The organism is Nocardia sp. NPDC050630 (assembly GCF_044457245.1).
Lineage (GTDB): Bacteria > Actinomycetota > Actinomycetes > Mycobacteriales > Mycobacteriaceae > Nocardia.
Genome location: NZ_JBITGN010000001.1, coordinates 1,113,001 through 1,170,671, shown reverse-complemented (window position 1 = coordinate 1,170,671; position 57,671 = coordinate 1,113,001). Strand labels below are relative to the sequence as shown.

Genomic DNA, 57,671 nt, shown 5'->3' with positions numbered 1-57,671 from the left:
GTGCCTGCCTGCTCGGCGAGTGGGGACCAGACGATCAGGGATAGGTGTCTGCGGTGTGACAAGCGGTAGCGGAGTGTGGTTTCGACGCCGGCGAGGTCATCGGGCTCGGAGTCGAGCAATTGGTGGATGAGCGCCTCGCGCGTCGCGTTGCGGTCCTGCAGCCACCGATCGCGTTCCTCTTCATAGGCTTCGAGAACCTGTTCGGTCACGCTGTCGATGTAGGCGAAGTTCGCCGTGGCGAGCCGGCGGGCGACGGCGGCAACCAGTTGCGGGTCACTGACCTTGGTCTCGACGATTGCCAAGGCATGCTGCAGAGCCGTGTCCTGGGCAAGCCGGTACGCACGGACGAGCGCCCGAACCGGAATGCCGTGCTGGGCAAGACGACGGGCGTACTCGGTGGCTGCGGGCGGGGCCTCCGCCGCGCCGATGTCGGCACCGTACTGAAGAAAAGGCAGCACGGTTTCGACGTTGCCCTCGATGCTCGCGATCAACAGTTTGTCGAGACCCGCGTCGCCGCGCAATTCCATGATCTCGCGCGAAAGCCGTTGGTAGAGCTTGCGAACCAAGGTTCCACGGCCGTGGCTGAGCTCCTCGCCGACCGCTGCCACGCAAGTTGCGGTCAGTGCCTCTAGGTCCAGCGATCCGTTTTGCGTCAACTGATCAGCGCTCGGCCGACTGGTGGGCGATGACGACGGCCGGCGGCATATCTTTCCTTTCAGAGGGTGATTTCGCGCTTGAGGATTTTCCCGGTCGGCCCCTTCGGAAGTGTGTCTACGATGTGGACCTGGCGCGGGTATTTGTATGCGGCAACGCGCTCCTTGACGAAGTCGCGCAATTCTTCAGCGGTAACAGTGGCACCGGGTTTGAGGGCGACGGCGGCACCGACTTCCTCGCCGAGTTCGCCATGGGCCACACCGAGCACCGCCGCCTCGGCGATATCGGGGTGCTCGTAGAGCACCTCTTCGATTTCACGTGGATACACGTTGTAGCCGCCGCGAATGATCATGTCCTTCTTGCGGTCGACGATGAAGTAGTTGCCGTTCTCGTCTACTCGACCGAGATCGCCGGTGTGGAACCAGCCGTCGATGATGGTCTCGGCTGTCTCCTCGGGCTTGTTCCAATAACCCTTCATGATGTTGTCGCCACGGATCACGATCTCACCGATCGCACCGTCTGCTACGGCGCGGCCATCGTTGTCGACCACCTTCAACTCGACACCTCGGACCGGAGTTCCGATGGAACCGGGGACACGGGTCCTGTCGGGGTGAGCGAAACAAGCGGCGGGCGAAGTCTCCGACAGCCCGTATCCTTCGAGCAGAACACACCCGAACTGCTTCTCGAATGCGTGCAAAACCTCAACCGGCAGTGCGGATCCGCCGCTGACACAGACGCGCAGCGCGCCGAGATCGACGTCGGCCGCGCCCGGTTGGTTCAGCAACGCCGAGTACATCGTCGGCACTCCCCCGAAGATCGTCACCCCATCCCGGACCAGAATTTCCAGAACTTTGGCCGGGTCGAACCTCGGCAGCAGTGTCAGCGTCGCGCCCACCCGCACAGCGACGTTCAACCCACATGTCTGCCCGAACACGTGGAACAGCGGTAGCCCACCGAAAATCACGTCCTCGGAACGCGCGTGAATCAGTGTCTCGGCGCACACGTCTACATTGCCCGCGAGGTTGGAGTGAGTCAGCTCCGCTCCCTTCGGCTGACCGGTGGTGCCCGAGGTGTACAGGATTACCGCGGTGTCATCGGGTTGGCGATCGACCATGATGTCGCGCGGTTCGGTTGCCATCACCCGATCGAGAAACGCGATCGGATCAACCGTGATCACGCTAGCGCCGGTCCGCTCGGCACCTGCGGAGGCTTCGGCGTCGAAGCCCTGCCAGACAAAAATGATCTTGGCACCGGAATCGCGCAGATAGTAGGCGACTTCACGCTCTTTGAGCAATGGGTTCATCGGCACGACGATTGCCCCGGCGCGCAGGATGCCGTAGTAGAGAGCGGCGAACTGCGGGACGTTCGGGAGCATGATCGCGACCCGATCCCCCACCGCGACATCGTATTCGGCCAGTATCCCGGAGACCCGCTGACTGAGCGCTTCCAGTTGCGCGTACGAGATGGTTACTTCATCGAGTCGAATCGCGATTTGAGCCGAGTGGTTGCGCGCGGTGATCACGAGATTTTCAGCAAGGTTCATCAGCTATTTCCTTCTTCGGATATCAGACGGGCGTGATGTCGGAGATCAGCCATTGGCCGTCGACCTTGGTCATGCCGACTCGAATTCGGCTGCCATCCAGGCGAGGTCCTTGGTATTTGGTGCTCGAGGTCTCTTGGTTGAGAAATAGCAGCACTGTGACTTTGTCGGCGGCCGCGGTGACGATCGACGATTCGACAACCTTCGCCGTGGTGATGATCGAATCTCGGTGGGCGATGGGGATGATCACCTTCGAACTGAGTTCGGCGAAATCACTCCGGAACTTGCCGGTCAGATTGTCTGTGCCCCTAGGGAATTCGGTGTCGATCGTATTGAAGTTGTACGACAGCACGGTGGAGATCTTCGATCGCGCCGATTCCTGAGCGGACTGCGCGGCGGCCGTTGTCGCTTTGTGCTGCGAAACGCTGCGTCCGAAGACAACCGTCGTGGTGGTCGCCGCGCCCAGCAGCAGCACCAGTACGACAAAGGTGGTGATCGTCGTCCGCTTGTTCATCGTCGACAGGCGCCGGAACCAGCGTTGTGGGAGGCGCTGTCGCGACCCGCCCACCTGTGCCGAGGACTCGGCATTGTCGAGTTCTTCCAGGTCGAGTTCTTCTACATCGACATCGACCGCGTTGTCGGTGGCGCCGGCGGTCATGCGACGAACTCCACGTTCGAGACGAGCCATCGGCCGCCGGTGTGGTCGAGAGTCATCTTCATGCGGTAGACCCGCTGCTGTCCCTCGGGGGCTTCGGTGTTCTTAACCGTGGAAGTAACCGCTGTCAGCACGGTGGCCTGGCTGTCATTGATCGCGACGATCCCGGCTTCCTTGACCTCCCCGGCGGATTCGACGTTGCCGTTGCGCAGCACCGTGACGAAATTGCCGGAGATCTTGTCCCATTGGTCACGGAACGATCCGGTCGAATCGGCGGCGATCGCCCCGAGATTCTTTTCTGCCGAGGCATGATCGAGCGTGATCAACTGGACGGCAATGCGGCGGGCAGTGTCGAGTACGGCATGGTCGCGGCTGTCGTCCTGTTGGTTGTGCCGGACATCGAGCCACAGCTGCATGCTGACACCGCCCAACGCCACCACGGCCGCGGCGAGAACGGCGATAGCCCATACCCGCCATGACGGACCCGGACGTGACCGCGGTTCCCCCACTCCGGAGTCGGACGCGACCTCGGCCACGTCTACTTGATCAGCAGTGATTGCCATCCCTGGTACTCCTTTGCTTGGGTGACCGATTGGGCCGATTGCCCAAGGACATAGGTGATCCCGTCCGGTCCACGGAAAGTCCCGTCGTATTCCGCATACGGGGTGGTGATCGCCGCCGGGTTGGAAGGGGGTGGCATCGGGGCGGGAACGGCCGGCGCGGCTTTGCCGGGATCGGAGAGTTGCGGAGCCGCGCCCGGTGCGGGATCACCGGGATGGGCGAGCATCCCCGGCCAGGTCGAGGGCAGTCCGCCTGGGCAATTCGCCACCTCGGCGGTACGGACCGTGGGATCGCTGGCGCATGGAAGGTTTCGGGCGCCGCGGACCACCTTCGGGTTATCGGGGGAAATGCGGCAATAGTTGTTGGCGGACACCTCGGCGGGACCTGTATCCGAGGGGTCGCGGCGGACGGTGCCCTGGTAGCCCTCCGTGCACGGTGGCGAGTTCTCGGTGTTTCCCAGTTTGACGTCCAGTGGGATCTGCGCGCCCATGGTGTCGCCGTTCGTCTGGAACCCACCGCCGACGAAGCTGGAGTTCAACGCGGTTGCCAGTGCCGGATATACGACGAGTATCTGCCGAACACCCGCGATATTGACCCGCAGCACCTGTCCCAAGGTTTGCAGGTCGGCCAGCAGCACCGGGAGCGGCGTCGTGAGGTCGGCGAGCGTACCGGAGATGGTATCGGCGGTGGCGGGGCCTTGCTCCAGTACCTCCCGCACTTGCTCGTCGCTCTGCGCCAACTGCTCGGTGAACCCGGCCAAATCCCGAGTCACGGAATGGATTTCGGTCCGGACCGAGGTTCCGGTGCGCAGCAGCGGCTCGGCGTCGGACAGCAGGGTGAGGGTGGGATCGATATCGGCTTGCGCGAGGGCGAGCAGATCGGCGGAAGAGTCGATCAGTGTCGCCAGGGCGGGGCCGGTGCCGTTGACGGCCTGGAAGGTTTCGTCTATCGCGGTTCGCAGCGAGTCGGTGGATACGCTCTTCAGCAGCGTCTGTGTTTGGTCGAGCACTCGCGCGGTGGGTATCGGCACACTGGTCTTCGACCGCGGGATGGCGCTGCCGTCCCGGAGGTAAGGGCCTTTGTCGTCGGAAGGAATCAGATCCACATACTGTTCACCGATCGCCGACATGCTCTTGATGGCTGCTCCCGCCGAGGCCGGGATTCGGTAGTCGTTGCGCAGTTGCATGCGCACACGCACGAGATCGCCCTCGAGATCTATTCCGGCGACGCGGCCGACCTCCACCCCGCGATAGGTGACCGCACCGGATTCGTACACCCCGCTCCCGTTCTCGAAATCCGCTGTCACCGTGTATGTTCCGAGTCCGGTGAGCCGCTGGATGCCCACGTAGTTGACCAGGCCGTAGAGCAGACTCACCACGGCGAGCAGCGTGAAAGCCATGAGCTGGCCCTTGACGAGACGGGTCTTCATCGCGGTCCCCCATTCGGGTCGGCTGCCGGCGCCATCCCATCGGCAGACGCCGGCAGGGTCGGTGCGATGAGCGGATTCACGGCGCGATTGGACATGGGGACCAGGCGGTTGAACGGAATACTGCCGAGGACCTTGTTCTGGATGCCTTCAACGGTGAGGTCGAGGGTGAGGAACAGGTTGAGGTAGTCGCCCTTGATGGCCCGCTCGGCCACCGTGACCGGGAACGGGAAGCTGAGGGCGAGCAGCAGTGCCCCGCTGAGATCGGAACCGGCCGCGGCGAGCTGGGTCAGTGTGGGCTGCAAGTTGTGCAGGTCGGCGCTGAGGTTGTCGCGGCTGTCGTGCAGCACCGCCGCGGCTTGCGCGCCGAATTTCCCGGTACTGTCGAGCATGGTCGTGAGCTGTGCCTTCTGCTCGTCGAGCACGGCCAACGCCGGTTGGATCTGCTCGATGCCGGTGCCGAGTGTGTCCGTCTGCGCGGCAAGCTCTTTCGCCAGCGCGTCGAGGCTGTCGATGGCGCGCACGATATTGTCGCGCTGAGTGTCCAGCCCGTTGGCGAAGGTCGCGAGCCGTTCGAAGGATCGGTTGATCGCCTCCTCCCGGCCGCCGAATGCCTGGTTCAGTTCGGCCAGGATGGTCCGGATCTGTTCCAGCCCACTGCCATTGAGCACCAGCGACAGGGCCGCGAGTACGTTCTCGGTCGCCGGGTACTCCGAGGTCGCCGCCAGCGGAATCACGTCGCCGTCACGCAGCAACCGGTCCGACTTACTCTGCGACGGCGAGATCAGCTCGAGGTATTGGGCGCCGAGCACACTGGTCTGCGCCAGCCGGGCGGTGGTGTTCGCGGGTAGCCGAACGCTCTTGTCGATCTCGAGGGTGATGTCGGCGTGGTAGTCACGGACGGTGATCGCGGTGATGGTGCCGACGGTGCCGTCGTCGGCCTTGACGAAGGAATTGGCGATCAGGTTCTGGGTATCGCGCAGCTGAACTTGAATGGTGTATGAGCCGTGATGAATCGTATTGCCCGGCAACGGGATCGAATTGGCGCCGTCGAAACGGCAGCCGGCGGTCAGCAGTGCCGCCATCAGCAGCACTCCACCGGCGCTCAGTCGTGCAGAAGCTTTCATCAGCGGGCTCCGGGGACTAGGAGATCGGACAGTCCGGGGATGACCGGCTGCGCGGACGGGCCGGGGGTGGGGACGGGTGATGAGCCCGCGCCCGTGGCGGCGCGTACGGCGGCGCCGAAGAGATCACCGAATTGCGCACTGGCGCGCGAACATTCGGCCGGTGGGGCGTCGACTGTGGTGAGCAGCGCGCAGATCAGCGACATCGGATCCGGGAAGTCCGGGATATTGGCGTTGGCGGTGGCCGATTTCGAGGACGGGTCGTAGATGTTGTAGAGGTCGTCGATGGTGGTCGGCGCGGCATGGAGGATCTGGGCGAGGTCGTCCTCACGGTCGATCAGCAGCGAGGTGATCCGGGTCAGTGAGGTGACATCGGATTTCAGTGCGTCGCGATTCTCGGCGACGAGGGTACGGATCTCGGGCAGCATCGCCTGAACCGCGTGCAGCGCCGCGTTGAGTTGAGTCCGGTTGTCGTTCAACAGATTCGACACTCCGGCCAGCTGGTCGATGAAAGTACGGACCTGTCCGTCGTTCGCGGCGAGCGCCGAGATCACGGTTTGCAGGTTCCGCACGGTAGCGAACAGGTCGGGGCCGCCATCGGCGAGCGTTTGCATCGCCTTGGACAGGTTGACCAGTGTGTCGTTCAGCGTTGCGCCATTGCCTCGTAGCGCGCTCGCGGTGGCGTCGGTGAATCGGGCCAGCGGGCCGATCGGGTCGCCGGATTCCGGTCCGAGCTGGGTGGCCAGGTCGGTGATCTGCTTCTTGATCTCGTCGAACGGTACCGGGACGGCGGTGCGTTCGAGTGGAATCACTGCGCCGTCTTGAAGTTCGGGCTCCGAACCGCGTTTCGGAATGAGCTGGATGTAGCGGCCCGATACCAGGGTGGGGGCCACGATCACGGCGTGGGTGTCGGCGCTCACCGGGTGTGCCGAGTCGAAATGCAGGGTGACACGGACGCGATCACCCGCGGGCGTGATGTCGTCGACCGCGCCGATCGGCACACCGCGCAGCGTGACGCGGTCTCCGGTATACAGACCGGCCGAGTTGCCGAAGTACGCGGTGACGCGGACGGTCGCGTTCCGAGTGAGCCCGAAGGTGACACCGGTACTGATCAGCGCCGCGACGAGCAGCGCGGCGAGAATCCGTCCGGGCGTGGGGATGCGGGACCAGCCCGCGCGCAGTGTGGTCATCATCGGCCTCCTCCCGGGCTGCCGGGCTGCTGTCCATTGAGGTTTGCGGGCGTGATGTTGTGCAGGAGCACACCGAAGAACGGTCCGCTGCCGACGACCTCACCCATTTGGGTCACGTACGGCCGCAAACCGGAGATCGCGGAGTTGATGTTGTCGTAGTTGGAGTTCAGCAGCGCAAGGACTCGATCGAGGTTGGCCAGCATGGGCGCGAGTGCCTGCTTGTTGTCCTGAGCCAGCCCATGCAGTTCGGTGCTGACATCGCGAACATCGACCAGCAGTGCGCGGATCGTGGCGGCACGGTCGTTGAGTGCCGCGAACAGTGAACCGCCATCGGTGACCAGAGTCGTGAGGTTCTGATTGCGTTGGGCGAGAATCCCGGTCACGCTGCCGGTGTGGTCGAGGAGATCGCGCAATGCGCCGTCGCGGGACGCGATCGTTTGCGATAGCCGCGACACCCCGTCCAGTGCGGGGCGCAGGTTCGCGGGCAACGCGGCGAGCACCTTCGAGACACTGTCCACGGCATCGGCCAGCTGGGTCTTGTCGGTGTCGGCCAACTTCGACGTGAGCTGATTCAGCGATTCGGTGAGGTCGTAGCCGGAGGTTGTGTGGTCCAACGGAATTCGATCACCGATGGTGCCGTCGCCGTCCGGCCGCAACTCGACATAGCGGCGGCCGAGCGCCGTTTCGACCTTGATCGCGGCGGTCGTGCGAGTACCCAGACGCTGATCATTGGTGTCCACGCGCAGGGCGATATCGACGTGGTCGCCGCCCAGCGTGATGCGGTCGACCGTACCTACCTTGATGCCCGAAATCTGCACGGCGTCACCGGCGTTCAGGCCGCTGGCATCGGCGAACTCGGCCACCATCGTCTGATGTCCCGGCAGCCCGGGGATGCGCTGGTAATTGAACGCGCCGACGAGCAGGGCAACGGCAATGCCAGTGCCCACCAAGCCCATTCGTACGGGGTTACGTTCAGAGAAGGGTTTCATTGCGGCGTCACTTGCACCTTTCGGCTGGGACGGTGAACGTCGGCGAGTCCTGGTAGCCGGAGCCACCGATCGCCGGGTACCGGATCGTGAGACCACAGAGAAAGAAATTGACGAAACTGCCGTAACTGCTGGCCCGCCCCGCCAGGCGATAGGTGATGGGCAGCTTCGCGAGCAACAGCGACAGCGAGTCGGAATTGGCATCGAGGTTGCCCGCCAGCTGTTGCAGCTGTGCGACGTCACCGGCGATGGCGGGGCGGTCGTCGCGCAGTAGTCCGGCGATTTCGGCGGTGCCCGAGTCGATGCCGGTCAGACCTGCGGTTATGGTGTCCCGATCCGCGTTGAGACCGCTGACGACCTGTTGCAAGTCGACGACCAGTGTGTCGAATTGCTTGCCGCGCTGATCGATTACCGCAAGCGCCGCGCCGAGGTTGTCGATCGTCGATCCGATGACCTGGTCGCGATCGGCCAGCGTATTGCCCAGTGAGCCGATCTGCTCCACGAACGCGGCGATATTCTGCTCCTGGCCGTTGAGCACCGCGATCAACGATCCCGACAGCCTGTTGGCCTGGTCCGGGTCCAATCCCTGTAGGAGCGGCTTGAAACCATTGACGAGACTGTCGATGTCGAGCGCCGGAGCAGTCTGGGTAACGGGAATGGGATCCTGCTCGGAACGCACGCCTGAACCGTCGGGTTCGACGGTCAACTCCAGGTAGCGATCGCCGACCAGATTCTTGTATCTGATCGCGGCACGCGAACTGATATGGACTTCGATGTCCCGGTCGACGGTGAAGGCCACCTGCACGAGCCGATCGTGAGCGAATTCGACGGATTTCACCTTGCCGACCGGCACTCCGGCGAGCTTGACGTCATCGCCGGATTTCATGCCCGAGGCCGAGGTGAACAGCGCACGGTAGGTGTGGGTCGGCACGAAACGCAATTCGCCGACGACCACGACGAGCATGGCCGAGATGACCGTAGTGATCACCAGGAAGATAATCAGCTTGAGTCCGGCGTGGCGGGCGATCATCGTGTCAGTCCATATATCAGTGCGGCGAACGGGTTACCCAGCAGATCCTCCGGACCGCGAATCGGCCCGTATACCGTTGTGCCGGTGTCGAAGTCGATATGGCCCGCAGCTGGGCTCTCCTTCGTGTAGGGGTATCCATAACAGGAGGGAGCGCCGTTGGCACCGTTCACGGGCAGATCCTTGTCATAGCGGTAGGGCGCGTCACCCAGCAAGAGGCTGCTCAGGATGTTCAAACCGGGCCGCCCACCGCCGAGCGCGTTCTCGAGGAACCCGCGATCGTGATCGAGAGCCGACAGCAAGCAGGTGAACGACGGAGACTGTTCCGCGAGCACCCCGGTGGTCGGTTCCAGTGCGTCGGCGGCACCGATCAACGGCGCGGACGAAGCGCTCGTGAATGCGGCTCCGGTATTGCCGAATTGGGTGAACGAGAGCAGGAAGGCGCTCAGGCTCGCCTGCTTCTCGACGAGGGTGGTGCTGGTCGTCGATAGATTCTTCAGCGTGGCCATGACATCCGGCGTGACCGCTGCCAAGGTGTCGAGATTGTCGGCCAGCAGTGGCACGTCGCGCCGCAATGTCGGTATCGCCTCGTTGAACTGCCCGAGGTAGCGATCGGTGGACACCAGTAGGTCGCCGAACCGCGCGCCGTGCCCGTCCAGGGCGGTGCCGAGCGCGGCCAGTGTCGCGTTGACCTTTTGCGGCTCAACGGTTTTCAGTAGGGCGAGCAGTGTGTCGAACACGTCGTTCACTTCGACGCTGACCTTCGCCCCATCGATCGTCGAGCCCGCACCGAGTGTCGTCGCCGCCGGTTGATCCGGCCAGACCAGGGTGACGAATTTGCGCCCGAACAGGGTGGTCGGGGCGATCTCGGCGCCGACGTTCGCCGGAATCCGCCGCGCCTGGCCGGGATTCAGGTCCAAGGTCAGCTTCGCCCGATCGTTGTCGACTTCGACGGCGCTGACCCGCCCGATGACCACGCCGCGCACCTTCACATCGGATCCGGGCCCCATCAGCAGCCCGGCCCGGTCGGCGAGCAGGTAGACGCGAGTGCTGGCGACGAATTCGCCACTGCAGGAGGCGATTGCGCCGGTCCAGGCAAGTACGAAGGCGGCGATGGCGCTGATGCCGAGCAGCAGGGCGCGGCGCCGGGAGACTTCCAGGGTCATCCGGACACCCGAACGGTCGAGTGGACGCCGCCGTAGACGGCGACTCCGATGATCAGGTCGATGATCATGATCGCGATCAACGAGGTACGCACCGCCCGGCCCACCGCCACCCCGACACCTGCGGGACCGCCTGCGGCATGGTAGCCGTGGTAGCAGTGCACAGACATGATGACCACCGAGAACACAATGACTTTCGCCAGCGACCACAGCACGTCGGTGGGCACCAGGAAGACGTTGAAGTAATGGTCGTAGGTGCCCGGTGACTGTCCGGACAGCACGATGCTCACGAACTGGGTCGAGGCGTAGCCCATGAACAGCGCGATGCCATAGAGCGGGATAATCGCGAGCAGCCCGGCCAGGATGCGGGTTGTCACCAGATACGGAACCGAGGGAATCGACATCACCTCGAGCGCGTCGATCTCCTCGCTCACTCGCATCGCACCCAATTGCGCGGTGAACCCAGCGCCCACGGTGGCCGTCAACGCGACACCGGCCACCACTGGAATGGCCTCACGCGTATTGAAGAATGCGGAAATGAATCCGGACATCGCTTCGACCCCGACGCGGCCGAGCGAGGTTGCTCCCTGCTGGCCGACCTCGTAACCGGCGGCGGCGGTGAGGAATCCGATGACAACGACGGTGCCGCCGATCACCGCGAGCGCACCGGATCCCAGACTGACCTCGGCGATCAAGCGGACCACCTCACCGCGATAGCGGCGCAGTGTGCGTGGAATCCAACCGATTCCGTGCAAGTGAAACGACAGTTGGTGGCCCAGGCCGCCGACGGCGTCGCCGGGGCGCGCAGCGGCGGCGGTTAGCCTGCGCCCCCACGACTTCCGTCGTAGCAGCTCGGCTGCGGACGGCTGTTGGCTGGTGATGGTCATATCGGTCCGTTCATTGCAGCCACAGGGTGGTGATGATGGAGTTGGCCAGGAATAACAAGACGAAGCTGAAAACGACGGTCTGATTGACGGCGTCCCCGACCCCTTTCGGGCCGCCTTTCGCATGTAGACCCAGATGACACGCGACCAGTGCGGCCAGCAGCCCGAATATCCCGGCTTTGAGCTCGCTGACCAGCAGATCCGGTATCCCGGTCAACAGCGGAATCGCGGTAACGAACTGGCCTGGCGTCGCGCCCTGGAGATACACCGCGTAGAGGTAGCCACCGGCCAGGCCGACCGCGGTGACCAGTCCGTTCAAGAACAGCGCGACGACCGTGGAGGCGAGCACCCTGGGCACGACGAGCCGATGTATCGGGTCGATGCCCAGCACCCGCATCGCGTCGATCTCCTCGCGGATGGTCCGTGCGCCCAGGTCCGCACAGATCGCCGTCGCGCCTGCACCGGCCACCACCAAAACTGTTGCTACCGGACCGATCTCGCGAATCACCGCGATTCCGGCGCCAGCCCCGGACAGGTCGATGGCTCCGATCTCGTTGAGCAGCACATTGATCTGGAAGATCACCATGACGCAGAACGGGATCGCGATCAGCAAGGTCGGCATAATCGATACACTGGCGATGAACCACGCCTGATGAACGAACTCCCGAAATTGGAAGGGCCGCCGGGGCAGCGTCCGCAGGGTATCCAGCGTGGTGCCGAAAAACTCTCCCACCGCACGTGGGGCGACCTCCGCGGCGGACCGTGTTCTGTCCCAGCGAGCAGGCGAGTAGATCTCGCCGGAATCCACCATCGTTGAACCTTTCAGAAATCTGAAACCGATTTACCGGCCCGCGATCACACCGTGCTGAAGTCGCTATCCGCCGCCGCGAACCGCACCGGCCGGGGTCGCCGCACCGGACAACTCACCGAACGGCACCGAACGCTGCATCCGGCCAGTCGGCCCGACGATCGGTGTCTGCGTTGGTGATGCCGACGATGGGCAGCCGGAGGGCGGCCGGCGCGGCCGGCGGCACTACCGGGTGCGCGGGCGCGACCGGCGCGACCCGCTGGTACGCCGCACCCGGTGCGGGGCGCGGATCGGCGTGACCGCGGTTGGGCCATAACGACATCGCACGTTCAGCCAGTGCGGTAATGGTGAGCGAGGGGTTCACGCCCAGATTCGCCGAGATGGTCGATCCGTCGACGACGTGCAGGCCGGGATAGCCGAACAGCCGGTGGTAGGGGTCGACAACGCCGGTCTCTGCGCTGTCGCCGATAGCGCAGCCGCCGATGAAGTGCCCGGTCATCGGAATGTTGAAGACGCTGCTGCTGGTAGCCGCCGCGGGAACACCGTCGATCTTCTCGGCCAGCCGCCGCGCGACCTCGTGGCCGGCCGGGATCCAGGCCGGATTCGGTTGTCCCTCACCCTGTTTGGTGGTCATGCGTCGGCCGAACAGGCCGCGCCGGGTGTAGGAGGTGAGCGAGTTGTCCGCCGACTGCATCACCAGCAGGCCGATCGTCTGTTCCGACCAGCGACGCGGATTGTGGATCCGGATCAGATCCCGGCGGCTCCGGCCGAGTTCACGCAGCCAGCCCAGTCCGCGCGGGCCGTCGCCGCTGACCATCACGGTGGTCAGCAGTGATATGACGTTGCTGCCCTTGCCGTATCGCAACGGTTCCACGTGCGTGTCCGGATCCGGGTGGACGGAGGAGGTGATCGCGATGCCCTTGGAGAAGTCGCAGGACTTGTCTCGGCTGCGAACCGCCAGCAGCTCCTCGGAATTGGTCCGGGTCAGATACCCGAGCCGGGCGGACAGGTCGGGGAGCGAGCCCCGGTCGCGCAGCCGGTGCAGCAGCTGCTGCGTGCCCAGCGCAGCGGCGGCGAACACGACCTGCTCGGCGGTGAATCGATGCCGCCGCTTGCGCATCCACCGGCCGGTGCGGACCGTGGTGACCTGGTAACCACCGCCCGGCAGTGGACGGACATCGGTCACTGTCGTCAGCGGATGCACGGTGGCGCCGGCCTGCTCGGCCAGATAGAGGTAGTTCTTCACCAGTGTGTTCTTGGCGTTGTGCCGGCAGCCGGTCATACATTCGCCGCAGTGGGTGCAGGCGCGCCGGTCCGGCCCGGCGCCGCCGAAGAACGGGTCGGGTACATCCTCGCCCGGCCGGCGCCCGGGCCCGCCGAAGAACACACCCACCGGTGTGCGCTGGTAAGTGTCTGCGATTCCCATGTCCTCCGCGACCGCCGCGATGACGCGGTCCGCAGGCGTGATCGCCGGATTGACAGTGACACCCAGCATGCGCTTCGCCTGGTCGTAATGCGCGGCCAGCTCGGCCTTCCAGTCGGTAATATGCGCCCACTGGCCGTCGGCGAAGAAGGTATCCGGCGGCTCGTACAGGGTGTTTGCGTATACCAGTGAGCCGCCGCCCACCCCGGCTCCGGCCAGCACAAAAGTGTCCTTGAGTAGCGTCATCCGCTGAATTCCGTAGCAGCCCAGCGCCGGCGCCCATAGGTAGCGCCGGATACGCCACGAGGTTTGCGGGAACTCGTCGTCGGCGAACCGGCGGCCGGCCTCGAAAACACCGACGCGGTAACCCTTCTCGGTCAGGCGCAGCGCACTCACGCTGCCACCGAAGCCCGAGCCGACGACTATAACGTCGTAATCGAAAGTCATGGGCGCTTTACCTTTCAGGATCGCGTTCAGGCGAGGCGAGGTCATCCGGAAGTCGGAGGGATTCGAACCGATGGTCTCGCGACGGCACGCGGTCACGGATCTTTCACTTGTAGCCTGTCCCGCACACGCCCAGCGATTTCTACCGCTGTGGGTATCAGGAGCGGGGACAGGATCAGCCCGAACAGTGGCACGAGGATTGTCGGTTCGGTTCCGGTCATCGGCGGGAGTCTCGGAATCTCAGAGATCCCTTCCCAGGGCGAATTTTCAGGGCCAAGTAGCTAGAAGATCTTTCGTAGGATCTTCAGCGCCCGTTCGCTGTACGGGGGGTAGATCAGCTGCAGATCCGGGTGGAAGGTCTTGCGCAACACCGCTTTCCGGTGACTGAGCGCTTCGAACCCCCAGCGGCCGTGGTAGGCGCCCATGCCACTGGCGCCGACACCTCCGAACGGAAGCTGCGGCACCAGGCAGTGCATGGCGACATGGTTGATCACCGCACCGCCGGACGGGATCTCCTCCACCAGGCGCTCGCCCACCGCCGCCGATTTCGTGAAGTAGTACCCGGCAAGCGGTTTCGGCCGGGAATTCACGAACGAGATCGCATCGTCGAGGCTTTCGTACGACAACACCGGCAGAATAGGTCCGAAGATCTCCTCCTGCATGACCGCATCGCCGGGATCCGGGTCGACGATCACGGTCGGCTCGATCGACAACGACGCCTCGGTGACCCGTCCGCCCAGCGCGATCGTGCCGCGCGTCTGCGCGAGATAGGTCGCCAGTCGCGCGAATTGGCGCTCGTTGACGATCCGGCGGCCGTCTGCGCCCTCCTCCCCCTCGAATTGCTCGATCGCCGCTACGATCTCGTCCACCAGCCGATCCCGGATACGGTGATCGGCCAGCACGTAGTCCGGCGCGATGCAGGTCTGTCCCGAGTTCACACACTTGACCCAGGCGATCCGGCGGGCCGCGATAGCGATGTCGGCGTCGGCGGTCACGATTACCGGGCTTTTTCCGCCGAGCTCCAAGGTCACCGGAGTCAGCGTCGCCGCGGCCGCGGCCATGATCTTCCTTCCGATTTGGTCGCCGCCGGTGAACAGTACGTGGTCGAAACCCTGCGCCAGCAGCTCCTGGGTGACCTGGGCGTCGCCCTCGACCACGACGACCGCATCGGAGTCCAGGTATTCCGGAACCAGCCGAGCCAGCAGGGCCGACGTGGCCGGCGCCAACTCGGACGGCTTGAGTATCGCGCAGTTGCCCGCGGCCAGCGCGGCCACCAGCGGCGAAAGAGTCAGGTACACCGGGTAATTCCACGGGCCGATGACCAGGACGACGCCGAGCGGCTCGTACTGCACCCAGGCCGAACCGGGATACTGCACCAGCGGCAGGGGCTGCCGCCGCCGGCGCATCCACCGGCGCAGGTGTTTGAGGGCGAACACGGTCTCACCCCTGGTGGACGATATATCGCCCATCCAGGCTTCGGCCCGGCTGCGTCCAAGATCACTCGCCAGCGCGGCTACGATCTGATCCTCCTGCTCATCAAGCAGCCGGATCACGTTCCGCAACTGCTCCGCACGCCAAGTGCGGTCTCGGGTCCGGCCCGAGGCGAACTCGCGGCGAACCCGTGCCATCGCATGGGGGATGTCGGGCAAATTGGAGACCGCTGGTGCGGTAGTCGGTATGGACATCTTCGTTACCTCTGAGAAGTTCCGTCACGCCTTCGGCGACGGAATCAGGCCGTGTTCGAGAAGTAGTTCCGCGCCCGCGGCGCTGGCGCGAAAGTGTTTGTGGTGCAGGGTTTTCGGTGACCGGGAATGGATGAGGTCTCCAGTAGATGGTTTTGGCTACCGAGACGAAGGGGACCGATGATGATCCCGAGCCCGGTGATCACGGGTTGGGGCGTTCGCGGGCGGGTGGGCCACCGAGACCTTTGGCGAGCGAGCAAGGCCGCTAGCGCCCTGGCGATTGCCGATGCCCATCGAGGCGATGGTGACGAGTGCGGTCTTATGGCGGAGTTCGCGCATGTGTTGGCTCAGCTGTCGTAGTCGACTGCGACCGTCGGGGTGGTGGGATGAGATTGACAGGTCAGTACGAAGCCGGCGTCGATCTCGGCTGGGGTAAGCGCGAAATTTTGCTCCATCGATACCGCTCCTGTTGTGATTCTGGCTTTGCACGTGCCACAGGCGCCGCCAAGACAGGCGTACGGCGCATCGATGTTGCTTTTCAGCGCGGATTCGAGGACGGTCTCGCCCGCGGCGAGTTCCACGGTGTGATGCGCGCCGGACAGAGTGATGGTCACTTCGGACTCGCGGAAGGCATCGACGTGGGTGGATCGGTTCGTGCCGCGGAACAGTTCGAGGTGTATCCGCTCGGTCGGCACTCCTTCAGATGCGAGGTCCTCGCGCATTGTCGTGACGAGATCGCTCGGGCCGCACAGGTACCACCGGTCGATCGAAGTGACATCGGTGGCGAGCAACTGTTGCACCCTCGCCAGGTCGATACGGCCACGAACAGCGGCGGGGTGGTGCGCCTCGCCTGAGCGGATGTGGAATATGCGTAACCGGTCTGCATATCGAGATTCGAGCTCATCGAGTTCGGAGGCGAACATGGTCGACTCTGCGGTTCTGTTGCCGTAGAAGAGGATGAAGCGACTCTCGGTCTCGATCTCCATCGTGGTGCGCATGATGGACAGGATGGGCGTGATGCCGCTCCCTGCCGCCACCGCGACATAGTCGCGCCGAGCGAGTGGATCAAGGGGTGCGCCGAAGCTACCCGTGGGCGTCATCAACTCCAGGACGTCACCGGCTCGCAGCGTTTCGACCGCGAAGGTCGAGAACATCCCGCCCGCGATGTGCCGTACTCCGATCGCCAGTTCTCCCGATGTGGCCGAGGTGCAGATCGAGTAGTTTCGCCGCACCTCCCGCCCACCGATGCGGTGTCGAACGGTCAGGTGTTGGCCCGCCTGGAATTGGAACTGGTCGCTGAGGTGATCGGGAACGTCGAAAGTGACTTTGACGCTGTCCGGAGTCAGGGGCTCGACGCTTGTGACGGGGATCGGGTGGGCGCTGGCATGGCGTGCCGCGGAGGAACGCGGCATTCGGACCGGGAGCAGTGCGGCTAGTTTGCCGTTGAGGCGTTTCCACTCGCGGTACTGCGTGGCGTCGAGCTGCTGCCCGAAGACGGTACCTATTGCCGAGTCGCGCTCTAGGTAGGCGGCCTCATTGCGTCGCCAGACCGCGACGTAGCGGTAGAAGGGAATGGAGGGATGCAAGTGGTGGACCAGGTGGTAGTTCTGCGACAAGAGCAGGGGAGTCAGGATCCACTCCGAGCCGACGCGGTTGCGGGTCGCTCGATAGCGGTTCTCGCGCTGCGTGTCTTCCAGGTCGTGGTGGGGTAGCCAGTCGAACCACCACGCGAGCACGAACATCGCCACCCGCCCGGGAATCAGGCAGATCACCGCGAGCGTCCACAGCTGTCCGGCGAAAGCGGCCGCCACGATCACCGTCACCGAAAAGGTCATCAACGCCGCCGTTTCCAGGACCTCGGCGCGTGGGCGCCGGCGCAGGTTACGCACCAAGAAACCGATATACGGCAGGTCCATTGCCGGGAAACGGATCGGCAGCTGCCACCAGGGTGCCGCGCTGACGAAGTGATCGGGATCGAACTCACCGTCATTGGTGTTGCGGTGGTGCTCGATATGGATGAACGCGAACGACTTGAATGAGATCAGCGGCGAGACGAAGAACATTGCCACGCGACCGAAGGCGACGTTGACCCAGCGATGGGAACTGATCGAGTAATGCGAGGCGTCGTGCAACACGGTGAACAGGACGAAGATTGCCACGGAGCTCGCGGCGATGGTGGCGATCGCAGGCAAAGCGTCGGTGAGCGCAGCCCAGGTCGAGGCGCCGAAGAGCGCAAGCGCACAGGTGAAGATGCCGACTATCGGCCAGGACAGCGGAGGAACTTGCTCGCCCGGATCAGGCAAGGCGTGCTGCGAGGCGGCTACTGGGGGTTGGGGGTGTCGAGTCGTGGTCGACATCGGACTCCTCCTTCGCGCTTCGGGATGAGGTGCCTCACAACGTACAAACGGCTGGTATTGGTCAACAAGGCCATCTCAGCCCTCCCCGGTGTGCTGCGAGCACATCCCGACGCACTCGGGCTTCCGTCAGTACGGCTATGACTCGCGCAAAACCGAGGCCCCCAGCACGTCACAGACGAGGAGGGCGGCGTGCAGTTCGGCGATCTTGACAGTTGCGGGCCGGCCCCTGCGCTCTTCGGCACGACGCACTCTCTGCAGGACCGTGTTCCGGTGGATTCCCAAGGTGCGTGCTGCGATCACCAGACTCCCTTGCGCGTCGAGCACAGCCAGGAGTGCGGCGCGCTCGCCGCGCTCTTTCGCGTCGTCCCGTGCGAGAGCGCCGAGCTGAGCGGCGACGAAGGCTCGCGCCGCATCCAGGTCGCGCGAGATGGCATCCACCAACGCGACATCGCTGAACTGAGTAATCGATGGCGCCACGCGACCGGACAGTTCGATGACCCGGCGAGTGCGTAGAGCCTCCAGGTGGGAGGTACGGAAGCCGGCAGCCCCCGGATAGGGCGAGCCCACCGCGATGTGAACGTTTTTACTTTCGCCTGGAAACTCCGTCGCCATGCCCGTGAGCGAAGTCCGCACCTCCCCCGTGATCGATGCCCATCCCCACACCGCGAGTGGACCGTCCGCCATGACGAGCGAGTGACCCGCCCCAAGGAACCTTCCAACCTGCCGAGCGAATCCCTCGAGGTCGACGCCACGGTCGTCGACCCAGCACACGAAGGCGATCTGCCGACCGGTGAGCCGGTGGCCGAGCACACGTTCGGCCCGAGCGATGTCGACACGTTCCCCAGCGAGCAAGGCCCGCACGACATCGGCGCGCTCGGCCCTTGCCTGGTTCTGGCGTCGGTCGAGCTCAGCGACGTACTCGTCAGCCACAAGACTGGAGATGCGGTCGATGTATCGAAACCCGTACCGCTCGAGATCGACAAACGTCCGCAACGCGACGGCGGGGTCGTCGAGCCGTTCAGTGAGCGATTCGGAAAGCTTCTCGGTGAAGTACTCATGTCCCAACCGATAGAACCGCAGCATGACATCCACGCTGTGCCCCCGTGATGCCATTGCTCGCGCGTGTTCGAGCGCCGTTACCGGCGCCTCCGCCGCCGCTACATCGATCCCATGGCGAACCATCGAAAGTACCGCTTCGAGATTCGACGAGCACGATCCCAAGGTCAGGCCGCGAAGCTCAGCATCCCCAGCGACCTCCGGTATCCGCTCGACTATGTACCTCTGCATGTCCTCGGCCAGGCTGGACACATTCGCCAGCAAAGACGCAGCAATACCCCTTCCAGCCTCCACACCGTGAGCCGGCTCCAGCGCCTCCATATCTGCACACTAACCTCGACCGAACCGCAACGGCCGACCGTTCACGATCGACGCAGCAACAGAGTTGTTCCGTGGCGGGGCGCGAGGACCTGTCTGCTGGTCCGGCCGGACCCCTCATCCAGAAACCGTGCCACCAATCGGATATGCGCACTGCCGCGACACATCCATCTCGGCAGCCGCATGAGCGGGTCCATGACCACCCACCAAGTTCCGATCGATCAACAATCGCCGGCCATCCGGTCACGAGCTCTCCGGTATTCAGGTTCGTCTCGGTAGCCAAACCCTGTACTGGCGACTCACCCATCTCGTTCACCGACCACCTCCGCACCGGCATGACCTCGGATACGTAGGACACTCTGTTGCACCGGTTTGCCAAACGGATGCCCCTCACGGGATCGGATAGCCGCCGATTGCCGGACTGCGGATTCGGCGAAGCTGGTGTGCTTGGACGTTGAGCATTCCCGGCCGAGAATTCTCCCGGCGTAGGCATCGGTCACGAACGCGGTGTAGACGAACATCCCAGTCGCCGACCGAACATAGGTGAAGTCGGCGACGGGCAGCACAATCCATCATTCGGACGCCGGGTGAGCTATACACATCGGTGCGGTTCGGTGAATCACTCATGCTGTCGGGGATGATTCCATCGATCGGCTCAGTCGGCGACGCATTCGGTAGTGCGCTGGTAGAGACCACAATTGGGCTCTACAAGACCGAAGCGATCCGCGACGATTCACCATTCCGGCGGGGCCCGCTCAACCGTCTCGTCGACACCGAGACCCTTACCGCGGACTGGGCCCATTGGTTCAACACCAGTCGGCTCGTGGACCGGCTCGCCCGCACACCACCGGTCGAGTACGAAGCCGACTACTATGCACACCGCGCCGAGCAACCGGCCGGTGACAGATAAACCGGTGGGTGCCAAACGCGGGACGTATCAGCAGGACAGCACACCGACGAGCACATTCGTTCGAGGAGCGACTCCTGCGAAATCGGTTTGCAACGCATAGCATTCGGGATATGCACCGTGGCAACTGGTTCCGTGTCCTGCTGTGCCTGGCAGTGCTCGGCAGTACCAGCGGATGTATCGGCGCGGTGGACCGCGCGGATTTCGAGGACCGGATTCGAACACGCGGCGGCGGATTGGTGAGTGCCCTGCCGCAGGCCGCGATCGCCGCACTGGCCGAGCGCATCGACGCCAGCGACCCGGATATGAACGTTATCCTCCTCACGGCACCGAACTCCACCCAGTTCCGGCTCGTCCTGAACAACCAGCCCGCCCAGGTGACCAACTTCCTCGCCGGAAGCGATTTCACCGCCCGCGAACCCACTGTTCGTCTGCGCGTCCGGCCACCCGGTCCGTCCCGCGTGATGGACGACTACTCCTTCACCCTCGGCGACCTGAGTGCCCCACGCCCCGTGCGGGTTTCCTCCTTCGATGACCTGGACGGCGAAAACTTTACGATAAGCGAGGTGCCCGGCTTATCGCGGATCGAAGACATAGTCGAAACCGCCCGCACGCGCAGCGAAATCCCCGACGGCCAGGTCACCGCCATCGTGGTGAGCCGCTTTGGCCGCGACATCCGCATCGTCGCCAACGTGGTCTCCGCCCGCTCGGAGGTGGTCGCCGAATTCGACCGCACCGGCGTCTTCCTCCGAGCCCAGCAGGTATAGCCGATGTCCCGTGTAGTCACAGCCCTCTCGACCGGGGTCCTCGTCGGTGCCTTCAGCACCGTCGTGCCCGTCGCCATCTGGCCTGGCGAAGCGAAACTCACCGCGCCCCTGTTCTGTTCAGCCCCGACCACCGAACCCATGGTCGTCTCCGACACCTTCCACGACTCCGAAGGCACATCCACCAACTACACCCTCTACTGTGTAGGCGACCATGGCATTCTCACCAACGAGGGCTTCGCCCTCCCCATGTTGGTGATGCTTACCGCACACATCGTGATCGTGACAACCCTGGTACTACTCGCCACATTGTGCAAAACCAGGACAGAGCCTGAGCGCGATCGGTCTGTTCGAGGTCCCCTTCAATCACAACCGAATCCGCACGTCAGTACTGAAGACTACTTCGAACACTGACCCGCCGGCCGCTGCTCGGCAGCGGGCATGCCTGCGCGGATCCGTTACCCAACTCCCCTCCCAGGTCACCACGCCGCCGAGGTTCGAATCATCGGTGAACGTTCAAGAAACGTCACTGTCCTCGTCGGTTGTCAGAACGCGCAGGAGCGATACGAGGATCAGGAGTCGATGACGATGTCGACAGTGGAGTGCGCGAGTTCGCGCACTCCACTGTTGAGTACGTCGGCCTGGTAGGCAGGCCAGTCGGCAAGTTTCGGGTTGTCGCGTTCAGCGCCGCGGGCGATCATCCGGGATCGGATCTGTTCTGCCGGGCTGTCGAGCCACACCGTGGAAAGCGGTGGCGGGCAGGTGATACCGGAGCGCGCCAGCATCTGTACCGAGAGCGGCACACCGGCATGGGCTGCTTGGCGGATGACTTCGAGAAACGGTGCGTCGAGCACGACGGGGTGTTCGGCTGCGACAGTCAGGGCGATGCGAAGCAGGGCGTCGTAGATGTGCGGGGCGATCAATCGTCGGTAGGTTTCGCTGTCACGGTCGTGCGGATCCCCGGTCAGTTCCCGCATCACGGCTTGCTCGAGTCCCGGTGCCAGGGTGTCCTTGTCCAAGACGGTCGCACCCACGAGCGAGGCCAAATAGGCAGCGGCCGTGGACTTTCCAGAAGCTGGAAAGCCGCACACAGCCACAGCTCCGCGACCGTCCAGCCCGGCGGCGCACTGCTGCATGGCCGTCCGGATAACTTGCGGCAGGACCAGTGGCGGTGGTGTGGTTGTCAGCAGTGATGTGCTCGGGCGAGACTCGGATTCGGCTGGCACAGACACCAGTTCATCACAGCCCGCCGATATCGTGCGCGCCGATCGGGTTCCGATTGCGGGTATGCACGCCTCGATCTTCGTTCCATGCGGCTGTTCGCCGCCGGCCACCTTCGCAGCCAGTGAAACCCGCACAGCCCGCACTCCGCCACCTGAGTGCGACTGCTCGAGCGCAACCCACGCGCTCGATGGTCCCCACGGGCGGGATGAGAGTTCCCGTACCAATTTCGCTGGTTTGGCGTCTCGCACACAAGCGACAACAGGGTGGTGTGTTCACCCAGGGGCGTCGCCTATGAACGCGCGCCCGCGGGTAGATCGGCGCTGGAATCGTCGTCGCGGGAGGCGGTCGCAGGGTCGATCCAAGGGGCGGTATCGCGGCCGTAGTTCGGGGTTGTGAATGCGGTCTCCAGGCCCGCCCGCACGGTGGCCTCGACGCACACATTGGTCTGCGGCCCGGCAACGATGAGCCGTTGCGCGTCGAGGCTCCGCAAGATCGGATTCAACTCGGTATAGAGATCAAGACACTGACGAAGCGGGGCACCACCTCGCTGTCTGATGGGAAGCTCGACCATTCTTGCCATTGTTGGGAACATTTTGATGTGAGAATGCTCTATCCGCAAGGGCGCTCGGCGCCATGTGAAGCGATCGTGGGCGCGGGGTGCGGGTCGGAAAGTTCGCCGACTTGAAGTCGACCCCCGCGCCAGCACGCCGCCAGCAACCCCATTCAGGGCACTGAGATGCTCACTGTCGCAAGGCAATAGCCGCGACCGATGGCAATCGAGGCCGCGATGGCGGCTTGGCGCACCATTCGGTCTGCCAGTGACCAAGCCGTGGTCCACTGTCTCGAAGTCGCCAGCAGTGCTGTCAGCAGATATCAGATGTATTGTACCGCAAGGTATTTCGCATCACCGAGTCAGCAGCGGCGGTAGCGCGGACGCCGGATTCGATCAGTGGCCGAGTTATGGATGCCGTTGCCGAGCCGTAATCGCTCGGATCCACTAGCAGGCCGAGAAGTGTTGCCCTAGAACGCCGATGTTGTCTTCACTGGTTTCTCTTTGCCGGGAACCGCGCGGGCAGAGGCAATACGTCACCTGTCACGGCTTCGAGGGTTGTCATATGTATCCGCCCTGAACGTTGCGGACGCTTCGACACCTGGGAGCCACACGCAAAGAAGACTGTTCGGTATATACCCAGGGTATGATCCGGGCGCGTGCCGACGCCGCAGGACACGGCCACGCAATGATGAGGATTTTGCGTGTTGGAGGTGGGCGGCCCTATGCGGTCCCGGTCTTTGGAGGACGTGCGGGACTGGCTCATTGCCAGAATGGGCGAGTTGAGCCAGGTGAACCCCGCCGCGATCGACGGACGCGAGCCGTTCACCCGCTACGGCCTCGATTCGCGGACTTTGACCATGCTTGCCGGTGAGCTGAGTGCGGCAACCGGCCAACCGGTGTCGCCGACCCAAATGTGGACGCATCCGACACCGATTGCATTGGCACGCTGGCTGATCGGGACCACGTCGGAGCCACTACAACAGTACGAGGCACCGGGTTCGGAGCCACAGCCGATCGCTATCGTCGGTCTCGCCTGCCGCTTCCCCGGAGCTCCGGACGCGGCGGCGTACTGGCGACTGCTCAGCACCGGTTCGGACGCGCTCACCGAACCCCCGGACGGGCGGTGGGCCGGGGACGGTCCCCCACGCGGCGGGTTCATCGATGGGATAGACAAGTTCGATCCCGAGTTCTTCGGCATCTCTGCGCGCGAGGCTCCACACATCGATCCGCAGCAAAGGTTAATGCTCGAATTGATGCAGGAAGCCCTTGATGACGCGGGTATTCCGGTAGGCGGTCTCGGCGGCAGCCAGACCGGTGTGTTCGTCGGCGCGATGTGGAGCGAGTACGGGGCGGGAATTCGCGCCGACCCGGATCTGGTCACCGAACACACGTTGGCCGGTGGCGATCCGAGCATCATTCCCGCCCGATTGTCGTACACGCTGGGTGCACGCGGACCGAGCCTTTTGGTGAACACCGCGTGCTCATCGTCACTGGTCGCCGTGCACCTCGCGGCGCAGAGCCTGCGGGCGGGCGAGTGTGACATCGCGCTGGCCGGTGGTGTGAGTCTGATGCTGGCGCAGGATACGGTGCATGCGCTGGCACGGCTCGGGGCGCTGGCACCGGACGGGCGTTCCAAGGCGTTCGATGCGCGCGCCGATGGGTACGGCCGTGGCGAGGGCGCCGGGATGATCGTGCTGAAGCCATTGGACCGGGCGTTGGCCCACGGCAATCCGATTCACGGTGTCATCAAGGGCAGCGCAGTAAATCACGATGGGTTCACCAATGGCCTCACCGCGCCGAGCTTGCTGGCCCAGGAGTCCTTGCTGCGCAGCGCCTATCGGCGAGCGGGCGTTGCGCCGTCCGAGGTCGGGTACGTTGAAGCGCACGGGACGGGAACGGCGCTCGGTGATCCGATCGAGGCGAGCGCGCTGGCCACTGTGCTCGGCGCGGAGCGGGCGCCTGACCGACTGCTGCCGATCGGTTCGGTCAAGAGCGCGATCGGGCATCTCGAACCGGCGGCCGGGATCGCCGGGCTGATCAAGGTGCTGCTGGCGATGCGGCATCGCACGCTGCCGCCCTCCGGCCAATTCGCGCAAGCCAGTCCGCACATCCCCTTCGAGGAATGGGGCTTGCGGATACTTTCGCGGCCGGAGAAGTGGCGAGGCGACGCCGGAGGCCGCCTCCTCGCTGGGGTGAGTGCATTCGGGTTCGGCGGGACGAACTGTCACGTGATCCTGGAAAGCGGCGAAAACCCTCCGATCCACCTTCTGCCGCTCGCCGCGGACAGCGAGGACGGCCTTCGTGTCGCCGTGCGTGATCTGGCGACCGTTCGGGACCGAGCATCGCTGGCCAGGTTGTGTGCTTCCCCCTCGGCGAAAGCGGAAGGCTCGCACCGGCTCGCGCTGTCGGTGCGCGACCCCGATGATCTCGCGGCTGCCAGCGAGAAGTTCTACAGCGGCTACACCGGAGCCGGAATCAGCACCGGAACAGTCGAAAAAGACCGGCCGAGAATCACATTCCTGTTCGGCGGGCAGGGATCACAGTGGACCGGAATGGGCGCGTGGCTGCTACGTGAGCCCACATTCCGGTCAGCGATCAACCGGTGTGAGACCGCGCTGCGCCGGCACGTCGACTGGTCCCTCACTCAGTTGCTGACCTCGGCCGACCAGAGCTGGATCGAGCGCACCGAGCTTGCCCAACCCGCAATTTTCGCGATGCAGGTCGCGCTGACCGAGCTGTGGCGATCACGGGGAGTCGAGCCCGATGCCGTCGCCGGGATGAGCATGGGTGAGGTGGCCGCCGCGCACGTCGCCGGTGCGCTCAGCCTCGACGACGCTGTGTTGATCATGTGTCGGCGCGCCACGTTGGCGGGCAATCTCTCCGGTCACGGCGCTATGGCCCTACTAGATCTGTCCGTTGCGGACACGAACGAACTGGTGTCCCGACACGGGGGCCGGGTGTGGGTCGCAGGCGAGGCCGGACCGGAATCCACTGTGGTCTCGGGTAACCGAGAGACCATCGAGGCAATGCGGCAGGAACTCGCGGGGCGATCGATCGGGTCGGCTCTGATCAGGGTCGACTACGCCTCGCACAGTCCCCATGTGGATCCGATACTGCCCGATTTGCGGGACGCGCTCGCGGATGTGCGGCCGGGCGAGACCCGAATACCGTTCTATTCCTCGGTCACCGGTGAGCGGATGGACGGCACGCAGTTGGTCGCCGAGCACTGGGTGCGCACCGAACGCGAGCCGTGGCGATTCCGAAACACGATGGAATGCTTGCTTGCCGACGACAGTCACATCTTCATCGACGTAGACCCGCATCCGATTCTCGCCCCGGTGGTCGAGCAGAACGGCGGCCGGGCGCTGCCGACATTGCGACGAGGCGACCGCGACTGCTCGACGCTGATCGATTCGCTCGGTGCGCTCTACGTCCGAGGCGCCGCCCGGCCCCCTGTGCCGGACCACGGCCGGACGGAGTTGCTGGTGCTTTCCGCTCGATCCCGTGATTCCCTGTTCGCATCGGCGAACGACATGGCGCGCAAGCTCATCAGCGACGATGGAATCGCCCTGGGTGACCTGTGTTATACGGCGGCCGCCAGGCGGGACCATCACGAACACCGTCTCGCTGTGACGGGTGCGTCGCCGAATGAGCTGGCCGACTCCTTGCGCGCCACAGTCGGGGGCAGCATGCCGAGCAACACGTGGATGGGCACCGTGGAGCATGGCGAGCGGCGCCGGACGGTGTTCGTGTGCTCCGGTCAGGGTTCGCAATGGATCGGAATGGGCCGGAACTTGTTGACCGAACCGGTCTTCCGCGCCGCCGTCGAGGAATGCGATGAATTGCTGCGGCCACTGACCCGTTGGTCGCTGACCGACGAGCTCACCGCATCGGCGGAACACAGCCGCCTGCACCTCACCGCGGTCGCGCAACCCGCGCTGTTCGCAATCCAGGTGGGGGTCATTCGGCTGTGGCAGGCATGGGGACTCGTGCCGGACGCTGTAATCGGCCACAGTGTCGGCGAGGTCACCGCAGCGTATGTGGCCGGGGCACTCTCGCTCGCCGAATCGGTCGAGGTGGTATATCACCGCAGCCGGTCGATGCACGCCGCGGTGGTGCCTGGGGAGGGCGGCATGGCTTCGGTCGAACTGCCTGCCGACCGGTTGCGCGGCATGCTCCGGGAATACCGGGGGGAAGTGGCGATCGCAGCGGTCAACGATCCGTATTCGACGGTCGTCTCGGGCAGTGACTCCGCACTGGCGGACTTGCTCGGACGGCTGCGTCGCGACGGCGTCGCTTTCCGTGAACTCCGGGTCGGTTACGCCTTCCACAGCGCGCAGATGGATCCGGCTGCGGATGACTTGTCCCAGGCACTCGGCACACTTGCGCCCGAAGCGAACCGGTTGCCCGTCTACAGCACAGTTTCCGGGAAGCTCGCTGCCGATCAGCGATTCGACTCGGACTACTGGAGGCGAAACGTCCGGCAAACCGTACGGTTTGCGGATGCGATGGACGCGGCGATCTCCGACGGGTACCGAGTTTTCCTGGAGATCGGCCCGCATCCGGTCCTGATGGAAAATATCCAGCAATGTTTTGCCGCCCGCGGCATCGATGGTTACGTCTTCGGTTCATTGCGCAGGGACGAGGACGACCTGTCGTCGCTGCGGCGGGCCGCCGGCGCGTTGTATGCGGCCGGTTGCGCGCCGGACTTCGATCGGCTCCTGGGTACCGGTCGAGTCGTGTCGCTGCCCGCGTATCCGTGGCAGCGAAAGCGGTACTGGCTCGCGGCGGACCGGCGCGCTGTCCTGTCCCGCACTGCCGAAGGTCACCCCCTGCTGGGTACCGGTCTGGTCTCGGCGGTCGAGCACGGAACCTGGTACTGGCACCGCGCTTTGGACCCGGCACACCTGCCGTATCTGGCCGACCTCACGGTGGGCGGGAGCGTTGCGCTTTCCGCGGCCACCTTCGCCGAAATGGCGTTGGCTGCGGCCGCGGAGGCCTATGAGACCACGGATATCGCCGTTACTCGGCTCACGTTCGAACGCTTGTTGGAGCTGACCGCTGCGGTGACGCCCACGACCCAGACGGTGATCAGCACCCGGGACGAACTCTTCCAGATGTTCAGCCGCCGTGGTCCGGACTGGGTGCGGCATGCGCTGGCTACCGTCGGCCCAGACACTGGTACGCCGCACGTGCACGAACAGCCGGCTTCGATCCGAAAGCGCTGCACGACGCGTCGGGACGGCGCCGACCACTATCGGGCACTGGCCAGGGCGGGACTGGATATCGGCGAGCACCTGAGTGGGGTCTCCGAGTTGTGGTTCGGCCAGGACGAGGTGCTGGCGAGGGTCATCCCGCCGACACTGTCTCGCCGTGCCGATTACCGCGTCCATCCCCCGATGCTCGATGCTGGTCTGCAGGCGCTGATCGCCCTGTGTAACGGTTCGTCAGGCAGTTATGTGGTGACCGAGATCGGCCGGTTGCGGGTGTATCGGGCGCCGACCGGCCCGGTCTGGGCGCACGGCCGATCGGCCGGTCCGGGTGGTGACCTCTACCTGCTCGACGACGACGGCCGGGTGCTGGTGGAAGTCGAGGGCGTGCGTCTGAGCTCGCTCGCGCCCACCGATCCGGATCCGGCCGCGGATTGCCTCTACACCGTGGAATGGCGCGAAGTCCCACACCGAGCATCATTGCGAGAGCGAATCGGGCCGTGGATCGTGTTCGCGGGTGAGGACGCCCTCGGCACCGAACTCGCGGACGCGTTACGTGCGCGAGACATTCCCTGCGATCTGAAGACCGACCGGGCACTCAGCTCTGCCACGACCGAGTCGCTGCGCACCGTTCTTCCCGGACAACCACCTGCCGGGGTGGTGCACATCGGCAGTCTCGGCGCCTCCAGCGCGAGTGCGCTGGCCGAGGCGCTGACCGGAATGGGATGGCGGGATCGGCCACGACTGTGGCTGCTGACCCGTGCCGCACAGGCAGTCGGCGCGGATACCACTCCGGTCAGCGTCGACCAAGCGTCCCTGTGGGGACTCGGCAGGGCGATAGGGCTCGACTACCCTACGCTGTCCGTCACGCGAGTGGACCTCACGGCGCGGCCGACGCCCGATGAAGTGGCCACACTGGCAACAGAATTGCTCAGCGACGACCGGGATACCGATGTGGCCCTGCGTACCCACGGCCGGTTCGTCGCCAGGCTGGTTCGGGTGCCCGAGGCCGCTGAGCGGGCGGCGCAGTTGCAGTCGGACGGCACATATCTGATTGTCTGCGGCGCCACGGAATCAGCCGAGCCGTATGCCCAGTGGATGACCGACTGCGGCGCGCGCAACATCGTGATCGTGAGCCGGGCCGCTGCCATCGGGCCGATCGACGTCCCGGGGGCCCGAGTGCTGACCGTCGACACATACGACATCGGCGACCGTGAGATGAGCTCCCTGATCGCCGAGATCGAAACCGCCGCAGGCCCATTGCGCGGGCTGATCCACACAGGGAATGGTGACAGCGCATGGCGGTGGCACCAGCACACACTCGATCGCAGGCTCGATTTCTTTATCCTCTGCTCCTCGGTCGCCGCATTGTTCGGTCGCCCAGGTGACGCACCGGACAGTGCTCGGCTCGATGCCATCGCCCACCACCGCCGTGCCCTGGGCCTGCCCGCACTGAGTTTGCATGTCGCGCGGGCAGACACAGCGGCACAAGGCATCGCCGAAGCGCCCGGGAGGAGTCTCACGCGGGCGTTGGATCGTGGTATCGGCTCGAATCTCGGTCGGCTCGCAGTCATGGATCCGAACCTCCGACACTGGTTCGAGTCGTACCCCGGAGCGGCCGGCGCGCCCTTTTTCGATGCGGTCGAAACCAGGGCCCCGGACAGACCTACCGCATTCGCCGCCAGGCTGGCCGCGGCCAGTGTCTCCGAACGAGGCGCGCTGCTCGAGAAGCACCTGACGGACCAGCTTTCCCTGACGCTGCAACGAGATCCAGCGAACCTGAGCCGGAGGGCGACGTTCCAGGGCATGGGCATGGGGTCGATCATGGCGGTGGAGCTACGCAACCGGCTGGAGTCCACGCTCGGCATCCGGTTGTCGGTCGCGCTGCTGTTCACCTACTCCACCGTCGCCGCGCTCGCGGAGTTCATCGCGGATGAACTCGCGGTGACGCAACCCTCGGCGCGGCAACCGGATTCGGAATCGGAGGACGAGCCATCCCTGATGACGGACCTCGATCTACTCTCGGACGCCGAAGCCGAGGCCATGCTACTGGACAGTATCCGGCTGGTCGAACAGGAACTGGGCAATGACTGAGCAGGCGTCGGTGAAGCAGGCTCTGACGGCCATCCGAACACTGCAGGCACGGTTGGACCGCGAACTGCTGGCGAAGACCGAGCCGATCGCCGTCATCGGCATGAGTTGCCGGGTGCCCGGCGGCGGCACTAACCCGGACGAGTTCTGGCGGCTGATCGACGGTGGCGTCGACGCGATCAGCGACGTGCCCCCGGACCGGTGGGCAGCCGACGACGGCGCCACCGGGAGCCGCTGGGGCGGCTTCCTGTCCGGTGTGGACCGATTCGACCCGGCCTTCTTCGGTATATCGCCTCGCGAAGCCGAGGCGATGGACCCCCAGCAACGCCTGCTGCTGGAAGTGGCCTGGGAGGCGCTGGAGCAGGCGGGACGGGCCCTGCCAGAGCAGTTGAACGGCTCGCGAACCGGTGTGTTCGCCGGCGTCGTCGTCACCGATTACGACCGGCTCAGCGTCGGCAAGCGCGATATCTACACCGTGACCGGCAACGGGCACTCATTCCCCGCCGGACGGCTGTCGTATGTGCTCGGGTTGCAGGGGCCGAGCATGGTGGTGGACACGGCGTGTTCGTCGTCGCTGGTCGCGGTGCATCTCGCGGTGCAGAGCCTGCGATCCGGCGAGAGCACGATGGCGCTGGCCGGTGGTGTCAACGTGATGCTGGCCAGAGACATGACCGACATGATGGCCAGCTCTCGCGCACTGTCCGACGACGGGCGGTGCAAGACCTTCGACGCGTTGGCCGATGGCTACGTCCGCGGTGAGGGATGCGGAATGCTGGTCCTCAAACGTCTGTCCGTCGCGGTGGCAGATGGCGATCCGGTGCTCGCCGTGATCCGTGGGTCCGCGGTGAACTCCGACGGCCGTTCATCCGGGCTGACCGCGCCGAACGTGTCCGCGCAGAAAGCGTTGCTACGTCAGGCATTGCGCAACGCGCGCGCCGACGCGGCGGATATCGGCTATGTCGAAACACACGGCACCGGAACGCCCCTGGGTGATCCGATCGAAGTGGATGCGCTCATCGATGTGATCGGAAAGCCGAGGGCGGACGGCTCACACTGCGTGCTCGGTGCGGTGAAGACCAACATCGGTCATCTCGAGGCGGCTGCCGGGGTGATCGGGTTGATCAAGGCCGTGCTCGCGTTGCGCTGGGAGCGTATTCCGGCGAACCTGCATTTGCACACGCTGAATCCCCGGATCGACCTCGACGGAACCGCTCTGGTGCTGCCCAGAGAACCGGTCCCGTGGCCGAGACGCGACGGTGTGACGCGGATGGCGGGAATCAGCTCGTTCGGTATCAGCGGGACGAACGCACACGTCATCATCGCCGATCCGCCGGAGCGAGTCGAACCTCCCGTGGCTGCGCCCACCTCAGGGTCCGCCCTGGTACCGATTTCCGCGCGCGACGCACAGGGGCTGATCGAACTTGTCGCGGCGTTCCGGACGACGCTGGCCGACAGGCAGGCCGAGATCGCCGATATCGCCTACACCGCGGCCATCCGAAGACACCATCACGAACACCGTGCCGCACTGGTGGTGTCCGCAGACGGACAACCGCAGCTGGTGTCGGGTACCGAACCTGCCCAACGGCACCGGACCGTGTTCGTATTTCCCGGACAGGGCTCGCAGTGGCTCGGTATGGGCCGCGCGCTGTTCGACAGTGAGCCGGTGTTCCGCTCGGCTGTCGAGGCGTGCGACGACGCGATCCGCGACGAAGCGCAATGGTCGGTCATTGCTGAACTGACCGCCGATCCGTCCGAGTCCCGGCTGAACCGGATCGACATCGTCCAGCCTGTGCTGTTCGCGATGGAGGTCGGCTTGGCGGCGTTGTGGCGATCGAAGGGCATCGAGCCCGACGCGGTCATCGGCCACAGCTTGGGCGAGGTGGCCGCCGCGCACGTGGCCGGCGCGCTCTCCCTGACGGATGCGGCGCGAATCATCGTCCGCCGCAGCCGGTTACTGCGCACACTGACTGGACGCGGCGCGATGGCGCAGGTGGAGCTGCCGTTCGAGGAGGCGAACGCGGCGCTTTCGGAGTGGGCGGACCGGGTGTCGATCGCGGCGAGCAACAGTGCGCGTTCGACGGTGCTGTCTGGTGCTCCGGACGCACTGGACGAGATCGTGGCCCAGCTGACCGACGCCGGGGTGTTCTGCCGCCGAATCAAGGTCGAGGTCGCCGCGCACAGCCCGCAAGTCGACGCAATCACCGATGAGCTCGGCCGTGAGCTGGGTGTACTGGAACCGAAGGCCGGCGCGGTGCCGATGTGGTCCACCGTGCTCGGAAGTTTCTGCGGCGGCGCCGAACTGGATGCCGCCTACTGGGTCCGCAATCTACGAGAACCCGTGCTGTTCTCCGAGGCGGTCCGCGAACAGATTGCGGCGGGCCCGACGGTATTCGTCGAGTTGAGTCCGCACCCGATCCTGCTGACTTCGATAGAAGAGGACGGCGGTACGGTCGTCGCGTCAGGTCGTCGCGGACACGACGAACGCGAGATATTCCTCGGATCGCTTGCCGCGCTATATGTCCGGGGCAGCCGGGTCGACTGGCCCGCGCTGCACCCCGGCGGCGGGCGCTGCGTACCGCTACCCGCTTATCCGTGGCGGCGCGAGCGTTACTGGGTGGACCGGACTCCGGTCCCCCCAGAGCAACGCGGACACCCGTTTCTCGGCGAGCCGGTCAGCCTCGCGACCTCGCCGGGGACTCGGATCTGGGAGCGGGAACTGGATCTGCCCTATCTGGCCGACCACACCGTCGACGGTGTGGTCGTGTTCCCGGCGTCGGGCTATGTGGAGATGGCGCTGTACGCCTCAGGGCGATCATCGGTTCTGAATGATCTCGTATTCGAACGTATGACAATTCTCGGCAGCGACGGCTCCGGCCACTTCCAATTCATCGAGGACGCCGACGGCTTCCAGGTATATGCCCGCGCAGACAATTCCGAGCCGTGGGTGCGCTGTGCACATGGGACGATCGGCCGTGCCGACGACGGACCACCTACGGCCGAGCCGCTGACGTCGGTGCGGGACCGCTGTCGCACCGAGGTCACTGCGGACGAGCACTACGCGCGATATGCCGGGCGAACCATCGACTACGGCCCGGCCTTTCGTGGGGTGCAACGAATCTGGACCGGTGCGGGTGAGAGCATCGCGGCGATCGAGCTTGCGGAGTCGTCCACGGGGTACGTCTGCCATCCGGCCCTGCTGGACGCCTGCTTCCAGGTCCTCGGCGGTGTACTGCTCGACCGGCTGCCGACCGGAGGAATCGTTCCGGCGCGGATCGAGCGGCTTCGAGTGCACGGGCCGATCGGTCGACGGGTGTGGGTACACGCGCGCGCAAGGTCCACCGAACACTGCGGTGATCTGCTGGTGCTCGACGAGGACGGCACCGTGCTGATCGAGGTCGATGGGCTCACGGTGGCCGAGCTCGCCGAACCGGATCCGTACCGAGACTGGCTCTACCGGGTGGATTGGGCCGCGGGGGAACGTCTCGTAGCGCCGGATCGGCGCGACGGGGCTGCCGGTAGCTGGCTCGTGCTCGCCGATTCCTCCGGTGTCGGCAGCGCCCTGGCCGCACTGCTCAAACAACGCGGCCGAACCTGCGTCCTGGTCGGCAAGGACGATATCGACGTTGCCGACGACGAAGCCTGGAACGCGCTGCTGGACAACCTCGCCCAGGGCGAACCGGGCTGTGCCGGTGTGGTGCACCTGTGGAGCCTGGATACCACCGACACCGAATACGTCACCGCCGATACCCTGACCAAGGATCAGCACACCACCGGGCTCAGCACGGTGCGCCTGGTCCGCGCGCTCGCTCGCCTTGGCCTGCGGGACCATCCCCGCTTGTGGCTGGTCACCCGAGGAGCGCAGCAGGTAGGCCGCGAACCGGTTGCGGTGTCCCAAGTTCCGCTGTGGGGACTGGCAAGGACATTGAGCGTCGAGCATCCCGAACTGGAATGCGCCCGGGTGGACCTCGACTCGGAGTGGACGCCCACTCGGTGCGCCGCGGAACTCCTTCCCGAACTCGTCGCATCAGATCGCGAAGACGAAATCGCGCTGCGCGAGGAAGGGCGCAAGCTCGCCAGGCTGGTACGGACCCGGTTCGACTACGGGAATGCCGAGCCGGCGCTGACCGGCGGGACATACCTGATCAGCGGTGGGCTCGGCGGGCTCGGTATCGGCCTGGCACGCTGGCTGGCAACCCGGGGGGCGCGGCACCTCGTGCTGGCCGGACGGCACGAACCGGGTCCGGACGCACAGGCGAGGATCGCCGAGCTCAGGCGCGATGGTGTCGAGGTGGTGGTGGCGCGCGCGGACGTCGCCCGGCGCGCGGACGTCGCCAGGGTGCTCGCCGATATCGATGACCGGATGCCACCGCTGCGCGGAGTGCTGCACACGGCCATGGTGCTCGACGATCGGACCATTCTGGGACTGGATGCCGAACGATTCGATCGGGTCCTGGCACCCAAGATCCGCGGCGCGTGGAACCTGCACGAACTGACCGGGGACCGGGAGCTGGACTTCTTCGTCATGTACTCCTCAGCGTCGGCTGTGCTCGGCTCACCGGGACAGGCGAGCTACGCGGCCGCCAACGCATTTCTGGGCGGGCTCGCGCGGCATCGGGAATGCAGTGGCAGAACGGCATTGTGCGTGGACTGGGGGCTGTACTCGCAGGACGGAATCATGGCGAGGCGCGAGTCGGAAGGGCAGCGACTCGCGCACCGGGGGGTCGGCACCATCACCCCTGCGCAAGGTGTGGACATCCTGGGTCGCCTGCTGGGCGGCAGCGCCAGCCAGGTCGTGGCGGCGAATCTCGATCTGCGGCAATGGCTCGCGTTCTACCCGTCTCTGGCCGGTGCGTCGCTGTACGCCGAACTCGACGACGACAACCGCGGGAACACCAGCGGACGGCCGACCGAGTTCGCGGACCGGCTGCGCGTGGCCGCCGCTGCCGAACGCCCGAGTTTGATCGACACCGTCGTGACCGGACAACTCAGCCAGGTACTGCACCTCGACCCAGCTCTGATCGACCGGAAAGCGCCGCTGACCACCATGGGCGTCGACTCGCTGATGGCGCTCGAACTTCGGAATCGGCTCGAATCCGCACTAGGCGTACGACTGTCGGCGACGCTGCTGTACAGCGCGCCGACAGTGCTCGCGCTGACCGGACAGCTACTCGACGCACTCGGCATGGCCGAGCCGCAGGCGACCACCGGCCAACTAGATGAACTCGCAGAGCTGGACATGGACGATCTGCTGGCGCAGATCGACGATTCGATAAACCGGCTCGAAGAGGGGGAGTTGATGTGAACATCGCCGACGAGCAACGTTATCGCACACAGCTCGTGAAAGCCGCTTCCGCGCTGCGCACGATGGAAGCCGAGGTCGTGCGGCTGCGGCGACAGCACACCGAAGCTATTGCGGTAATCGGCATGGGCTGCCGTTTCCCGGGTGGCGCCGACGACCCCGAAGCATTCTGGACACTGCTCGCCGACGGTGTCGACACAGTGTCCCAACGACCCGACCGTGCCGCCGGTGACGCTGGGGCAACCGGCGCTTTCCTGCCCTCGGTGGACGGATTCGACGGGGCGTTCTTCGGGATCGCCCCGCGGGAAGCCGACGCGCTGGATCCGCAGCATCGGCTGCTGCTCGAGGTCGCCTGGGAGGCGCTGGAAGACGCCGGAGTGGCGACCGAGCGGCTGGCCGGCAGCCGAACCGGCGTCTTCGTAGGGATGAGCAGCAACGACTACCTGCTGCTCAGCGCGCGGTCCGGCGCAATGAGCGGCTATACCGGCACCGGAACGGCCCACAGTTTCGGCGCGGGTCGGTTGTCGTACCTGCTCGGGCTGCGTGGGCCGAGTCTCGCGGTGGACACCGCGTGCTCATCATCGCTGGTCGCGGTACATCTTGCGATCCGGAGCCTGCGGACAGGGGAAAGCTCGCTCGCGCTGGCCGGTGGGGTGAATCTCGTTCTGGACGAAGCGGTGACCGAGATGATCAGCGATCTACAAGCGCTGTCGCCGGATGGCCGGTGCCGTAGCTTCGACGCCCGCGCGAACGGGTTCGTCCGCGGCGAGGGCTGCGGAATCGTTGTGCTGAAGAGGCTCTCCGATGCACTGGCCGACGGCGATCGAGTACTGGCAGTCCTGCGGGGTTCGGCAATGAACTCCGACGGTCGCTCGGCCGGGCTGACCGCACCCAATCCACTGGCGCAGCGGGACCTGCTGCGCCAAGCATTCGCCGATGCCCAGGTGCGCCCCGTCGATATCGGGTATGTGGAGACCCATGGAACCGGCACCGCACTCGGAGACCCGGTCGAGATCGAGGCACTGGCCGAGGTTTTCGATGAGGTGGACGCGAACAGTGGCGGTTGCGTACTGGGTGCGGTCAAGACCAACATCGGACATCTCGAGGCCGCCGCGGGCATCGCCGGACTGGTCAAGGCGGTACTGGCCTTGCAGCACGGGGAAATCCCCCGCAACCTGCACTTCGGCACGCTCAATCCGAGGATTTCCCTGACTGGAACACCTTTCGTCATCCCGACGAAGACCATCGCGTGGCCGGAGGGCGAGAAGCCGCGGATCGTGGGTGTCAGTTCGTTCGGTATGAGCGGCACCAACGCGCATGTCGTCGTCGCCGAGGCGCCCACGGTCGAGCAGCTGCCGCCGCGGGGCGGACCGGTCCTGCTCCCGCTGTCGGCGCGCAGCCCGACGGCACTGATCGAGTTGGCTATCGCACACGCGAATGTGCTCGAGCGGGAAGATGATCCGTGCGATGTCGCCTATACGGCGGGAGCCCGGCGTGATCATCACGACTGGCGGACCGCAGTAGTTGGTGCCTCCGGTGCCGAACTGGCCGAGCAGCTGCACGCATTCGTGCGCGCCGGTGCCACGCGGGCGCGAGCCACGGCACCCACGATCACCTACGTCTTCTCCGGGCAGGGGGCGCAGTGGATCGGTATGGGTCGCGAGCTGCAGGGCAGTGAACCGATTTTCCGCGCCGCACTCGAAGAATGCGACCGATTGGTCGCGGAGCACACATCGTTATCGTTGCTCGCGGAACTGGCTGCGCCAGAAGACGAATCGAGGTTACACCGCACGGAGATCGCCCAACCCGCGCTGTTCGCATGCCAGATTGCGCTGTCGGCCCTGCTCGCGTCGTGGGGTATTCGGCCCGACGCAGTCATCGGGCACAGTGTTGGTGAGATCGCCGCCGCGCATGTCGCGGGTGCGCTGAGCCTGGCGGAAGCCATCAGGATCGTGGTATCGAGAGGACGCCTCATGGCGCCGGCCGACGGTTCGGGGGCGATGGTTGCCGTCGCGCTGGGGCCGGATGAGATCGCGAACGTTATTGCCGGATCGAACACTTCGGTCGTGGTGGCAGCGATCAACGACGACCGGTCCGTCGTACTGTCCGGCTCGGTGGACGAGTTGCACACCGTGCTCGACCCGCTCCAGCGGCGAGACGTCCACTGCCGCTGGTTGCCGGGCGGCTACGCATTCCACTCCCCTTCCATGGCCCCGATGGCCACAAAGCTCGCGAAGGAACTCGCCGCGGTAGAGTGCGGCCCCACAACGTGCCCCATGTACAGCACGGTGGGCGGAGACCGGATCGCCGGAAGCGAATTGACCGGCGACTATTGGGCGAACAACGTACGGCAGCCGGTCCGATTCGCTGACGCTGTGCACGCCGCAGCCCGCGATGGGCAGCAGATCTTCCTCGAGATAGCGCCGCATTCCGTGCTCTCCGGCCATATCGCGAACTGTCTCGGCACAGCAGCTGCAATCCCGACGCTGCGCAGGGAGCGCCCGGAACAACGCAGCCTGCTCAACTCGATTGCCGAGCTCTACGCCGCGGGCTATCCAGTGGACTTCGCCCGCCTGTACCCGGATCGGCGCCGGGTCGCACCGTTGCCGCGCTATCCATGGCAGCGCAAACGTCATTGGCTCGACACACCGGCACCGCCCAGCGAACAGGTGGCCGTCGTGCCGGCGCACTGGGTCGATGAACTGATCGGGTTGCCGAACGGCGATCGGGAGGCCGCGATCGAGGCAGCAGTCCGCCAGGACACGGCGGCGTTACTCCAGCTACCTTCGCCCTCGGACGTCCCGGTGGACGGGAAGTTCATGGCACTCGGCATGGATTCCCTGATGGCCGTGCAGCTGCGACACGAACTCGCGGCGCGAACCGGACTCGCGCTGCCGTCGACGCTCGCCTTCGATCATCAGACCCCGAGGGCGGTCACCCGGTATCTGTTGAAAGTGCTCACGGAGTACACGAAGGACGAAACATGATGAAGGTGTACGGGGCGGCCACCAGTGCCTGCACCCACAAGGTACTGATGGTCCTGGCCGAGAAGAATCAGCACGCCGAGCTGGTCGAGGTGAGTGTTCTCCAAGGGCAGGACAAGTCGCCGGAGCACCGGAAACTCCAGCCGTTCGGTGAGATTCCGGTACTGGAGGACGATGGGTTCCTGCTGTACGAATCGCGGGCTATCATCCGCTATCTGGACCATCGGTTGCCGGGCCCGGCACTGACACCGGACGACCTCAGGCTGCGCGGGCTGATGGAACAGTGGATCAGCATCGAGCAGAGCTACGTCAGCGGACCGGTGTGGGACCTCGTCCGCGCCGGCCCTGTGTACGAGATCATCCGCCGCAGCCCGGGCGCGAAATTCCTTCCGCCACCACCAGATCGGAACGCCATCGCTGCGGCGCGCGGTGAGCTGGCAACCGCGTTCGACGTCGCGGACGCCACGCTGTCCAGGCAGCAATTCCTCGCCGGACCCGAGTTCTCACTCGCCGAGGTGACCTGGCTGCCCTACTTGCAGTATCTCGTCGCCTCCAACGGTGTAGACCTGATCGACGCGCGACCGAACCTTGCGCGCTGGTGGCGAGAGATCAGTGACAGACCCACCTGGCGCCGGGTCGGACAAGTGCTGGAGCGGCCCGAGTGAACCGGTTCGACCTGTGGGGTGAACAGATGCGTGTCGATCCCCTGCCGACACTGGCGCGGATGCGGTCCGAGGCGCCGATCATCCGCCTGTTCAACCCGCACCAGCAAGCACCTGAGTGGCGTGTGACCCGCTACGCCGACGTCGTCGAACTGCTCCGCGACAATCGTTTCAGCAAGGACAAGCGGAAGCTGTCCGACGCGGCGCGATCCAGGTACTTCCGGGTGACAGAATTCGACCAGCTGGACAAGCACATGCTCTACGCCGATCCCCCGGAGCACACAAGATTGCGTGCCCTGGTCGCCAAGGCGTTTACTCCTCACCGGATCATCGAGCTCCGTCCATACGTCGCCGCAGCCACCGACAGGCTGCTGGACCAGGCCGAGCAGCAGGACTCGGTGGACCTGCTCGATGCACTGGCCTTCCGGCTGCCGATCACCGTCCTAGCCGAGCTGATCGGGATACCGATCGAAGACCAGGAGCGGTTCCGGGAGTGGACCAGGATCCTGATCGCTCCGCCGTCGGAGGGAGATTTCGACGCGCTGCGCACCATGGCGATCGAGTTCCAGCAGTATCTCGAGGAATTCCTCGAGATACGCCGCCGACAGCGCCGCGACGACCTCACCAGTGCGTTGATCGAGGCGCAGACTCATCGTGACCGGCTGTCGCCGGTGGAACTGATGAGCATGATCTTCTTGCTCATCGCCGCGGGTTTCGAAACGACGGGAAACCTCATCGGCAACGCGGCATGGGCGCTGCTACGGAATCCCGCGGAACTGATGCGGCTGCGTGCCACACCAGCGCTCATCGAACCGGCGATCGAGGAGGTGGTGCGATACTGCCCTCCGGTGAAGAACAGCACCGGAGCCTTTTCGCTGACCGATGTCGAGTTCCGGGGCACGGTCATTCCGGCCGAGGAATTGGTCGTCGCGTCGCTGCTGTCGGCACATCATGACGACGCGCAGTTTCCCGAACCCGAACGGTTCGACATCACCCGAACACCGAACCGGCACTTGGGGTTCGGCCTCGGACCGCACTTCTGCCTCGGGGCCGCACTGGCAAGACTGGAGGCGACGGTCGCGATCAGCGCCGTGGTGCGGCGCTTCCCCCGACTGGAGTTCGCGGTCGATCCCGATACATTGCGATGGAAGGATGGCGTATTCGTGCACGGCCTGGAGCGACTTCCCGTGACCTGGGGGATACGATGACGATCCTGGTGCGGCAGGCGACGTTGGACGACCTGGACGAGATCATGGCTGTCGAGCAAGACTGGGAGGAATCGCAGCGAGCGAGCCGTGACCAGATGACAGCTCGCCTTCGTGCGTATCCCGAGGGGTTCTGGATCTTCGAACAGCACGGCGAGGTCGTCGGCACCTTGATGGGCTTCCCCATGCGGTATGAGGCGGACCGCATTTCCGAACTCAGCGATTGGCACACGGTGACCGGTCACGGTTACTATCCGGTCATCGATCTGGACACCGCGAACGCCATCTACCTGGCTTCGGGCTCACTGAAGCGCACCGCACGCGGCGGCACAGCATACGCGGTGATGATGGAAACCCCAGTCGAGCTGGCCGAGCGCTACGGACTGGATTATGTCCTCACCGGAGCAAAGATCCCCGGCTACGACGCATACTGCCGCCGATTCGGCGAGATCGACGCCCCCGACTACGTGTTACGCACACTCGGCGGCTGCCTGGTCGATCCCTTCTTGGAGATGTACCGAGGGCACAACTATCTGGTGCCCGACCGAAGCCACATCGTCCCCAACTACTATCCGGACCCGCCAAGCCGCGATTACGGCGCGATCGTGGTGCGGAGCGTGCGGCACTCGCCCGCTCGAGGCTGAAGCGGCGGAGATGGCGCCAGGTAGTCGATGCCCAGAACGACGCCCATGACCTCCATCATCGCGGTCTCATTTCGCGAGCGATGTCCGAAGTCGGTGTTGACCGCCTCCTCGATGACGCTGCGCCGGGCGATCAGGCTGCCTTGAACCTGCGTAGATCGCTGCGCCGCGCCGCCAACGAGGGCGCTCCGTCGCGAAGGAAGGCGGCACGCTGAACTTCGAGGATGCGACGGAAGCGCTCGACGGTGGGCGTCGCTCTAGCGACGCACAATAGAAGTACTCGTGCACACATCGCCACCGACCGCCGCCGAGACCGGTCTTGCGCACGTTCGCCCGCCGCGTCTCGACGATAGCGAGTTCCTCGATCAGCGGCGGGATACGGCGCATGCCCTGCGCGGCTCCACCAGACACGAATAACCCAGCACCGATGCGGCTTTCGGCCTGACTGTCGACTTGCTGATCAGGGGAATCGTGGTCACGCGGTCAGGACGATTTTGCCTTGCACGTTGCCCTGCTCGACCAGTTCGTGTGCCTTGGCGGCGTTTTCGAGGGGCAGCGTCTGCTGCACGTACGGATGCAGCTTGCCGGACTCGACCAGCTGAGTGAGCGCCTCGAGCCCGACGACGTCGGGTTCGACGGAGATTCCGGCGAATCGAACACCAGCTGCCGCGGCCAGTTTCGGTAGGGCAGTGCTGGCCTTGTCCACCGCGGTCACGAGGATGCCGCCCTTGCGTAGGGTCGACAGCGAGCGTTCGGCTGTGCCACCGCCGATGGTCTCGAGTACGACGTCGACATCGCGCACCACATCGACGAAATCGGCGGTGCGATAATCGATCAGCTTGTCGACACCTAATCCGCGCAGGAACTCGTGTTTGCCTGCGCTGGCGGTTCCGATCACGTACGCGCCGCGGGCCTTGGCGATCTGAACGGCCAGGTGGCCCACACCCCCACCGGCTCCGTGGACCAGAACCCGCTGTCCCGCCTGCAGTTCCGCGATATCGACCAACATCTGCCATGCGGTGAGCCCGGCCAGCGGGAGCGCGGCAGCCTCGGCGTGGGTCAGACCACTCGGTTTGCGCACCAGCTGCCGTGACGGAGCGACCACGTACTCTGCGTATCCACCTGCCGCCTTGGGGAAATACGGCATTCCGTACACCTCGTCCCCCACCCGGAACCGGTTGACGCCGGGATCGACTTCCTCCACGACGCCGGAGAGGTCCCAGCCCAGGGTGAACGGTGGCTGCCCGATCAACGGGAAGGCGCCGGAACGGATTATCGGCTCTACCGGGTTGATGCTCACCGCGTGCACCCGCACCAGCACCTCGGTCGCACCCGGCACCGGCCGGATCGCCTCGGCGACCTGGAGTACCTGCGGACCTCCGAACGAGCGTTGCACGATCGCGCGCATTACCAAACCTCTTCTGTATCAACGGCTCTTGCTTCCGAACCCGGATTTCCCGGCCCGGGGACAATCTTCGGCGCTAAGGAACCTGTTGAACAGTACGCACTCCGATGGTATATAGGCACCTTATGGGTACTACCTCTGATCTGCGGTTTTATGGTGGAGCTGACGCGTATCTGGCGAAGTGTCCATCGCGCACCATTCTCGACGTCTTGGCCAACAAGTGGACGATGCTGGTGATGGGTGCGCTGGCCGACGGGCCTGTGCGTTTCGGTCAGCTGCGGCGGCGCGTGGATGGAATCACCCAGAAGATGCTCACCCAGACATTGCGCAACCTGGAGCGCGACGGCTTGGTCACCCGCGCGCTCTATCCGACAGTGCCGCCGCGGGTCGAATACTCCGTCACCGAGCTGGGTCGCAGCGTTCTCGGGCTGCTGACCTCGATCCGGGTGTGGTCGGAGGTGAACATCAACGAGGTACTCGCCGCCCGATACGCCTACGACGAACGACCAGAACAAGACCCCGAACCAATCATCACAGCCTCCTGAATTGCCAACCGAATCGGCTTCAGCAACAGGTAGGTTCGGAATACCCATCGAGCCACCGATCAGCAGAACGCGGCCCGGTCGAGCAGCAGCGTCCGCTCGGCCTGCTTGCTGGTCATCGCCGCGGCCCGTTCGAACCCCGAGCGTGCCTCGTCGCGACGTTCGAGCTCGAGCAGCAGATCACCTCGGACGGCAGGCAGCAGGTGGTAGCCGCGCAGCGCGGTGAGGGCGGACAGCTCATCGACGATGGCCAGCGTGGCTGTGGGTCCGTGGGCCATGGATACCGCGACGGCCCATTTCAGCTGGTGGGCGGCACGCTGCGCCGCCGGAATCGGACGGCGGATGCGGGCGGGTGGATTCAGGCTGCTGTTATGGAGCGGGGCGGGGCCGCGCTGGTGGACTGAGATTCGGCGACTATGACTTTCGACGATCTAGCGTCCTGACCGACGCGACGGCGACCCGGGGCTTGTGATCTTCAACTCCTCGATGACCACTCCCCGCTACGACGTAACCGACCTGGCCTGGCCCCGCGAGGACACCGAGGGTGCCTGGCGCGGCATGGCACACGCGACCGAACACTACGGGACACCACGAATGGTGTTGTCCGACAACGGGTTGGCCTTCACCGGCCGCCGCGTCGATACCGCCATGCAGTTCGGGGAGACCGATTCCTTTTGCGGTAGCCGGGGTCTACATGGGGAGGGGAGCAGCCCGCAGGGTGGGCCCCCGATCCGTCTCCTGTGCCTCGAAAGTAAGAAAGGCTGATCGCCGATGAGCATTCCCGCGACCATGCGCGCGCTGCAGCAGACCTCCCTCGACGCTCCGCAGGATATGCGGCTGATCACCGACGCGCCGGTACCGAATCCCAGACGGGGCGAGGTCCTGATCCGGGTCACCGCCACGGGCGTCAACTTCCGCGACATAATGCAGTCCTACGGGACGTTCCTGGGCGGCCCGCGCCCGCCCTATGTGGCGGGCTTCGAGGGCGCCGGTGAGGTTGTCGCGGTCGGGGAGTCGGTGACCGGCCTGCAGCCGGCGCCCACGTCATCGGAGTCGGTAACGGGGCCTTCGCCGAGTACATGATTCCTGCCAGCGATCGCGGCGATGCCCGTGCCGCCCGGCTGGGAGGATCAGCAGGCGCTGGGTCTGGTCGTGAACTGGCCCACCGCACTGGCCGCGCTCAAGCCTCCTGGTGGCATCGCCGCAGGACAAACCGTACTGATCCACGCCGCCGCGAGCGCCACCGGCCAGGCCGCGGTCAGAATGGCCAAGCATGACGGTGCGAGAGTCATCGCGACCGCCTCGCCGGCGCCAGCCTGGCCGCAGCCAAACCGGTCACCGGCCGGATCATCGTCTACGGCATGGCAGGTGGCGACGCCGCGGTAACCAACTGGGAACTGGTGTACAAGCACCAGGTCCACATCATCGGCCTCAACATTGGCGTGCTGATTCAGGCCGCGCCGCAGATCTTCGGCGAGCTCATGGGTGAGCCCCCGCGGTCAAGTCGTGGCCGCCCCAACACTCCGGGGACGGGGATTAGTGTTCGGTGTTCCAGAAGCCGATACCGATGGCGCCCCACCAGCAGATCTGTGAGACGGCACCCGATGCCGCGCCCCAGAGCAGCAGACGCGTCGTCAGTGGCGTGGACACATGGTTGGTCAGGCGTTTGCCCAGCAGCAGCGCCTGAATCCCGTTGAGCGTCAGGATCAGAACGAATGCCATCTTGGTTCGCGTCAAGCCAGAGCCGAGATTCGGCTCCAGTAGGCATCCACTGGCGACCAGCCCGACCAGGCCGACCCAGATCGGCACATGCAGGCGCGCGATACCGGCCAACGCTTCGGCAAGGGCGGCCCGCCCGGCCAACCAGACCAGCATCAGATAGTCCGCGATGAGGACGCCACCGAAGCCGAGTACGAGGGCGGCCAGGTGGATGAACAGGCCGACAGTGTGCAACTGCCGATCGACGTCGAGGTGGTCGGCGATCCATAGCGCCGCACCGAGCGTCACGGTGGCCAGCAAACCCGCGGCAGCCACCGTCCACCACGAATCATGAAGTGCCACAGCATGTTGCGGATTGCTCTCGGGCCAACGACGCCCCGACGCGACGACCGGGTGCACCTCGCCCCAGATCGTGGCGGCCGCCCGCGTGCGCGGCAACACCACGATCGCGGTGGTGGACATCTGACCAGGTGCTTCAGCGGTCCTACCGTCAGACATAGGGGCCTCCAGACAGTGTTCACAGAATATTCACAGCAATTGTTAGGACAGGCTAATCTATGTCTTTGGTCGGGTAAAGATGGTGGATCGTCCGTGCGAGCAGGCGCGGATCGCGCGTGAGGATGAGATGAGAACGACCCAAGCTCTCGGATTGAGCATCGGCTCGGTAAACGCGGTATCGGCCGCGGTGACCGATGACCCCACGCATCCGTTGGTGACCACCCGACGCACCACGGTGACCTTCTCCAGTGACGGCACCGCATCCGTCGGCGCGGTTCCTCGCGACGCCACGGTGCTGGCGGATTTCGCGGATCTGGCGATTGCACAGGATCCGATCGTTGTCGTAGCAGGGCGGGTTCTGTGCTGCACCGATCTGGTTGCGGCAGTGGTGAATCGGCTGGCCGCAGCGTCGGTGCGCAGCGTATTGGCCTACCCGGCAATATATTCCGGCGATCGGATCGCCGAACTCCGTTCGGCGTTGGATAAGGTCCGAGCAACGGGAGTCGGACTGGTCCCCGAGCCGATCGCCGCAGTCGCGTGGCTCGAAACCTGTAGTGGCGCGGTGGAATCCGAACTCGTCCTGGTCTACGACCTCGGCGCGAGTTGCCTCGATATCGCAATAGTGCGTGCCGGCATGTTGGCCGGACCGCCGGTGCGCTCCTACGATTTCGGCGGTCGTGCACTCGATGTGGCGGTGGCCCGATATGGTCACGACCTTGCTCCGGACGCCGAAACACGGTGGACGGAGGGCGTATCCGCCGACGCTATCGCCGAGTTGCGCATCCACCAGGTGCGTGAGTCGGTTGTGCTGGTGCGCGACTGCGTCCGTGCCGCCCGGGTCTCGGTATCCGATATCGACCGCATCCTGCTGGTCGGTGGCGCGGCCCGGCCCGCAGCAGTGGCACGGGTGCTGGCCGACGAACTCGAACTCCCGATTGTCCTCGGTCCCGATCCGGCACACACGGTCGCGCTGGGCGCCGCGCTGCTCGCGTCCCGCGCCGCCGCGAGCGACGACGGCCCGGCGGTCGTGCCCCCCAGCCGCCGCGAACCACGCGTCGCAGCCCTGACGGCCGCGGTGCTCACCACGGGACTGCTCGCACCTGCCGCAGTGCCGTTCGGGCGAACCATGGACCACGGGTCCGCGCTCCAGGCGCCCCCGGCACCGCGTTTCGATCCCTATCTCGATCCGATCCCGGTCGGGGTGCCGCCGATCGCTGCGCCAGAGGTGCCGCCGCACGCGATGCTCGTCGACAACCCCACCGCGCCCCCACGTCTCGCCGTTGTTGCGACATGGTGGGCGACGCCCACGGCCCGTTCGGCATATGACATCTCACCGCTGCCGGTCACCGAACCGCCTGCCGGTTCATCGAAGCACGAATCGGCGTCCACCGTCTCAACGACGGGCTCCTCGTCCGCGACAGTTCGGCGCGATGGAGCCGCGCCGTCCGACATTGTCTCCGGTGCGCAGTCGAATTCGAGTCGATCGAGTGACTCGGGTCGACCGAGTGGTTCAGGCCGACCGAATGATTCGGGCGGACCGAATAGTTCATGCCCACCGAGTAATTCGGGCGGGCCGAATGGTTCAGGCGGACCGACTGACTCGGGTGGACCTAGTAATTCGAGCCGACCGAGCGATTCGGGTCGGAAGGGGTCCTCGGGTCGGCGGTGATTCCCAGTGACCTGTCGATGAGGCCGTCTCACCGGTTGCGCCCTGCGCATCCAGATGCTGCAACTCATGAGGCAGTGGGTGTGAATATTGTTGTGGTCACACCTGATAGCGTGTTGACGTTGAACGAGGTGTTTGCGGCACGGCTGATGCCCGGAGAGAAATGTTGCTCACGTGCGCACTGGTGGTAATTTCCGGCATTTTGATGACGCGGTGTTGTCGGTGGCTCGGGTCGAACGCGTCGCCCCGCAGCGCCTCATGCCGGAACTGCTGCAGCGCACCGGCGGTGCAGGTTCTCGCGCTGCTGGGATAGGCAACCACCATGATCATGTGGAGGTCGCCGTGGTGGCGATGCACGCGGTGATCGATCACGCGGCCGCCGACAGGATGGAGTTTCTACAAGGACTTCAACGCGTTGTCGCAGCGGCAGCGTCACCGACAAACGCCGGCACGGTCGGCCCCGGAGGGGCGGCAGTCCGATGCGGGTGATGTTCGTAGCGACACCGCTGATCGGGCATCTGTTCCCGATGATGCCTCTTGCTATGCATCTGCGTGCGGAGGGGCACCGGGTGCTGATAGCAACCGGCGGCGATGCCGCGACGGCGGTTTCCGCCGATGTCCCGGTTGTCGACGTCGCACCGCGCATCGGCCACATCCGTGCCGTCGCGCAGGGATTGGGCTTGCACCCCGTCCTCGCACTGCGATCCGCGGCGGGAATGGCCGACGCTCGCGGCGGCGCCCACGTGTTCGCCGTCACCAACAAACCGATGATCGACAGGCTCATTCGAGTGGCGACCCGATTCGCACCCGACATCGTGGTGCACGAACCCTTCGCGTCGGCCGCGGCCATCGCCGCGGCCCACCTCGGCGTCCCCACAGTGCTGCACAATATCGCGCTGGACGACGGCACCGTTATTCGACGGGAATTGTTGCGGCTGCTCGGCGGTGCCGACATTCCCGCGAGCACGGCCACCCTGTCGATCGCACCGCCCAGCATCGTCTCTGTCCCGGGTTGGCCCCTGCGATACATCCCGTATTCGACACCGGGCGCAGCCACGCCACGATTCCTCCTCGACTCCCCCCGCCGACCGCGCATCGTCGTAACCCGAAGCACCATGCTCGGCGACGGCCCCGACGCGATGCTCCGATCGGTGCTACGGGCCGCGCCCGACGTCGACGCCGATATCGTTATCGTCCGCCCAAACCGAACAGTCATGCGCGCTACCAATCTTCCCGGCAACGTCCGAACTGTCGGGTGGATCGCGCTGCACGCCGTGCTCCCGACCTGCACCGCTATGGTCAACCACGGCGGCGCCGGCTCGGTGTATGCGGCTCTGCGCGCCGGAATCCCACAGCTGGCAACCCCCGCCCCAGGCGACCGCAGGTGGAACGCGGTATCGGTGCAGCGCCGCGGAGCAGGTATCGCGGTGCCGGGAAGAACGATCACCGCGGCGCACCTGCACACCTTGATCACCGACGCGCGCCTCGCCGACGCTGCCCGCGCTGTCGCGGCCGAGGTGGCCACCATGCCTGCCATCGACGAGGTCGCAGCCCATGTCCTCGCATTGGGCAACAACCGGCCGCCCCTGCGACACTCCTGACCGATGACCGGGGGAACCCGGAGGCGATCGCGAACCGGCCCGGGGACCAACTGATGGTCAACAAGCTGGATCGGCTCGGGCGCACTCTCGAGCATCTGATCGACCTGTCGCGGGATCTCGCCGAGCGTAAGGTGGATCTGGTCGTGATCGGATCAGGGGATCGACACGTCAACTGCGGTCAGGCGCATGTTTTTCCAGATCCTCGGTGCCATCAGGGAATTCGAGCACGCCCTGATGTCGGAGCGCACCCGCGACACGCTAGCGGGCGCACGTGCTCGCGGGCGCACCGGCGGGCAGAAACCGAAACTCGGTCCGCGGCAGGCCTTTCTGGCGCGGCAGACGTACGACGAAATCGACGAACGAGGTAAGCGCCGTTACACCGTCGCGCAGATCGCCGCCGAGTTCGGTGTCACCCGACCCACGACAACCTGAGCCGCCAGCACGCTGACAAGCGCTGCGGTCTTCGGCGCAGGCACGCACGATAACAGCGGGGAGCGATTCGACAGCTGGACGGCGCGTCCGAGTGCGACGCGCCCAGAACCGATGAACTCGACCCACGGCGTGGGACGGTCGCGTTATTCTTTGGGCCGCAACTACTTTCAACAGCTTGGGGGTATCGTGCGCTACCGGTCCATTGTCACCGCGATCTTTGCCTCACTGCTCCTGCTGGTGGGTCCGCCACTGCCGGTGTACGCGCAGCCGGGGCCCGCGCAGTCGTTCTGTAATCCCGGAACTCCGTACGACGCGCCACCGACAATGAGCTTCTACGACCCGAACAGGCAGTACCTAGGGCCGGATCCGCTGCCGGAGGGACCGCCGGTGCAGCCGCTGCTGGTCGGGTATCAAAGGTTCGGGGCATTGAGCGTGGACGACTTCGTGGCCAAGTACCGCAACGACTCCGGCTGGGTCTATCCACCCGACGACGGATTCCAGGTCATCGGCGGCCAGGCCGTGCGGCACCCGCAGGAGCTGCCGCCCGGTAAGCGGATCGACCGATTCGGCTACGCCGGTGGACGTTTCCTCGCCCCGGCGGGTGACCAGTTCTCCGCGCGGGCGCTGCCACCGCAGAACCTGAACACACCCACGGGTACACCACAGAGCAACTACCACCTCTATTGTGTGCTGAAGCCGTTCAAGGTCGAGGCGGGCCCGATTGCCGGGTGGTTCGAGCAGCCCGGCGGCGGAACCCAATTCCTGCTACAGGTCGCCTACCTGCCGAAGGCCGGATCGGCGCTGAGTGTCACCTGGCTGCTGCAGAACGGATACCTCGTCGAAGAAAGGCCGGTCTGATATGGATCGAGAGCAACTCGGCGCCGCCTTGCTCGCGGCCGGACTGCCGCCGGAATCCTTCCAGATTCCCGGCACACACACCCATGACCCCCTCCCCACCGATTTCTGGTTCCTGCGCGCGGGTTCCGGCGGCGACTGGGAGGTCGGCGCATTCGAACGCGGGAAATACGAGGTGCGCGAACGCTTCGGCACCGAATCAGCCGCCTCGGCGTGGCTGTACCGCACCCTCACCGGGCACGACGCCCCACCCTGAACCACACTGCTCACCACCCGAAAACCGCAGGTCATCCTGTTCACATGTTCGACATGCCCCGCCCTGGACACGACGAATACAGGAACGGTGAACCGATCGGTGCGGGCGCAGCGCAATCGTCAGACCGGGTAGGTACCCACGATGACCAGGCGTCTTTCAGTTGCCCATACTTCGCGTGTGCTGCCGAGCACCGGTACCCGCGACTCTCACTGAAATAACTACCGCAACAATCGAATTACATGGCGGGATCACTGCGCCTTCACTTCTCGTCGACTTCTTGCCCGCCGCCGGGAAGAACACCGACATGACTTGCCGAAGGCCGCAGTCCCCACCTACGGTCGTCGGCGCGGCTTTAATGACATCACCGCCGCCTCGACAGGCTGGATGCGTGAAATCGGCAGTGCATGACGGACACTCGGTCAGTTCGCGATATCGACCCTTCCAGCGGCTGCCAATCGGATCACGCCCCCCACCGATTATTCACCGACGTAGTCGATCTCCCACGCCTACTCCACGAGGGCTCGACGCGGAGGGGTGACGTCCTATGCCGTGGTTCAGGAACCCGGCTCGCTGATCGGCTCGAACCGGGCAACAAGCCACACTCTCTTGATCGCACCCTCGGGGTTGGCGAACTGCGACTGCACCTGCCCCAGCCCCCGTGGTCCCGGAAACCGCTGATCGTCACTTGATATCCGGCACCATCGACGCGCACGATGTCGTCCTCGTGGACGATCGGCAGCTTGATCACATCGTCCACGTCCCCGGGTTGGTTGGGCGTCTCGTTGTGGCGGAAACGCAGGGTGAACGTACGGTCGAACCCTTCATCCTGGAAGTCCACCGTGACCTTCAAGAACACCGAGAACTGATTGTGTTTCAGGGTAACCCGGTTGTTGTAGTGGGCGAAGATGCCCAGATTGAAATCCTTGCCGTCCAGGCGCGCGTCGACGTCGGTGAGGCCGACAATCTGTCCCCGACGTGGAGACCCCGTCGGAAGCGTGTAGATGTCCGGCGGGCAGTGGCCGCCGCGCTTGGTATCGGTCTCGACGTTCCCTCCCATCGCATCAAGTCGGGGATGGAAAGAAGATCGACGGCGCGGAAGCGCGAATGGCGATCGTGCCGCGGTTGGCGACCAAGCCTTTGGAGAACATGTAAGTGCTGTGATTCCTCGCGAAGTGGATGGCGAAATACCTTCCGGGTGCTACCGCGCGGTGGGTGGGTCGACCCGCAGTAGTCGTGTCCGGAGAATCTCCGCGATCCGCGCCGGCTCTTCGACAGCCGAGAAATGCCCGCAGCCTTCAATGATGATCAACTCCGCGTCAGGAATCCCCTCCGCGAGTTCGGCACTGTGCTCGAGCGGCGTCACGCCATCGGCCGTACCGCAGACCACCACCGTCGGAGTATCGATCCACGACAGCGCTGGCCGACGGTCGTGCCGGTCCAGAGCGGCGCGCTGTTGGTCGCGGAACGCGGCGGCCCCGAGATCACCAGCCATGGCGGCGGCGAGCGCGACCACATCGCCTCGCCCCGGCGGCGCCACAGCGCCCGCCAATCGTTCGACCGCGATGTCGTAACGACCGGCCTCCGCCAACTCGATCATGCCCTCCCCGCTGGCCCGCCGTTCGGGCGAGGCCGCGCGTGCCGAGGTGTTGACCAGCGCCAGCCCCGCGAGCCGACCGGTCCGCCGCAGCGCGATGTCGAGTGCGACATAACCGCCCATGGACAGTCCCGCCAGATAGAACCGATCCGGTGCCTGCGCGAGCACATTGTCGGCGATCGACTCGACGGAGTCTCCGGCATGCGCCACCACGGTCGACTCGACAATATCCCCGAGCCGCTCGATGACCGGTTCCCACAACCGGGAATCCGCGCCGAGCGCGGGCAGCAGGACCAACGGGTACGGGAGCATTCTTGAATCCCTTCTCGCGACGTCGCTCGCCTCGCGGCGGCGACTGGTGAAATCAGGACGCGGCGCCGTCGACGCTCAGCACGGAACCCGAAGTGAACCCGGCATCCTCGGAAACCAAATATCCAACAGCTGCGGCGATTTCGTCCGTCGTGCCGGTGCGCCGGACCGGAATCGCCGCCTCGGTGGCGGCTCGGGCCTCGGCGGGCAACGCGTCGAACGTCGCCCGGACCCGGCCCTCCTCCGGCAGGATCAGTCCCGGGGAAATCGCGTTCACGGTGATGCCGCTTCCGCCGAGGTCTTTGGCGAGCTGCTTGGTGAAGCCATTGACGGCGGCCTTCGAGGCGGCGTACGGCAGGAGCGCACCCACCGTCCCCGATGGACCCGCGAGGCCATTGGCCACGGCCGAGGAGAAGTTGACGATGCGGCCGAAGCCCTTGCGCCGCATGATCGGAACGGCGTACTTGGCGCACAGGAACGCGCTCGTCAGATTATTGCCGATGACGCTGTTCCAGATATCCGGCGGCAAGTCCTCGATCTCGCGTACCGCGACGGTCCCGCTCCCTCCCGCAGTGTTCACCAGCACATCGATCCTGCCGAACTCGGAGTCGATCTCCTGGAACACTCGCTCGACGTCGTCCGGTCGGGACAGATCGACGGCGGCGGCGAAAACGCGGGCGTCACGGAACCGGGTCTCGATACTCTTCTTCGTGCGCTGTAGGGCATCCTCCTGCATGTCCAGGAGCGCGACCGCGAACCGGTCCCGGGCGAGGTGTGATGCGATGGCTGCGCCCAAACCCTGGGCTCCCCCGGTGACGACCGCAGTTCTTTCGTTCACAATACTGTCGGTCATCCCAGTGGCCCCCAGAAGGTTTCGCCCGCATAGGTATCGGGCAACGCGGGCAGGGTCTCGGGCCAGACACCGGGCTCAACCCGGCGGCGCTGATCCGACGGCCGGGGCTTGCCGTCCCAGCCGATCTGCTCCATGTAGTAGTACAGCTGCATCACATGTCCCTCGGGGTCGACGGCGTGAACGACGTAATCGATACCGGGGTGGATCTCGGGCGGCAGGTCCAGCAGCGTGACGCAGCGCTCGAGCAGGTAGGTCCGCGCCGCGCGCAACTGCTCGTAGGAGCCGACCTGCACGCCGAAGGAGAGCAGCGTGGTGTTATCGCTGAGCCCCAGTGCCGCACGGAGTTCCAGCGGGAACAGGCCGATGCTGTGATGTTCGGTGTTCGCTCGCAAGAAGACGACGCGATGGCCGAGGACTGTGGTCTCCTCGCTCGGCAAGAGACCGAGGGTTTCGATGTAGTAGCGCTCGCTCGCCGCGACGTCCTCGACGAAGATGCTGACCGGTCCGATCCGAACGGCCTTGAACGGCCGCGACAGCAGCACCCCGCCCACATCATGGGTTTTCGGCAATTCGTCGACCCACCGGTGACCGGAGTTCAAGTCGATGCCCTTGACCGCGGCCACCGCCATCTCGGTGCTCTCTGAACTGGTCGGCAGCGGCGGGTGCCCAATCCCCCAGGGCCACATCGCCTCCGGCTTGCTCAACCCGTCCCAGCCCACCTGCTCGATACCGTACTCGAGCTCGTTGATGTGCCCGGTGGGCTCGGGAAAGTAAGTGTGCCAATTGGATCCGGGATCGCGGCCGTACCGGCTGATCTTGGTTCCGGTCGACTCGAGCCACGCCCGGGCTTCGACCACCTCCCGCAGACTGCCGACCTGCCAGGTGATTTGGTTGATGGTGATATCGGAACGCGGCGAGGAGGCGGTCTGGTCGATCCACGGACGCGGCATCAACACAAAGGTGTGATGGTCGCTGTTGTGGCGGAGGAAATAGATGTGTGTATCCGGAACACCGTCCATCCACTCCCCTGGCTCGACGATCTTCAGATCGATCTTGTCGGAGACGGAGAATCCGAGCACATCTCGATAGAAGGCGAGCGCGCGGGCGGTGTCATCCACGCTGATGCCGAAATGATTGAGTCGGCGGATCTTGAACGGGCGATCGTAGAGAACCCCGCCGACCGGGAATTGCCCTGTGGCCATGACTTCCTTCATTCGGTGGGCGCGACGATCTTGTTGCGGATGGATCCGATGAGGCTGGAGGAGATCTCCACGACGTCACCCGGCTTCACGAAGAGCGTGTCCGGGAGCGTTCCATCGGGCAGTTGCTTGCTGGAATCGACGGCCGTGCCCTTCGGAGTACCGCTACTGATCAGATCGCCGGGCCACAAAGTCGTGTCGGCGGACAGGTATTCGCCCAATGCGGCGAAGCTGTGCACCATGGAGCCGGTGTTGCCGTACTGTCTGACTTCGCCGTTGACACGGCATTCGAGCGGGATGTTCTGCGGGTCGATGTCCTCGTCCACGACGATCCAGGGCCCGACGGTCGCCGAGGTGTCGAAGTTCTTCGAATACAGGAAGTCCGGGCCGAAGGAGACGTTGTCGCGCACGGACCAGTCGTTGTGCAAGGTGTAACCCCAGATGTATGAACGGAATTCACCGCCGGGGATGTCACGGCCACGTTTGCCGATCACGGCCGCTACTTCGGCCTCGTAGTCCAGCCGCTGGGTTCGCCTCGGATAGCGTAGGGGCTGCCCGTCGGCGGACACCGCCCGCGAGTCCTTCAAGAAGAACTTCGGACCGCCCGACGTGAGCCGCTGGAGCGTCTCGGCCTGATCCTCGGAGCTGGAATTCTGTGCGGCGCTGTCCATGTGGTCAGCGAAGTTGGCCAGCGCGGCGAAGATCCGCGACCGGCCCTCCACTGGTGCGTGCAGGATGACTTCATCCGTCTCGTAGCGAAGTCGCTCTCCCGACACCCCGCGATCGTCATGCGCCTTGGAGAAGAGATACTCCAGAGCGTTTCTCGCGCCGTCGAGAGCCCGGTCGCCTTCCTCGATGAAGTCGTTCAGCGAAGCCGGGACCTCCGCCGCGGCACAGGCCTGTGGCCGCGCGGTATCGGACGTCTCGGCCAAATACTTTGCATACGCACCGTTGATATCGACGATGGATCCTTCATGGACGAGACCGACCCTGCGAGCAGGTCCAAAGACTGCAATCTTCATTATTCTCCTCACGAATTCTCTTCAGCAGCGTCGAAGAACTTCGGGTTTACCGGATTGAGGCTGTAGATCGCGAGGCAATGAATTTTTCCCTCGCGAATCGTGAAGAAGTCCCCGAGCTTCATAAGCTTCCCGTCGGCGTTCAGATCGATCTCGACCGCGACCCGTTCACCGTCGACCACCAGGGGTCCGGGGCTGGGCTTCATGGCGCCAGGCCGGAGACCGCCCTCGTACATCCTCGTAATCGCTTCCGCTCCCCGAAGCGTGCCCGCCGCATTGTGCAATTCCGCGTCCGGCGCGAAAAGCGCTCCCACGGCACTCGGGTCACCGGCCGCGACGGCGTCGAAATACGCACGCACCACGGCAACGGGATCACTCATATTCCATATCCTTTCCGGCATTCACACTGGTCAGGCCGACAGGTATTTCTTGGATGCGTATACAGCCTTGTATTCGAGGTACGCGTCGATTCCCTCCGGCCCGAGCTCACGGCCGACGCCGGAGGACTTCATGCCGCCGAAGGGTGTGCCCAGGTCGAGCTCGTAATAGTTGAGGCCGATCGTGCCGGTGCGCACCCGCCCGGCGATTTCGAGCGCGCGGTCCTCGTCCGCGCTCCACACCGAACCCGCGAGCCCATAGTCGCTGTCGTTGGCGATCCGCACCGCCTCCTCATCGGTGTCGAACGGCAGCAGTGCGATCACCGGACCGAAAACCTCTTCACGAGCGAGTAAATCGTTGTTGTCCACATCGGCGAATACGGTCGGCTCGACGAACCAGCCCCGATCCAGACCGGCCGGACGGCCACCACCGGTGACCAGCCGGGCATTCGATTTCTTCGCGATGTCGATGTAGCCCAGAACCCGGTCCAACTGTGCGCTGGTCGCCATCGGCCCTAAGGTCACAGCCGGATCGAGCGGATTTCCGATGTTCATGGCGGACGCATAACCGGCCACCGCGTCGATGACCTCCTCGTACCTCGAACGGGCCACGAGAATCCGCGACTGCGTCGTGCACGTCTGGCTGTTGTTGAGGAACGAAGCGCCACCGAGACCCGCGAGCAAGGTGTCGATGTCCCCATCGTCGAGGAAGATCGCCGCGGACTTCCCGCCCAGTTCCAGGGTGTGGCGCCGAAGCAATCGCCCGCACTCGCCACCGATGATCCTTCCGGCCGCGGTGGAGCCCGTGAACGCGATCTTGTCGACCAGGGGATGGGAGACGAGCGCCGCTCCCGAATCACGGTCACCGGCAACGATATTCAGCACCCCCGCGGGCAGCCCGGCCTCGAGCCCCGCTTCCGCCAGTACATACGCATCCAGCGCCGTCTCCGGCGACGGCTTCAACACCACCGTGCACCCCGCGGCAAGCGCGGGCGCCACCTTGAACATCGCCAACGCCTGCGGAAAATTCCACGGCGTAATCGCGCCCACCACACCAACCGGCTCCCGCCGCAGGATCGTCGACCCCTTCGGACTCGGCCGCACCTCCTCCAGTGGAAGCTTCTCGACCACCTCCGCATAGATCCGCAGCAACACGGCCGGCAGGCCACCGTTCACCTGCTGCGAGAACTGAATGGGCATACCGTTCTCACGCGTCACCAAGGTGGAGGTGTGATCGGCGCGCCGCTCCAGCGCATCGGCGAACCGCCGCATCGCCGCCGCACGCTCGGCCGCCGACGCGCGACCCCAGGACCCGTGATCGAGAGCGGTGCGAGCAGCCCGGACCGCGGCGTCGGTATCGTCCTCGCCACCCAGCGCGGCGATACCGAGCCCCTCCCCGGTCGCCGCCTCGACCACGCGGTAGGTGCGGCTGCTCCGAGGCTCGGCCCACTCCCCGTCGATGAAGAACCGCGTGCGGTCGAGGTCGGTGTGTCGCTCGGCAATGAGGGACATGTGGTCCTCCTGGATTTGTCATCAGAGGCGATGGGGTGAATTTGCGTGGTGCGGCGAATTCCGTTGTAGCAAGCATGCGTATCGCATCAATGACACGTAAAGGCCAGGAATTTCGGTCAGACCATGCATCGCATGCATGATCTGCCATTTCATGACGACAGCCGAGGCCGAGTGCGCAAGCGCGGCGGGATAAAGGAATTCACGCACCGAGCACGCTTCTTATGCGGTCAGCGCATCGTCGACCTGAACTTCTTGACCTTTACACGCCCCATGGCGAATCCGCATTCTGACTTCCGCCCACTGCGTGATCTCGATCACGGCATCGTGGGTCGGCAACACCCAAACGAGCGGATCTGGATGTGACCTCATGATCTACGGGCACACCGAACTCCGTGTCCGGTCCGGCGACAGCCACGGCTCACAACGGATTTCGCCAGAGTCCGGCACCTGCTGCTGCAGTCGTCGGGATGCGTTTTCGCCGAACTGATCCGCAATGTGATCACCTCGATACCTACCTGCTTCAGGTCGGCTGGGAGCGACCCGAGGACCCACCGAGACATTCCCCGCCACACCCCAATCGGACGTGATCGCGAACGCGATTGCAGCCCACTACATCGCACCGCCTCGGATCGTTCACTACCCGAGCCCGGACCAAAATCGACAGGAGAAACTCAATGAGTCGGATTGTTATCAGCGGAGCCTCGGGCGACCTGGGGCGGCGGGTCACCGCTCTGCTCTCGAACGCGAACCGACGCCACGAGTTGACGCTCGTGACCCGCACCCCGGACAAGCTCGCACAGCGCCAGACGGAAGGGATCCACGTCCGACGCGGCGACTACCAGGAACCTGACTTACTGGACGCCGCCTACCGCGGCGGAGACGTCCTGTTCTTGATCAGTGGGCTCAACCTCGGACGGCGAGTTCCCGAACATCTCAATGCCATCAACGCGGCACAGCGGGCGGGCATCCGCCACATTGTGTACACCTCGGTGGGCG

48 protein-coding genes and 2 pseudogenes (2 of these 50 only partly in view) are annotated in these 57,671 nt (G+C 65.0%); 21 read left to right on the top strand and 29 right to left on the bottom strand.

The window, feature by feature from the left end:
• The 16 genes from ACIBG0_RS05040 to ACIBG0_RS04965 all read right to left on the bottom strand — a co-directional run.
• Positions 1–608 carry the beginning of a PucR family transcriptional regulator gene (locus tag ACIBG0_RS05040; protein WP_397029337.1) on the bottom strand. Its footprint begins 619 nt before the window's first position, so only the first 608 of its 1,227 coding nucleotides appear in the window; its start codon is at positions 606–608; the stop codon falls past the left edge of the window.
• 107 nt (positions 609–715) lie between these two features.
• Positions 716–2,200: a long-chain fatty acid--CoA ligase gene (locus ACIBG0_RS05035; RefSeq protein ID WP_364359532.1), complete on the bottom strand. Its 1,485-nt coding sequence runs from the start codon at positions 2,198–2,200 to the stop codon at positions 716–718.
• Between the two features lie 19 nt (positions 2,201–2,219).
• Positions 2,220–2,852, bottom strand: a complete 633-nt coding sequence (locus ACIBG0_RS05030; RefSeq protein ID WP_397029335.1) for a hypothetical protein — start codon at positions 2,850–2,852, stop codon at positions 2,220–2,222.
• Positions 2,849–3,412, bottom strand: coding sequence for a hypothetical protein (locus ACIBG0_RS05025; protein ID WP_397029333.1), 564 nt, complete (start codon positions 3,410–3,412; stop codon positions 2,849–2,851). The genes ACIBG0_RS05030 and ACIBG0_RS05025 overlap by 4 nt, the downstream gene beginning before the upstream one ends.
• Positions 3,388–4,839, bottom strand: coding sequence for an MCE family protein (locus ACIBG0_RS05020; protein WP_397029331.1), 1,452 nt, complete (start codon positions 4,837–4,839; stop codon positions 3,388–3,390). The genes ACIBG0_RS05025 and ACIBG0_RS05020 overlap by 25 nt, the downstream gene beginning before the upstream one ends.
• Positions 4,836–5,963, bottom strand: a complete 1,128-nt coding sequence (locus tag ACIBG0_RS05015; protein WP_397029329.1) for an MCE family protein — start codon at positions 5,961–5,963, stop codon at positions 4,836–4,838. Before ACIBG0_RS05015 ends, ACIBG0_RS05020 begins: the two co-directional genes overlap by 4 nt.
• Positions 5,963–7,150 carry an MCE family protein gene (locus ACIBG0_RS05010; RefSeq protein ID WP_397029327.1) on the bottom strand — a complete coding sequence of 396 codons (1,188 nt, stop codon included), beginning with the start codon at positions 7,148–7,150 and terminating at the stop codon, positions 5,963–5,965. Before ACIBG0_RS05010 ends, ACIBG0_RS05015 begins: the two co-directional genes overlap by 1 nt.
• Positions 7,150–8,139 carry an MCE family protein gene (locus tag ACIBG0_RS05005; RefSeq protein ID WP_397029325.1) on the bottom strand — a complete coding sequence of 330 codons (990 nt, stop codon included), beginning with the start codon at positions 8,137–8,139 and terminating at the stop codon, positions 7,150–7,152. The genes ACIBG0_RS05010 and ACIBG0_RS05005 overlap by 1 nt, the downstream gene beginning before the upstream one ends.
• A gap of 7 nt (positions 8,140–8,146) precedes the next feature.
• Positions 8,147–9,166: an MCE family protein gene (locus ACIBG0_RS05000; RefSeq protein ID WP_364359505.1), complete on the bottom strand. Its 1,020-nt coding sequence runs from the start codon at positions 9,164–9,166 to the stop codon at positions 8,147–8,149.
• On the bottom strand, positions 9,163–10,329 hold the full coding sequence (locus tag ACIBG0_RS04995; protein WP_397029323.1) for an MCE family protein: 1,167 nt from the start codon (positions 10,327–10,329) through the stop codon (positions 9,163–9,165). Before ACIBG0_RS04995 ends, ACIBG0_RS05000 begins: the two co-directional genes overlap by 4 nt.
• Positions 10,326–11,213, bottom strand: coding sequence for an MlaE family ABC transporter permease (locus ACIBG0_RS04990; RefSeq protein WP_397029321.1), 888 nt, complete (start codon positions 11,211–11,213; stop codon positions 10,326–10,328). Before ACIBG0_RS04990 ends, ACIBG0_RS04995 begins: the two co-directional genes overlap by 4 nt.
• 10 nt (positions 11,214–11,223) lie before the next feature.
• Complete coding sequence (locus ACIBG0_RS04985) at positions 11,224–12,021, bottom strand: MlaE family ABC transporter permease (RefSeq protein ID WP_397029319.1); 798 nt, start codon at positions 12,019–12,021, stop codon at positions 11,224–11,226.
• A 112-nt stretch (positions 12,022–12,133) separates the two neighbouring features.
• Positions 12,134–13,888 carry a GMC oxidoreductase gene (locus tag ACIBG0_RS04980; protein WP_397029317.1) on the bottom strand — a complete coding sequence of 585 codons (1,755 nt, stop codon included), beginning with the start codon at positions 13,886–13,888 and terminating at the stop codon, positions 12,134–12,136.
• 278 nt (positions 13,889–14,166) lie between these two features.
• Positions 14,167–15,570, bottom strand: coding sequence for an aldehyde dehydrogenase family protein (locus tag ACIBG0_RS04975; protein ID WP_397029315.1), 1,404 nt, complete (start codon positions 15,568–15,570; stop codon positions 14,167–14,169).
• Positions 15,571–15,914: 344 nt separating this feature from the next.
• Positions 15,915–17,924 carry a fatty acid desaturase gene (locus tag ACIBG0_RS04970; protein ID WP_397029313.1) on the bottom strand — a complete coding sequence of 670 codons (2,010 nt, stop codon included), beginning with the start codon at positions 17,922–17,924 and terminating at the stop codon, positions 15,915–15,917.
• Positions 17,925–18,059: 135 nt separating this feature from the next.
• Positions 18,060–19,301, bottom strand: coding sequence for a PucR family transcriptional regulator (locus tag ACIBG0_RS04965; RefSeq protein ID WP_397029311.1), 1,242 nt, complete (start codon positions 19,299–19,301; stop codon positions 18,060–18,062).
• Between the two features lie 564 nt (positions 19,302–19,865).
• On the opposite strand from ACIBG0_RS04965, the pseudogene ACIBG0_RS04960 reads away from it, so the two are divergent.
• From ACIBG0_RS04960 to ACIBG0_RS04950, 3 genes and pseudogenes are all read left to right on the top strand, one after another.
• A pseudogene (locus ACIBG0_RS04960) lies at positions 19,866–20,208 on the top strand (IS3 family transposase); the annotation flags it as partial.
• 110 nt (positions 20,209–20,318) lie between these two features.
• Entirely contained in the window at positions 20,319–20,972 is a 654-nt protein-coding gene (locus tag ACIBG0_RS04955; RefSeq protein WP_397029309.1) for a hypothetical protein, read from the top strand.
• A gap of 3 nt (positions 20,973–20,975) precedes the next feature.
• Positions 20,976–21,383, top strand: a complete 408-nt coding sequence (locus ACIBG0_RS04950; protein ID WP_397029308.1) for a hypothetical protein — start codon at positions 20,976–20,978, stop codon at positions 21,381–21,383.
• Positions 21,384–21,541: 158 nt separating this feature from the next.
• Here the strand turns inward: ACIBG0_RS04950 and ACIBG0_RS04945 are convergent, their stop codons facing one another.
• Together ACIBG0_RS04945 and ACIBG0_RS04940 are read right to left on the bottom strand one after the other, a co-directional pair.
• On the bottom strand, positions 21,542–22,105 hold the full coding sequence (locus ACIBG0_RS04945; protein WP_397030204.1) for an AAA family ATPase: 564 nt from the start codon (positions 22,103–22,105) through the stop codon (positions 21,542–21,544).
• A 377-nt stretch (positions 22,106–22,482) separates the two neighbouring features.
• Entirely contained in the window at positions 22,483–22,683 is a 201-nt protein-coding gene (locus tag ACIBG0_RS04940; RefSeq protein ID WP_397029306.1) for a hypothetical protein, read from the bottom strand.
• A 785-nt stretch (positions 22,684–23,468) separates the two neighbouring features.
• Between ACIBG0_RS04940 and ACIBG0_RS04935 the strand changes: the two genes are divergently transcribed.
• The 6 genes from ACIBG0_RS04935 to ACIBG0_RS04910 are packed head-to-tail and all read left to right on the top strand — an operon-like array spanning position 23,469 to position 40,841.
• Positions 23,469–30,050, top strand: coding sequence for an acyltransferase domain-containing protein (locus ACIBG0_RS04935; RefSeq protein ID WP_397029304.1), 6,582 nt, complete (start codon positions 23,469–23,471; stop codon positions 30,048–30,050).
• Positions 30,043–35,349 carry a type I polyketide synthase gene (locus ACIBG0_RS04930; RefSeq protein ID WP_397029302.1) on the top strand — a complete coding sequence of 1,769 codons (5,307 nt, stop codon included), beginning with the start codon at positions 30,043–30,045 and terminating at the stop codon, positions 35,347–35,349. Before ACIBG0_RS04935 ends, ACIBG0_RS04930 begins: the two co-directional genes overlap by 8 nt.
• Entirely contained in the window at positions 35,346–38,333 is a 2,988-nt protein-coding gene (locus tag ACIBG0_RS04925; RefSeq protein ID WP_397029300.1) for a type I polyketide synthase, read from the top strand. The genes ACIBG0_RS04930 and ACIBG0_RS04925 overlap by 4 nt, the downstream gene beginning before the upstream one ends.
• Entirely contained in the window at positions 38,330–38,995 is a 666-nt protein-coding gene (locus tag ACIBG0_RS04920; RefSeq protein ID WP_397029298.1) for a glutathione S-transferase family protein, read from the top strand. Before ACIBG0_RS04925 ends, ACIBG0_RS04920 begins: the two co-directional genes overlap by 4 nt.
• The gene (locus ACIBG0_RS04915; RefSeq protein WP_397029296.1) at positions 38,992–40,200 is read left to right on the top strand and encodes a cytochrome P450; all 1,209 of its coding nucleotides are present in this window, start codon (positions 38,992–38,994) and stop codon (positions 40,198–40,200) included. The genes ACIBG0_RS04920 and ACIBG0_RS04915 overlap by 4 nt, the downstream gene beginning before the upstream one ends.
• A complete protein-coding gene (locus ACIBG0_RS04910; RefSeq protein ID WP_397029294.1) occupies positions 40,197–40,841 on the top strand; it encodes a hypothetical protein in 645 nt (214 codons plus the stop codon). The genes ACIBG0_RS04915 and ACIBG0_RS04910 overlap by 4 nt, the downstream gene beginning before the upstream one ends.
• A gap of 472 nt (positions 40,842–41,313) precedes the next feature.
• On the opposite strand, the gene ACIBG0_RS04905 is transcribed toward ACIBG0_RS04910, so the two are convergent.
• Entirely contained in the window at positions 41,314–42,246 is a 933-nt protein-coding gene (locus ACIBG0_RS04905; protein ID WP_397029292.1) for an NADP-dependent oxidoreductase, read from the bottom strand.
• 122 nt (positions 42,247–42,368) lie between these two features.
• Here ACIBG0_RS04905 and ACIBG0_RS04900 point away from each other — a divergent pair, with 122 nt between their 5' ends.
• The gene (locus ACIBG0_RS04900; RefSeq protein WP_397029290.1) at positions 42,369–42,788 is read left to right on the top strand and encodes a winged helix-turn-helix transcriptional regulator; all 420 of its coding nucleotides are present in this window, start codon (positions 42,369–42,371) and stop codon (positions 42,786–42,788) included.
• 59 nt (positions 42,789–42,847) lie between these two features.
• Here ACIBG0_RS04900 and ACIBG0_RS04895 read toward each other — a convergent pair whose 3' ends face one another.
• On the bottom strand, positions 42,848–43,063 hold the full coding sequence (locus ACIBG0_RS04895; RefSeq protein ID WP_397029288.1) for a hypothetical protein: 216 nt from the start codon (positions 43,061–43,063) through the stop codon (positions 42,848–42,850).
• A gap of 208 nt (positions 43,064–43,271) precedes the next feature.
• On the opposite strand from ACIBG0_RS04895, the gene ACIBG0_RS04890 reads away from it, so the two are divergent.
• From ACIBG0_RS04890 to ACIBG0_RS04880, 3 genes are read left to right on the top strand one after another with little or no spacing between them, the layout of a single operon-like run.
• Positions 43,272–43,550 carry a hypothetical protein gene (locus ACIBG0_RS04890; RefSeq protein WP_397029286.1) on the top strand — a complete coding sequence of 93 codons (279 nt, stop codon included), beginning with the start codon at positions 43,272–43,274 and terminating at the stop codon, positions 43,548–43,550.
• Positions 43,551–43,556: 6 nt separating this feature from the next.
• Positions 43,557–43,868, top strand: coding sequence for an alcohol dehydrogenase catalytic domain-containing protein (locus tag ACIBG0_RS04885; RefSeq protein WP_397029284.1), 312 nt, complete (start codon positions 43,557–43,559; stop codon positions 43,866–43,868).
• A 21-nt stretch (positions 43,869–43,889) separates the two neighbouring features.
• Positions 43,890–44,171, top strand: coding sequence for a hypothetical protein (locus ACIBG0_RS04880; protein WP_397029282.1), 282 nt, complete (start codon positions 43,890–43,892; stop codon positions 44,169–44,171).
• A gap of 150 nt (positions 44,172–44,321) precedes the next feature.
• Here the strand turns inward: ACIBG0_RS04880 and ACIBG0_RS04875 are convergent, their stop codons facing one another.
• Positions 44,322–45,002, bottom strand: a complete 681-nt coding sequence (locus ACIBG0_RS04875) for a hypothetical protein (RefSeq protein ID WP_397029280.1) — start codon at positions 45,000–45,002, stop codon at positions 44,322–44,324.
• Positions 45,003–45,129: 127 nt separating this feature from the next.
• Between ACIBG0_RS04875 and ACIBG0_RS04870 the strand changes: the two genes are divergently transcribed.
• On the top strand, positions 45,130–46,671 hold the full coding sequence (locus ACIBG0_RS04870; protein ID WP_397029278.1) for an FGGY-family carbohydrate kinase: 1,542 nt from the start codon (positions 45,130–45,132) through the stop codon (positions 46,669–46,671).
• Between the two features lie 96 nt (positions 46,672–46,767).
• Here the strand turns inward: ACIBG0_RS04870 and ACIBG0_RS04865 are convergent, their stop codons facing one another.
• Positions 46,768–47,040, bottom strand: a complete 273-nt coding sequence (locus ACIBG0_RS04865; protein ID WP_397029276.1) for a hypothetical protein — start codon at positions 47,038–47,040, stop codon at positions 46,768–46,770.
• A 116-nt stretch (positions 47,041–47,156) separates the two neighbouring features.
• Here ACIBG0_RS04865 and ACIBG0_RS04860 point away from each other — a divergent pair, with 116 nt between their 5' ends.
• The 5 genes and pseudogenes from ACIBG0_RS04860 to ACIBG0_RS04840 all read left to right on the top strand — a co-directional run bounded on the left by ACIBG0_RS04860 (position 47,157) and on the right by ACIBG0_RS04840 (position 49,812).
• A complete protein-coding gene (locus tag ACIBG0_RS04860; RefSeq protein WP_397029274.1) occupies positions 47,157–48,269 on the top strand; it encodes a glycosyltransferase in 1,113 nt (370 codons plus the stop codon).
• Positions 48,233–48,412 (top strand): annotated as a pseudogene (locus tag ACIBG0_RS04855) (recombinase family protein); the annotation flags it as partial. The gene ACIBG0_RS04860 and the pseudogene ACIBG0_RS04855, both read left to right, overlap by 37 nt.
• A 16-nt stretch (positions 48,413–48,428) precedes the next feature.
• Positions 48,429–48,701, top strand: a complete 273-nt coding sequence (locus ACIBG0_RS04850; RefSeq protein WP_397030202.1) for a recombinase family protein — start codon at positions 48,429–48,431, stop codon at positions 48,699–48,701.
• Positions 48,702–48,887: 186 nt separating this feature from the next.
• Positions 48,888–49,559: a TNT domain-containing protein gene (locus tag ACIBG0_RS04845; RefSeq protein WP_397029272.1), complete on the top strand. Its 672-nt coding sequence runs from the start codon at positions 48,888–48,890 to the stop codon at positions 49,557–49,559.
• Between the two features lies 1 nt (position 49,560).
• Complete coding sequence (locus ACIBG0_RS04840; protein ID WP_397029270.1) at positions 49,561–49,812, top strand: hypothetical protein; 252 nt, start codon at positions 49,561–49,563, stop codon at positions 49,810–49,812.
• A gap of 460 nt (positions 49,813–50,272) precedes the next feature.
• Here ACIBG0_RS04840 and ACIBG0_RS04835 read toward each other — a convergent pair whose 3' ends face one another.
• The 7 genes from ACIBG0_RS04835 to ACIBG0_RS04805 all read right to left on the bottom strand — a co-directional run bounded on the left by ACIBG0_RS04835 (position 50,273) and on the right by ACIBG0_RS04805 (position 56,675).
• Positions 50,273–50,869 (bottom strand): choice-of-anchor K domain-containing protein, encoded by a 597-nt coding sequence (locus tag ACIBG0_RS04835; protein ID WP_397029268.1) that lies wholly within the window; start codon positions 50,867–50,869, stop codon positions 50,273–50,275.
• Positions 50,870–51,010: 141 nt separating this feature from the next.
• On the bottom strand, positions 51,011–51,718 hold the full coding sequence (locus ACIBG0_RS04830) for an alpha/beta fold hydrolase (RefSeq protein WP_397029266.1): 708 nt from the start codon (positions 51,716–51,718) through the stop codon (positions 51,011–51,013).
• A 52-nt stretch (positions 51,719–51,770) separates the two neighbouring features.
• Entirely contained in the window at positions 51,771–52,553 is a 783-nt protein-coding gene (locus ACIBG0_RS04825; RefSeq protein WP_397029264.1) for an SDR family NAD(P)-dependent oxidoreductase, read from the bottom strand.
• 11 nt (positions 52,554–52,564) lie between these two features.
• Complete coding sequence (locus tag ACIBG0_RS04820; protein ID WP_397029262.1) at positions 52,565–53,770, bottom strand: VOC family protein; 1,206 nt, start codon at positions 53,768–53,770, stop codon at positions 52,565–52,567.
• Positions 53,771–53,778: 8 nt separating this feature from the next.
• Positions 53,779–54,789 carry a fumarylacetoacetate hydrolase family protein gene (locus tag ACIBG0_RS04815; protein WP_397029260.1) on the bottom strand — a complete coding sequence of 337 codons (1,011 nt, stop codon included), beginning with the start codon at positions 54,787–54,789 and terminating at the stop codon, positions 53,779–53,781.
• A gap of 8 nt (positions 54,790–54,797) precedes the next feature.
• Entirely contained in the window at positions 54,798–55,166 is a 369-nt protein-coding gene (locus tag ACIBG0_RS04810; protein ID WP_397029259.1) for a nuclear transport factor 2 family protein, read from the bottom strand.
• Between the two features lie 30 nt (positions 55,167–55,196).
• Positions 55,197–56,675 (bottom strand): aldehyde dehydrogenase, encoded by a 1,479-nt coding sequence (locus ACIBG0_RS04805; RefSeq protein ID WP_397029257.1) that lies wholly within the window; start codon positions 56,673–56,675, stop codon positions 55,197–55,199.
• Positions 56,676–56,807: 132 nt separating this feature from the next.
• On the opposite strand from ACIBG0_RS04805, the gene ACIBG0_RS04800 reads away from it, so the two are divergent.
• Together ACIBG0_RS04800 and ACIBG0_RS04795 are read left to right on the top strand one after the other, a co-directional pair.
• Positions 56,808–57,038: a hypothetical protein gene (locus ACIBG0_RS04800; RefSeq protein WP_397029255.1), complete on the top strand. Its 231-nt coding sequence runs from the start codon at positions 56,808–56,810 to the stop codon at positions 57,036–57,038.
• A 311-nt stretch (positions 57,039–57,349) separates the two neighbouring features.
• A protein-coding gene (locus tag ACIBG0_RS04795; RefSeq protein ID WP_397029253.1) for an SDR family oxidoreductase crosses the window boundary here: on the top strand, positions 57,350–57,671 show its 5' portion. The gene runs 617 nt beyond the window's last position; only the first 322 of its 939 coding nucleotides appear in the window; its start codon is at positions 57,350–57,352; its stop codon lies off the right edge, out of view.

Coding starts and splice junctions, on each gene's coding strand:
- ACIBG0_RS05030 (WP_397029335.1), bottom strand. CDS start 2,852: ATGACCGCCGGCGCCACCGACAACGCGGTCGATGTCGATGTAGAAGAA.
- ACIBG0_RS05025 (WP_397029333.1), bottom strand. CDS start 3,412: ATGGCAATCACTGCTGATCAAGTAGACGTGGCCGAGGTCGCGTCCGAC.
- ACIBG0_RS05020 (WP_397029331.1), bottom strand. CDS start 4,839: ATGAAGACCCGTCTCGTCAAGGGCCAGCTCATGGCTTTCACGCTGCTC.
- ACIBG0_RS05015 (WP_397029329.1), bottom strand. CDS start 5,963: ATGAAAGCTTCTGCACGACTGAGCGCCGGTGGAGTGCTGCTGATGGCG.
- ACIBG0_RS05010 (WP_397029327.1), bottom strand. CDS start 7,150: ATGACCACACTGCGCGCGGGCTGGTCCCGCATCCCCACGCCCGGACGG.
- ACIBG0_RS05005 (WP_397029325.1), bottom strand. CDS start 8,139: ATGAAACCCTTCTCTGAACGTAACCCCGTACGAATGGGCTTGGTGGGC.
- ACIBG0_RS05000 (WP_364359505.1), bottom strand. CDS start 9,166: ATGATCGCCCGCCACGCCGGACTCAAGCTGATTATCTTCCTGGTGATC.
- ACIBG0_RS04995 (WP_397029323.1), bottom strand. CDS start 10,329: ATGACCCTGGAAGTCTCCCGGCGCCGCGCCCTGCTGCTCGGCATCAGC.
- ACIBG0_RS04990 (WP_397029321.1), bottom strand. CDS start 11,213: ATGACCATCACCAGCCAACAGCCGTCCGCAGCCGAGCTGCTACGACGG.
- ACIBG0_RS04985 (WP_397029319.1), bottom strand. CDS start 12,021: ATGGTGGATTCCGGCGAGATCTACTCGCCTGCTCGCTGGGACAGAACA.
- ACIBG0_RS04980 (WP_397029317.1), bottom strand. CDS start 13,888: ATGACTTTCGATTACGACGTTATAGTCGTCGGCTCGGGCTTCGGTGGC.
- ACIBG0_RS04975 (WP_397029315.1), bottom strand. CDS start 15,570: ATGTCCATACCGACTACCGCACCAGCGGTCTCCAATTTGCCCGACATC.
- ACIBG0_RS04970 (WP_397029313.1), bottom strand. CDS start 17,924: ATGTCGACCACGACTCGACACCCCCAACCCCCAGTAGCCGCCTCGCAG.
- ACIBG0_RS04965 (WP_397029311.1), bottom strand. CDS start 19,301: ATGGAGGCGCTGGAGCCGGCTCACGGTGTGGAGGCTGGAAGGGGTATT.
- ACIBG0_RS04955 (WP_397029309.1), top strand. CDS start 20,319: ATGCACCGTGGCAACTGGTTCCGTGTCCTGCTGTGCCTGGCAGTGCTC.
- ACIBG0_RS04950 (WP_397029308.1), top strand. CDS start 20,976: ATGTCCCGTGTAGTCACAGCCCTCTCGACCGGGGTCCTCGTCGGTGCC.
- ACIBG0_RS04945 (WP_397030204.1), bottom strand. CDS start 22,105: ATGCAGCAGTGCGCCGCCGGGCTGGACGGTCGCGGAGCTGTGGCTGTG.
- ACIBG0_RS04935 (WP_397029304.1), top strand. CDS start 23,469: ATGCGGTCCCGGTCTTTGGAGGACGTGCGGGACTGGCTCATTGCCAGA.
- ACIBG0_RS04930 (WP_397029302.1), top strand. CDS start 30,043: ATGACTGAGCAGGCGTCGGTGAAGCAGGCTCTGACGGCCATCCGAACA.
- ACIBG0_RS04920 (WP_397029298.1), top strand. CDS start 38,330: ATGATGAAGGTGTACGGGGCGGCCACCAGTGCCTGCACCCACAAGGTA.
- ACIBG0_RS04910 (WP_397029294.1), top strand. CDS start 40,197: ATGACGATCCTGGTGCGGCAGGCGACGTTGGACGACCTGGACGAGATC.
- ACIBG0_RS04905 (WP_397029292.1), bottom strand. CDS start 42,246: ATGCGCGCGATCGTGCAACGCTCGTTCGGAGGTCCGCAGGTACTCCAG.
- ACIBG0_RS04900 (WP_397029290.1), top strand. CDS start 42,369: ATGGGTACTACCTCTGATCTGCGGTTTTATGGTGGAGCTGACGCGTAT.
- ACIBG0_RS04895 (WP_397029288.1), bottom strand. CDS start 43,063: ATGGCCCACGGACCCACAGCCACGCTGGCCATCGTCGATGAGCTGTCC.
- ACIBG0_RS04890 (WP_397029286.1), top strand. CDS start 43,272: ATGACCACTCCCCGCTACGACGTAACCGACCTGGCCTGGCCCCGCGAG.
- ACIBG0_RS04885 (WP_397029284.1), top strand. CDS start 43,557: ATGAGCATTCCCGCGACCATGCGCGCGCTGCAGCAGACCTCCCTCGAC.
- ACIBG0_RS04880 (WP_397029282.1), top strand. CDS start 43,890: ATGCCCGTGCCGCCCGGCTGGGAGGATCAGCAGGCGCTGGGTCTGGTC.
- ACIBG0_RS04875 (WP_397029280.1), bottom strand. CDS start 45,002: ATGTCTGACGGTAGGACCGCTGAAGCACCTGGTCAGATGTCCACCACC.
- ACIBG0_RS04870 (WP_397029278.1), top strand. CDS start 45,130: ATGAGAACGACCCAAGCTCTCGGATTGAGCATCGGCTCGGTAAACGCG.
- ACIBG0_RS04860 (WP_397029274.1), top strand. CDS start 47,157: ATGTTCGTAGCGACACCGCTGATCGGGCATCTGTTCCCGATGATGCCT.
- ACIBG0_RS04840 (WP_397029270.1), top strand. CDS start 49,561: ATGGATCGAGAGCAACTCGGCGCCGCCTTGCTCGCGGCCGGACTGCCG.
- ACIBG0_RS04835 (WP_397029268.1), bottom strand. CDS start 50,869: ATGGGAGGGAACGTCGAGACCGATACCAAGCGCGGCGGCCACTGCCCG.
- ACIBG0_RS04830 (WP_397029266.1), bottom strand. CDS start 51,718: ATGCTCCCGTACCCGTTGGTCCTGCTGCCCGCGCTCGGCGCGGATTCC.
- ACIBG0_RS04820 (WP_397029262.1), bottom strand. CDS start 53,770: ATGGCCACAGGGCAATTCCCGGTCGGCGGGGTTCTCTACGATCGCCCG.
- ACIBG0_RS04815 (WP_397029260.1), bottom strand. CDS start 54,789: ATGAAGATTGCAGTCTTTGGACCTGCTCGCAGGGTCGGTCTCGTCCAT.
- ACIBG0_RS04810 (WP_397029259.1), bottom strand. CDS start 55,166: ATGAGTGATCCCGTTGCCGTGGTGCGTGCGTATTTCGACGCCGTCGCG.
- ACIBG0_RS04805 (WP_397029257.1), bottom strand. CDS start 56,675: ATGTCCCTCATTGCCGAGCGACACACCGACCTCGACCGCACGCGGTTC.
- ACIBG0_RS04800 (WP_397029255.1), top strand. CDS start 56,808: ATGCATGATCTGCCATTTCATGACGACAGCCGAGGCCGAGTGCGCAAG.